Source organism: Agrobacterium vacciniicorymbosi, assembly GCF_040427045.1.
Classification (GTDB): Bacteria; Pseudomonadota; Alphaproteobacteria; order Rhizobiales; family Rhizobiaceae; genus Agrobacterium.
In genome coordinates, this window is sequence record NZ_JBETMF010000010.1 from 1 (window position 1) to 57,671 (window position 57,671).

Consider the following 57,671-nt stretch of genomic DNA (forward strand, 5'->3'; position numbering starts at 1 on the left):
AAACAGGTCGGGGCTAACCCATTCCTAGACTGCCAATCCCCAAGCGACCGACGCGTCTTGAAACCAGCCAAGCCATCCGCCCTCCCGACGTCATAACCCTTGCTCACAAGCGCCTGCTGCATCGCCAAAACATCAGACCGCAGCATCGAACCAACATCACCCCATCTAGCTTGGAAAGAACCTGCATTGTATGCGATGCGATCCGCCAGATTGCCGATGAAGAGGGCGTAGAGGTCCGAATTGTTGTATTCCTTGATGACGTAGAAATTCGGGGTTACCAGGAATTCCGGTCCATGCCGCCCTGCTGGTACCAGCATCATACCGTCTGCACTCATGTCATTGGCGGGAAAAGCTTTTCCGGATATGCGGGTGATGCCCATCTTCGCCCAGTCTGCCACGGGGCGAGCCAGGTCGGGCCCTTCCTGTGCGCAGGATACATTGTCTGGTATGGAAACTTCGAAACCCCAGTCGCGATTGCGCTGCCAGCCGCGTTTGGAAAGATAGTTGGCTATGGATGCCAAAGCGTCGGGCACGGAATTCCATATGTCGCGATGACCGTCACCGTCGAAATCGACGGCATATTTCAGATAGCTGGACGGCATGAATTGCGGTTGGCCGAGGGCACCTGCCCACGAGCCCATCATTTTCGAAGCGGCAATGTCGCCGCTCTCCACGATCTTCAACGCGTCGATCAGCTCGACGCGGAACATGTCCTTGCGGGTGGAGGTGTAGGCCTTGGTCGCCAAGACGTCGATGACCGCATTGGGCAGCTTTGCGCGACCGAAGCCAGACTCGCGGCCCCAGATTGCGACGACGATGTTGCCGGGCACGCCGTAAGTGGCTTCAATGCGTTTAAGTGTCGCGGCATGCGTCGCGGCAAGCGAACGGCCTGTGGCGGCTAGCCCCTGAAGACGCTGCTCGGAGAAATAGGCGCCGGGCGATGAAAACTCAGCCTGGCTCTGTGCCTGTTCTTTCGGCGGCTTCTGGCCGGGCACGATCAGGTCTGGAAGTTTCCAGTTGATGGACAGGCCGGTCAGGGTTGCTTCGAGCGTCTTTTGCGAGATGCCAGCCTTGCGCGCTTCAGGCCAAATTTCCTTTTTTAGCCACGTATTGAACTCTGCGTCGTATCTGGCCGCAGCAGCACCTGTTGGGATTGACTGCGCAAAGGTCGCTGTGGCCGACAGCAGAGAGATAGTTGTCGCGAGGAGGAGGCCGATCGTCTTGGAGGGCATTCGGTTTCCTTTTGTAAAAGTATGGGCGTCTTTGTGCTGAAGACGTGCGAAGATAATCAGATGACTGTCCGGGCACGCAAGGCGGCGGTCAGCGTTCCCTCGTCAAGATAATCGAGCTCGCCGCCAACAGGCACGCCGTGCGCAAGCCGTGTGATCTTGACGCCGAGATCCTGCAAACGGTCGGTGATGTAATGCGCCGTCGCCTGACCTTCGACGGTGGCGTTGACGGCGATGATGAGTTCACGAATGCCACCGGCACTGACACGGTCTATCAGGCCCTTGATGTTCAGGTCTTCCGGCCCGACGCCATCAAGGGGCGACAGAGTGCCGCCCAGAACGTGATAGGCCGTATTCATCGCACCAGCGCGCTCCAACGCCCAGAGATCAGACACATCCTCCACGACGATAATGACGGCCTGGTCACGACGTTCGTCGGAGCAGACGGTGCAGGGGTCTATCGTATCGACATTGCCGCAGCAGGAGCAAATCTTGACCTTGTCATAGGCCTCGCCCATGGCGTGGCCGAGCGGCCCGAGAAGCTGCTCTTTCTTTTTGATGAGGTGCAAAGCGGCCCGTCGCGCCGAACGGGGGCCAAGCCCCGGCACTTTTGCCAGAAGCTGGATCAGTTTTTCAATCTCAGGGCCGGTGACTCGTTTTGCCATTCGCTGCTTTTAGCCCATATGAATATAAAACGGAATCGTTTGAAGGACTTCCAAGCCATGAAACTTTACGCTGTCTGCATCGGGCAAGCCGAAAAACTGCCCGGCAAAAGCTACAAAACCGGTATCTTCAAAACACCGGTGACTGGCCGGGTTTTGATCGACGCCGAAGGCATTGTCGGAGATGCGATCTGCAATCGCAAGCACCATGGCGGCGTGGATCAGGCGATCTATCTCGAAGGGCTGGAGACATTGGCCTGGTGGGGTGAGACGCTCGGAAAGCCTCTGGCGCCCGGCACCTTCGGTGAGAACCTCATTATCGAAGGCCTCGACAATAGGGACGTCGATGTCGGCGACCGCTTTACCATTGGGGATGTCATATTGGAAGCGACCTCGGCGCGCATACCCTGCGCCACCTTCACAGCCCGCATGAGCGATCCGACATTTGCTAGGCGCTATACCGCAGCCGCGCGACCGGGCATTTATTGCCGTGTGATCACTGGAGGAAGCGTGGGCGCGGGCGACTTGATTTCTTTTCAGCGGTTCGAAGGTGCCAAAGTCACGATCGCTGAGACGATGGCGACCTTTGGCAAAAGGCTGGATGAAACAACAAGGCAGCGATTTCTCGCTGCCCCGATTCATTACAAGCTGCGGCACGAGTTGGAGCGCGCTTAAAAAGGCAGTTTCATACCGGGCGGGATCGGCAGGCCGGCCGTCAGGTCGCGGGTCTTTTCCGCGGTTACGGCTTCCGCACGCTGCTTGGCATCGTTATGGGCGGCCACCAGCAAATCTTCGAGGATTTCGACTTCGTCTTCCTTGAGCAGCGATGGGTCGATCTTGACGCCTAGCAGCGAGCCCTTTCCGCTCATCTTGACGGTCACGAGGCCACCGCCGGAAGTGCCTTCGACTTCAAGTGCAGCAATCTCTTCCTGCATCTTCTCCATCTTGGCCTGCATTTCCTTGACCTTGCCCATCATACCCATGATGTCGCGCATCTCGAAACTCCTGTTTTTCTTAAAATTCTATGTCGTCGCCGGGAAGAATGTCGCCTTCGCTCGATTCTGCGACGGATGGCGGCGGCAGATCTTCCACATCCTCTTGCGCAGGCGCACGGATGCGAACGTCGGTGATCTTCGCACCGGGAAACTGCGCCATAATTGCAGCGACGTCTGGATCCTGCCGCGCATCGACGAAGCGTGCATCGCGCGCATGTTCTTCCGCTTCAACCAGCGTCGGCTGGCCCTGTTCCTTGCTCAGACTGACGAGCCAATGGATGCCCGTCCATTCCTTAAGCCGCACACCGATTTCATTTGGAAGCGTGGCGGGACTACCATCACGAAGCCTGATCTCAAGCCGACCCGGCTCTATTTTGATCAAATGAACAAAGCTGCGCACCTTTGTTCTGATGACCGGATCGCGATTTTTTGTGCAGAGATCAACAAAATCCTCAAGCGAATTGACCGGGACCTTAGGCTCCGGTCGCTCTTCCTGCTTGGGCGCGGCAACCTGCATATCCTGCGGGCGGCTGTCAGGGACGGCGCGAAGCATGGCGGTTGGTTGTGGCGTTGACTGGCGCTGAGGTGCAGAATAACCGGGCTGGGCGGATGCCACGGCCTGCGTGGATGAATAGGCACGCGCACCACCGCCATTGCCACCACCGGATGGCGCGCCATTCGATGCACCGCCTTCGCCATTGGAAAGCTCCAGCAGGCGACGGGCAGCATCTTCGGGCGCGGGCAGATTGGCAGCGTGAGACAGGCGGATCAGCACCATCTCTGCCGCACCGGCGGGACGCGAAGCATTTTCGGTTTCGGGAATGCCCTTGAGCAGCATCTGCCAGATACGAGACAGGGTAGACACGGCGATGCTGTCGGCAAACTCCGCACCACGCACGCGCTCGACTTCCGAAAGAGACGGGTCTTCCGCAGCATCGGGCACATATTTCATGCGCGTCACAAGATGGGTGAAATCAGCAAGGTCGTTCAGCACCACCACCGGGTTGGCGCCGGCTTCATATTGTCCGGTAAATTCAGCCAAAGCTGCAGCGACATCGCCCTTGGCGACATGGTGGAACAGGTCCACGATGCGGGCACGGTCTGCAAGGCCCAGCATGCCGCGAACGGCATCGGCTTCGACATGACCACCACCATGGGCAATGGCCTGATCGAGAAGAGACAGTCCGTCGCGGGCAGAACCTTCTGCTGCACGGGCAATCATCGCCAGCGCTTGCGGCTCGGCTTCGAAGCCTTCCTTGGCAGCAATCGCGGTAAACAGTCCAACGAGATCAGCGGCGCTAATGCGGCGCAGGTCGAAGCGCTGGCAGCGCGAAAGAACGGTGATCGGGACTTTTCGGATTTCGGTCGTGGCGAAAATGAATTTCACATGCTCAGGCGGCTCTTCCAGCGTCTTCAGAAGACCGTTGAAAGCCTGCGTCGACAGCATGTGCACTTCGTCGATGATATAGACTTTGTAGCGCGCAGACACCGGGCGGTATCGCACCTGCTCGATGATCTCTCTGATGTCATCGATACCCGTGTGAGACGCGGCGTCCATCTCGATCACATCGACATGGCGACCTTCCATGATGGCCTGACAATGTTCGCCGGGAATGCGAAGATCGATGGTCGGCTTGTCGATTTCGTCGGTCTTGTAGTTCAGCGCGCGCGCCAGAATGCGGGCGGTGGTGGTTTTGCCCACACCGCGAACGCCGGTCAGCATATAGGCCTGCGCAATACGACCGGTTTCGAACGCGTTGGTCAGCGTGCGAACCATCGGCTCCTGGCCAACCATCAGATCGGAGAAATCTTTCGGGCGGTACTTGCGCGCCAGCACCCGGTAACCTGTACCCTGCTCTTTGGTCTGGGGCATATTGGTTCCGGTTTCGCTCATCGCCTCGCCAGTGATTGGGTGTGCCCGCTTTCAGGCCGAATGAGCCCGGCGAAACCTGAGCACGTCTTCAAAAAGAAAAGGTGGGAGGCTGGCACGGCGACCCGTGCCTGGCTCGTTAGGGCTGCTTCCTTCCGGACCTGACCCGGTTGGCGAGTGGCTCGTCCACCACCAACCTCCCGAAGGCACATATCGGCAATAATAAAAGCAAATGCAAGCCAAGCCTTCAAAAAACTGCTATCAAGATAAAAACAAATTGGGAGGACGCCTTGGACACATTCCGGCTTGACGAGAGACTGGCCCGCGACAGCGTGCTGATTACCAAGCTGGGGCTATGCCAATTGCGCGTTCAAAATGACCGTCGCTGGCCGTGGCTGGTTCTTGTGCCGCAGCGAAACGGCATGAGCGAGCTGTTCGACCTCACACCGCTCGATCAGGCAGTGTTGACCTTTGAGACCAATCAGGTGGCATCCGCACTGAAAGAGCTGACGGGTGCGACGAAAATAAATGTCGGTGCGCTTGGAAACATCGTGCGCCAGCTCCACGTTCATATCATTGCCCGCAGGGAAGGTGACGAGTGCTGGCCCGGGCCGATCTGGGGGCAGGGCACGCCCGTTCCCTATGCGGACAGTGACAGACACGATTTCATGAAAAAACTGGCCGGCGTACTCTGATGATCTCAAAAAGCATTTTCGATACCAACTCTCCCCATCCTGAACCCAGCACCCTGACAGCCTTTGCGCAAAACAATCTCGACCGTCTGGCTGAAAAGCGCACGGACAATTGTGTGGTTGATGCGCTGAAGCTGGAAGGCACGCATCTGATGGCCTTTGCCGGGCCCAAGCTCGTGCTCAAGCATGACGATCAGGTTCTGGACCCGCTGTTTTCCGCCTATGAGCTGGCCGAGCTTGATCCGGATTTCGAGAAAGCCATCCTTCTCGGGCACAAGGAAAATGGTGAGCCGCGCATCGCCGTGCCGGTGAATATTGCCGAAGACAATCTTGCTGGCCATTACAAGCCGGTGGATGCCCGCACGCTGTACCGCGATCAGCTGATCGGCGAGGAGCTGCTGGGCGAAGTCGCGCAAGCTGTGGCCTTGATCAACTGGAACGCCGACAACCGCTTTTGCGCGCGCTGTGGTGGCGCTATGGAATTGCGTATCGGTGGTTACAAGCGAATCTGTGCGGCCTGCGGCCATACGATTTTTCCCCGCACTGATCCCGTCGTCATCATGCTGACCATCGATCTGGAAAGGGAATTGTGCCTGCTAGGGCGCGGCCCGCATTTTGCGCCGGGCATGTATTCGTGCCTCGCCGGTTTCGTGGAACCGGGTGAAACCATCGAGAACGCCGTGCGTCGCGAAACGCATGAGGAAGCCAATATCGATGTCGGCCGGGTGCGGTATCATGCGTCGCAGCCATGGCCGATGCCACACACCCTGATGATCGGCTGTTATGCCGAGGCACTGTCATCCGAGATCACCCGCGATGAGGCGGAGCTTGAAGATTGCCGCTGGTTTACCCGCGAAGAGGTGACGGCACTTCTGGGCGCCAGCGCTAACAATGGTCGCCAGCCGCCACCGCGAGGCGCCATCGCGCACCGGTTGATGCGCGACTGGATCGAATGGGGCAAGACCGAGTAAAGATCGGCTCGCAGGCTCAGATATTGTTGAGCTTGCGACGCATTGCGTGGCCTTGGTAAACGCCGAGAATGCGGACCTTCTCCGAGAAAAAGCGCAGTTCTTCCAGCGCATGGCGCACGGATTCGTCGTCCGGATGCCCTTCGATATCCGCATAGAACTGCGTCGCCACGAACTTGCCGCCCAGCTGGTAGCTTTCAAGCTTGGTCATGTTGATGCCGTTCGTCGCAAAACCACCCATGGCCTTGTATAGGGCAGCGGGAATGTTGCGGACATTGAAGACGAAGGTGGTGACAATCACCTCTTCCGGCGACGTCCTCTTTGCCCAGGCTTCATCGCGTGACAGCACGACGAAGCGGGTGACGTTGTTGTCGGAATCCTCGACATTTTCTGCAAGGATATCGAGGCCGTAGAGTTCAGAGGCAAGACGTGGCGCGAGCGCTGCCATGCTGCGGTCGCCGAGTTCCGACACCTGCTTTGCAGCGCCTGCCGTATCGCCCGCGACAACCGGCTTCCAGCCATTGGAGCGGATGATCTTGCGGCACTGGCCCAGCGCATGAATGTGGCTGTGGACCGTTTTGATCTCATCCTTCTGCACGCCGGGCAGCACCATCAGCTGGAAGCGGATCGGCATGAAATATTCGCCGATAATGTGCAGGCGTGATTCCGGCAGTAGATGGTGGATATCGGCCACCCGGCCTGCCAGCGTATTTTCAATCGGGATCATGGCCAGATCGGCATCACCGTTTTCCAGCGCGTTGAACGCATCCTCAAATGTCGGGCAGGGCAGCGGGTCCATCGTCGGAAACACATCCCGGCAGGCCATGTCGGAATTTGCGCCATAGTCGCCCTGAAAGGCAATGCGATTGCTGCTGCTCATGGTCTTGCCATCAATTCTGTTTGTTTACGAGGATTTCGCGGGCTCTGTCGAGCTGCGCCTGGGTATCGACACCGAGCGGCACCGAGTTGACGATTTCCGCATCGATGCGCATGCCCGCTTCCACGGCCCGCAATTGCTCAAGGCTTTCGCGACGTTCCAGCGGCGATGGTGTCAGCGAGACGAATTTTTCCAGCGCCGCCCGGCGATAGGTGTAGAGCCCGATGTGGTGATAAAGCGGACCTTGGCCATAAGGGGCGGTGGCGCGGGTGAAATAGAGCGCCCGCAGTCTCGTCTCCGAAATCGGGCTGCCGATGATTTTCACGACGCTCGGGTTCGTCTTTTCTTCTTCCTCGGTTATCTCCACGGTCAGCGTGGCGATATCGGTAGAGGCATTTTCCATCGGGCGCAGCGAGGCGCGAATCGTTTCCGGCTCGATGGTCGGCAGATCGCCCTGCACGTTGATGATGAATTCGGCATTGCCGTAAGGATCGGCCTTTTGCAGCGCTTCATAGATGCGGTCGGAGCCGGACTGGTGGTCCTGACGCGTCATGGTGACGTCGAAACCGGCATTCTTGACGGCGTCGTAGACCTGCTCGTCATCGACAGCAACAACGATGCGTTCGGCCCCGGCTTCGCGGGCGCGCATTGCAACCTGAACAATCATCGGCTTGCCTGCAATATCGGCCAGAGGCTTGCCGGGAAGGCGGGTTGAGGCCATTCGCGCAGGAATAAGCACGACAGCCTTTTCGAAATACCGATTATTCATCCAACACCCTTCAAATCCCGCCTGAAAAGTGGCAATACGTCACGGTGCGGGGAGCATATTCAAGTTGCGCAGGCTGTGCAAAAGCCATAGCTTTCGAGCAATTTCAAGATGTCCGTTTGATGCGAACGGTTGTGAGGGAGCGCAAATCAATGAATTCACAGGTTAACATGGCGGTCGGTGCCCTTTTGGGCACGATTTTCGTCCTGATGTCGGTGTCTATCGCGTCGGAAGGAATTTTCCACGCGCCAGCCCCCGAAAAGGAAGGTTACGCCATTGTTGCGGAGACCACCGGTGCGGATAGTGCAGGCGGTGCAGCGGAAGCTCCGGCCACGCCGATTGCCAAGCTTCTGGCAAGTGCGGATGCAGCCAAGGGCGAAACCGTCTTCAAGAAGTGTATGAGCTGTCACACCGGGGAGAGCGGCGGCCCCAATAAAGTCGGCCCTAACCTCTTTGACGTCGTCAACCGCCCTATCGCCAGCCACGAAGGCTTCAGCTACTCGGCCGGTATGAAAGATTTCTCCAAGGGCGGCAGCGTGAAGTGGGATTACGATCACCTCAGCTACTTCATCGAGGCGCCTAAGAAGCATGTTCCAGGCACGGCCATGGGCTTTGCCGGTATCAAGAAGGAAACGGAACGCGCAGACCTGATCGCTTATCTGCGTTCGCTTTCGGCCAATCCGGCACCCTTGCCAGATCCGAATGCACCGGCTGAGCAGATCAACTGATGAGATTGAAAAGCCCGGCCAAAAGCCGGGCTTTATCCTTTGTCTCAATCTTTGAAGGCAGCGGCATGTGTGCCGCTTTTTTATTGCCCGGAGATTGTTGCTTTAGAATTCCGACCACTTGGCCACAGCAGCGCCCTGGCGTCCAGATGCTGCCATTCTTTGAACCGGAGGGGCTTCATAGGTCGCCTCTGATATGGCTGGTGCTGCCTGCGATGGCGTGTTGCCGACATTAAACTGGGTCAGCAGTTGACGCAGGCTCTCCGCTTCACGCGCCAGCCCATGGCTGGCTGCCGTGGTTTCTTCCACCATGGCCGCATTCTTCTGGGTCGCCTGATCCATCAGGTTCACGGCATCGTTGATTTCTGCGAGACCCGTGGCCTGTTCTTTCGATGCCTCGACGATTGCGCAGACGTTGACGTCAATCAGGCCGACCTGTGAGGCGATCTGTTTCAAGGCATCGCCCGTCTGGCCGACGAGATCGACACCATTCGCCACATGCTGCCGCGACGTGTTGATCAGCTGCTTGATTTCCTTTGCCGCACTTGCCGAGCGCTGTGCAAGTTCGCGCACTTCCTGCGCCACCACCGCAAAGCCCTTACCTGCTTCACCGGCGCGCGCCGCTTCCACACCGGCATTCAGCGCCAGAAGGTTTGTCTGGAAGGCGATGTCGTCGATAACGCCGATGATGTTGGTGATCTCGCCCGAAGACTTGGAAATCTGATCCATGGCACCGATGGCGCGGTGAACGATTTCGCCGGAGACTTCCGCACTTTCCTTGGTGGAACCGACAAGCTTGCCGGCCTCATCGGCGCGGCGGCTGGAGTCCTTCACCGTGGTGGTGATCTGTTCAAGCGCTGCCGCACTTTCTTCCAGCGATGCCGCCTGCTGCTCGGTTCTGCGGGCAAGCTGATCGGCTGCAACGCGGATTTCGGCGGAACCGGATGCGATGGTGGAGGAATTCTGTGCCACGGTCTGCATGGTGGCCCGCAGCTTTTCGATCACCTCGTTGAAATCGGCGCGTAGCTTTTCCATGCTCGGAACGAAAGGCGTGTCGAGATGCTGGCGCAGCTCCCCTTCCGCCAGTTGACGCAGCGCATTGCCCAGTGTCGAAATCGCACTCATGCGCGGTGTCACGTCGGTGGCGAATTTGACGACTTTGACGACCTGTCCCTTGTCGTTCAAAATCGGGTTATAGGCGGCCTGTATCCAGACTTCCTTGCCGTTCTTGCCAAAGCGCACGAATTCGTCGGAAATGAACTCGCCCGCTGCCAGTCGTTTCCAGAATTCGGCATAACCGTTGGAGGCGGCATAGGATGGCTCGCAGAACAGGCGGTGATGTCTGCCGGCGATTTCGCTCAGGCTATAGTTCAGCGTCTTGCAGAAATTGTCATTGGCGGTGAGGATTTCACCTGTTGGCGTGAATTCGATGACGGCCTGCGAACGGGAGAGGGCTGCAAGCGCGCCGTTGTCCTCGTCGGCTTTCACCTTCTTTGCGGTAATGTCGGTCGCGACCTTCACAACCTTGTAGGGCTTGCCGCCGCGGCAGATTGGATTGTAGGAGGCTTCGATCCAGATTGCGCTGCCGTCTTTACGAATACGCTTGTATTCGCGGGCATCGAACTTGCCGCTGCCGAGGCTTTTCCAAAACTCCGCATAGGCTGGAGAATTGGTGTAGTCACTATCGCAGAAGATGCGATGGTGCTTTCCCACGATTTCCGACAGTGAATAACCCAGCGCCGCGCAGAAATTCGCGTTAGCGTTGAGAATATTACCCGTCAGATCGAATTCGATCATGGCCTGTGAGGCCGAGAGGGCCTCCAGCAGGTGTTTGTTGTCCGCATTCTTTCCCAGCCAAAGCATAGTGTCTCCAGGTAAGCTGAAAATGCCGCGGCAGTGCGTTGCTCATTGTCGCGCGCGTTTAATGAAGGGGTGTTGATCAGGCATGCGCATTTTTCATTCTATAATTGTATTAGGCATCATTAATATTAATAGGGAGTTGACGCGGAGTATAAAATTTTGCTCAAGTTCTAATTAAGAATAAATCGGGTTTCACCCTGTAGAAGACGACAGTTTTTCTTAAAGTTGCATCCGGTTTAAGCTGCAATTCTTGTCGCTGCGCACAACGAAAAACGCCGCCTGGGTTTTCCAGACGGCGTTGTCGATAGAAAAGGTCTGTTAGATGGCAGGCGCTTAAGCGGCCATGTCTTCTAGATCGGCACCCTTGAACATCTTGGCGAGGTTCAGGAAGCAGATCATGCCATGCTCGTTGGCAATGATGCCTTCAGAGAAGGACTTGTCGAAGGATGCGGATACTTCCGGCACCGGCTGCACCTGGCTTGCCGGGATCGTCAGAATGTCCGATACGCGGTCGACCAGCATACCGATGACCATGTTGTGGACTTCAGCCACGACGATGGCGCTGCGCTCATTGGCAACCGTGCTCTTCATGCCAAGCTTGTAAGCAAGGTCGATGATCGGAATAACCGAGCCGCGAAGGTTCATCACACCGATGACATCCTTGGGCGCGTGTGGGAGAGGTGTGGACGGAGCCCAGCCGCGAATTTCGCGGATCGTGGTCGTTTTGACGCAGAACTCCTGATCGTGAAGACGAAACGCGATGATTTCGAGAGTGTCGCCACCGAAGTTCGTAGAATTAATCGTAACCATCAGAATTCTTCCCAATCCTTGTTCTGGGCTAGTGCGAGCGCACCGACGCTTGCGTATCCGGACTTTGGCATCCTGCCTGGTGTACGAACAACCGGAACATGTTCTTCCGGCTTCATCCGATGATTCGTAGCAGAAGATTGTTTCTTAAATCTAAACTGCGTTAACAAATTTCGCAGGACATCGGCTTCATGCGCAAGGCTGTGACTGGCAGCCGTGGTTTCTTCCACCATGGCAGCGTTCTGCTGCGTGTTGGTGTCCATGGCTTCCACAGCGTGATTGATTTCTTTCAGCCCGCTGGCCTGTTCGCGCGCGGTCTCGACAATGGCAACGACATTGGTGTTGATGTCCGCTACCTGCGAAACGATCGTGTCGAGCGCCTTGCCGGTTTCACCCACCAGTTCGACACCCTCCTTCACCTGCTGTGCGGAAGTGTTGATCAGCGTTTTGATTTCCTTGGCGGCCTGGGCGGAACGCTGCGCGAGTTCCCGCACCTCCTGTGCCACGACGGCAAAGCCCTTGCCTGCCTCACCCGCACGCGCGGCCTCGACACCGGCATTCAGGGCCAGAAGATTGGTCTGGAACGCAATGTCATCGATCACGCTGATGATATTGCCGATCTCGTTGGAGGATTGCGAGATACGGCCCATGGCCTCGATCGCCTTGCCGACGACGGCACCGGAATGTTCAGCCCCGGCTTTCGTCTTTGCCACAAGCTCACCAGACTGTTCTGCCCGTACGGTGTTCTGGGCGACGGTTCTGGTGATTTCATTGAGGGCTGCGGAGGTTTCCTCCACTGCTGCGGCCTGCTGTTCGGTTCGCTTGGCCAGATTATCGGAGGCGTCGCTGACTTCGCGCGAGCCGGTTGCGATACCGCCAGCGCTTTCCGCGACATTGCGCATGGCGCCCTGCAGTTTTTCCAGCGAGCTGTTCAGGTCTTGCCGGACCTTTTCCAGCGTCGGTATGAAAGGTTTCTCAATGGTCACAGTGAGGTCGCCATTGGCGAGCGCCGTCAGGCTGTGGGCCAACTCGTCCACGGCGCGCACACGCTCGGTTACGTCGGTTGCGAATTTCACGACTTTGAAGACCCTGCCATCCTGATCCATGATGGGATTGTAGGAGGCCTGAATCCAGACTTCCTTGCCACCCTTGCCGATACGCTTGAATTCAGCCGAAATGAATTCGCCCGCTGCAAGCTTGCGCCAGAACTCGGCATAATCAGGACTGTTGCGGAATTGGTCATCGCAGAACATGCGGTGATGCTGGCCGCGAATTTCATGCAGGCCGTATCCCAGACAGGTCAGGAAGTTTTCATTGGCAGTGATGATCTCGCCCGAAGTGGTGAATTCGATCACCGCCTGGGCACGCGAGAGGGCTGCGAGCTTTCCAGAATCTTCAGCAGACTTGGCCTTGTCTTCGGTAATGACAGTCGCAAGCTTGACGATGCTCTTGACCTTGCCACCAAGGACGATCGGATTATAGGACGCTTGTATCCAGACTTCGCGTCCACCATTGGCAATGCGCTTATATTGGCGGGCGTCGGATTTGCCTTCACCAAGATTTTTCCAGAAGGTGCGGTAGTCTGCGCTCTGTGCATAGGCAGGCTCGCAAAACATGCTGTGATGTTTGCCAACGATCTGCTCGGCGCTGTAACCCATGGCGCGGCAGAAGTTTTCATTGGCGGACAGAATTTTTCCGCTCGTATCGAATTCGATCATCGCCTGGGAGCGTCCCAATGCGGTGAGAACAGCTTTTGCATGCGTTCCAAGAAGAGAGAGCATGTGGATGAAACTCCGTGGCGCTGGGCTTCTTTAGGGAGCCCATACGGCTTTGCTGTTGCGCGCGGACGTGAACAGTCGTCGGACTGTTCAAGGCAACAACAATTCATCTACAATATCATGTTTAAAAATATCTGAACCGGCAGTCCGTTTAAATTTGATTAAAGCGGTTTGCGAGAAGTTGAATTATTCTTTTATAATAACAACCTTCAATACTCTTTTTCGTAGAAAATGCCCGCGGCACCTTCTCCATCGCCACCCGCTTCGCCGCGCAGCTTCACGCCCTTGCCGACATCCAGATTGATGATGGCCTTGGCACCGGAGCTGCCGCTCTGTTCAAGCTCCAGATAGGTCCGATCGTTCAGATATTTACCGGCAGACACACGCGCCTGCCCCTCGGAATCCGTCGAAATATCCAGATCATCGATGCCGAGATTGCTGCGAAGACTGTCGAACAGCGATGTCGAGCGCCCGCCCGCCAGCTGGCCCGCGGCATCCGCCAGCCGGGCGATCTGCAGGGCGGAAAGCTTGGACATGGACTGGCCGAAAATCAGCTGCGCCATCACCTCGTCCTGCGGCAAAGCCGGCGAAGAGGTGAAGGCAAAGGCCGGGTCGTTGGCATTTCCGGTGACTGACACCGTGACCGTGGTGGAGCCTGCCGTCGATTCCGCCGCCATGTTAAGCACAGGCACCAGCCCGCCGCCGAAGGTAATATCGCCGGTGGTGAAATCGAGACGACGGGTCAGAATTTCCAGTCGCCCACGTTTCATTTCGAAGCCGCCGGAAACCTGCGGGTCGGCAGCGGTGCCGCGCACGGTCAGGCTGCCAGTCAATTCAGCGTCGATACCGCGACCACGCACGAAGATACCACTCGGCGCATTGATTTGGAGGTCAAGCGCAATGGTGGACGAGCTACCGCTGCCGCCCTTGTCAGCATTGAGCTTGCGGTCCTGAGCCCGCACCGCAGGCGGCGCATTCTTATGCTTCACATCGATCTGCGACAGCGAAGCGGGCAGGCGCTCTGGAATGGTAATCGCGCTTTTTTCCAGCGTAATTGTGCCGCCCAGCACCGGCGAATTCAAAACCGGTCCCTTCAAGGTCAGCGTGCCGCTGGCATTGGTAGTAAACAGCGTGCCGTCATTATAGGCGGCGCGGTTGAGCGTGATGGTGAGGTCGGCGGGAAAACCTGCCGCTGGTGCAATGCCGATGGAACCGGTGCCCGAAATCGTTCCGCCACCAGCCAGCCGACCTGTCAGCCGCGAGATCGTCGCCCGGTCACGCTCGAAACCGATCGTCGCACCCAGATTGTTGATGGTCAGATTCCGGCGCACATCCGTCACGCGCGTGCCGTCGGTGGTGATGCCGCCGGTAATGATGGGCGCGCTGGCCGTGCCGTCGATTTTGACATCGATTGCCGCCGTGCCCTGAACATCGAAGCCCTGTGCGGCTGTCTGCGCCGCCACGGCCCCAAAGGGTAGCGATCCCTTGAACGCCATCGACAGCGGACGATTGCCACTGATGCCCAACGTGCCGCCGCCGGAAAGGGTGAGGCCGCCTTGACCGGTGACATTGGTATCCAGACGCAGCGTACCACCGGCAAAACGTCCATTGGCCTTGATGCCAAGAGCCCCAAGACCGGCGGCGCGGGTCTGGCTCACCGCCGCATCGGACCATGTCAGGTCGTAATCGACGGAGGGATCGGAAGCAGCACCCTTGGCCGCCACCGTGCCGGAAATCGTCCCGGCAGCATCGAGGCCCGGTGAAAAGGCGTTGGCCAGATTGGCGGGCAGGGCACGGATATTGGCATTGAGATCGAGCGTCGAACCGGCAGTGCCATTTACCTCCACACGGCCGTTACCGGTCTGGATGACGAGCCCGGCAATGCGGACGGTACCATTATTGACGGCGATGGTCGTTGGCTGAGCAAGCTTGACCGGAATGCCACGCGGCGTGGCAGAGAGCGCATCCAGCTTGACAGTCATTGGGCCAGAGCCAGTGTCGGCGCTGCCCTTGAAGGTCAGCGGCGCGTTGTCGTAGCGGGCATTGAGGTCGAAAGTGGTTGCCGTACCGGAATGGTTGATGTCGAGGTCTAGCCCGGAAATGGCGACAGCGCCGGCATTGATGGTTTCAGCCGTGACTTTGCCATTGGCAGCCAGCGCCAGAAGATCATCGATCTTGAGATCGGCGGCGAGCTTGGAAATTCTCGTCGTTCCCTGCGCAATGGTGCCGCCTGTGGCGCGGATGGTGGCAGCTATTTTCCCATCCGCATTGGAAAGAACCACGTCACCCTTAACATCGCCATTGGCCTGCTGTGCGGCGAGCGCTGCAAGCAAAGAGAGATCGGGGAAATCAAAGGACAGGTTTCCAGTCGGCAGGAATTGCGGCGTGAATTGCAGATTGCCGGTCAGGACATTGCGGCCCACCTTCACATTCAGTTCTGGCACGGTCGTCCCGTTCTCGCCCTGAATGAGTTGGCCCGAGGCGTCGATGACCTGACCATCCAGCGTGCCGCTCGCCTGCAACTGCGCCTGCGGTGCGTTGAGATCGGCCGTGCCGGTTGCCGAGAGTTTCAACGCTTCGAGCGCGCGGCCCGCCAGCGTCGCCTTGGCCGAATTGAGGCTGATCTGAAAATCGGCAGCTGTCAGCGGACCATTGGCTTCCAGTGAAAAGCCCAACTGGCCTGCCGCCTGCGGCGTCAGTTTTTCCAGTGCTGGCAGACGACCGCCAAGCTTTGCGACCACATTGCCATTATCCAGAGAAACGTCGCCATTGGCTTCGATGGTGCCGGATTTGACCACGAGATTTTCAACGCGTGTGGCCCCGCCAATCGTACTGTTCACATAGGCATCGATGGCAATCGTCGTATCGAATTTTTCAGCCAGCGCAGGCGGCAGAACGGCTGGCAGCACGAAGAGGCGAAGATTGGAGGCAACCGTCTTTGCCGAGAGATCATATGTGCCGCTGCCGGTGCCGCCGATACTGGCGCTTTCCAGTGTCGCGCCTTCGAATGCGATGGTTTGCGGTGAAATGCGCAAAGGCGCGTTCAGCGTCAGCGGCGCCCTGATGGCTCTTTCGAGGTCCGGCGATGTTAAAGCCGACTGGGCGATGCTGACGGAGGTTTTGACCGTGCCGGTCTGGCTTGCAAGATTGAGATCATCGCTGACGGCGGAAAGCTTGAGGTCATCCAGCTTTCCTTGCGGCGCGGTCAAAGACCGCAGCGAGGCACTCATATTCAGCCGTGCGGCACTGGCATTGCCTCTGAGGGAGAGATCAACGCCATTGACCAGCGCGCTGATATCGCCGCCTTCCAAAGGTATACGAATATCGACGGGACCATTCGTGCCGATCAGATTGGCCGATAGATCGTTCTGGCCCTGCTGATCGAGCGTACCCGATGCGGTTAGCAGCAGCTTACCGGTTTCCAGATTGCCGCTTTCAACCGTGATGCGGCCTTCGGGCGCAATGCTGGCCGCAAGATCGAGCTTCGTCTGACCTTCGAAAATCTGGCGCACCAGCGGAGGCAGTAGCATATCGGGCTGGCCGCCGCCGTGAAGTTCGATCCGGCGCGTGCCGTCAGCCGCCAGTTGACGGCGGCCGGTAAGGTCCAGAACCTGATTGCCGGCAACGGCACCGTTCAGCTTGCCGGTCCAGTCGGACAGCGCACCTTCGCCGTTGACGGTCAGGGCAACGGCAGGAGCATTCGGCAAGCGCAACAGCGTCGCCAGCAACCCACCCTGCGGCTCGCTGAGGGACGCGTCGAGTTTCAGGACGTTCTCGTTCGGCACAAAAGCGATGTCCGCCTTCACCTGTGCCTGCGGTTCATCCTTGCGGTTGGCTGAAAGCGACAGTGCAATCGTGCTGTTCGTTGCGGTGCCGCTGCCTTCTGCAGCAAGTTCAAAAGCGCGTCCCGCCAGCTTCTCACCCAGCCGGATATCCGGCAGCATGAGATCGTCGATAGTGACATTAACAGGCAGCGAAAAGCCTCCGGAGCTTGGTTGCGCAGGTTCGGTCGATGGCAGCGGCGCTCTATCGACATCTACGCTTGCAGCCGCAACGCGCTCGGCATGGAACGTCCCTTTCAGGAGCGTGGAAGGCTTCCAGTCCACCTCGATACCGCCCAGGCGCGCATAGGGGCCTTCGCGGTCGGAGAGGGTCACATTGGCAAGGCGCAGATCACCCGTCAGAAGCCCGGAGGGGGCAGAGAGTTCAATCGTCTGGTCGGGTGTGGAGATGAGCGACGAGATTTGCCGGGCTGCGAATTGCGATCCGGTCGTCGTAAAGCCGATGAACAGCACAGCCACAATCACCAGCGCCACGGCACCAAGGGCAACGTAGATGATCCATGTCAACAATCGAATCAATGCGGTCATCAAAGGCAATCTACACTTTGCTGTTTGGTTCTGGACGCTGTTTTATCAGAACGCCTGTCCGATGCCGGCATAAATGCCAAAGCTGCTTCCGCCCTCATATTTCTGGAGCGGCATGGCCACATCAAGACGCAAGGGCCCGAAAGGCGTCGCATAGCGAAGCCCGATACCGGCCCCGGCGCGAATATCGGAAAAATCCGGGGTGATCTTGGACGATACGATGCCTGCATCGACGAAGGGAACGAGGCCGATGGTTTCCGTGACCTTGAACCGCGCTTCGAGCGAGGTGACGACATAGGAGCGGCCACCGGTCGCCTCGTTGGCGTCGTTGTAAGGCGAGATTTCCTGATAGCTGTAACCGCGAACGGAGCCGCCGCCACCGGCGTAGAAACGCCGCGTTGCCGGAACGTCTTCCAGCGCGCTTGCACCGATCAGCACGCCACCTGCGATCTTGCCAGCAAGCACGACCTGATCATCGGAGCCGAGCCCTTTATAACCGGTGGTCGAGCCTTCGAAACTCGAGAAGAACGTGCCGTTCAGCGCTTCATAGCTCGGCTTTGCGGAGACCGAGGCGCGGAAACCTTCTGTCGGGTTCAGCTTGTCGTCACGCATGTCACGCACGAATTCCAGCGGGATCGAAGTGGTCAGATACTGGTTGTTGCCGAAGGCATCGTCCGTATCGGTAAACTCGACCTCAAGCCCAGCGGATGCGGTATCGTAATCGTTGAACTCATAGGAAAAGCCGCCATAGCCGGTCACAGATCGCGCATCGTACGTATCGGGATGCTCGGTCTTGGCCTTCAGGCTTGCCGTAAAGGTGGTGGCAGGATTGAAGACGCCCGGCTTGGTGAAGATGATTCCTGCGGAATAATCCATGTCCTGAACATTCGAGGCTTCGCCAAGTCGCGAGACAGCGCCTTCGATACGCAGGGATTCTGCTTTTCCAAACAGATTGCGATGGCCCCAATAGCCCTGAAGACCGATGCCCTCAGTGGTCGAATATTGCGCTCCGACGCCAAGATAGCGGTGCTTGCCTTCCGACACTTCGATGGTGAGCGGAATGCTGCCATTCGGCGCAAGCGCGCTCGCCTCCTTGATGGTGATGCTGGAGAAGACGCCGAGTTTGCGTAGCCGGTCTGAGGCCTTGCGCAGCTTCTCAGGCGAATAGGGTTCGCCGCCATTCAGGCGGGAATAGCGCCGGATGAAATCCTGATCGACGGTGCGCTGGCCTTTGACGGCAACCGCACCCAGCGGCGCAACAGGCCCGCCTTTGGCCGACAGCGTCAGATCAACCGTATTGTTGGCGTGATTGGCAACCGCTTCGCGCTTGGTCAGTTCCGCGAGCGGGCGTCCTTCAGCCTTCAAATCATCGATCAGCTTGTTGCCAGCGCGGATGATTGCGAGAGAACCGGCATCGCCGCCCGCGACCAGCCCGTATTTTTCGAGGTCGCGTCCGGCCACATCGCCTTCCAGCTTGACGCTTCCAAGCGTGAAGACCGGGCCGGGCATCACGTCGATCACGACGGGAACCGGGTTCGAATGATCAAAGGACGGGTTGGGCGGAATGGAATCGATGTCCTGCCCGGCAACGGTAATCTTGACGGTGCCGCCATAACGGGCGTTTTCATAGAGCGCTGCAATCAGCCGCTCCCGGTCGTCACGCGCCCGGATGAGAAGGCCGAGATCGCCCGAGGCTGGCTTGTCCGGTTCCGAGGCCAGCAGCGAACTGTTTTCGAGGCTCTGCTTGAGCTTCTTGTCGGCTTCAGGGGCGTTGAGGGTGATCGTGAACTTGACGGGGTCGAGAACCTGATCCTCTTCCTTGTCCGACCCGAAAATATTGATGCCGAAGATTTTGAGCGCAAAGGCCTGTGTCGCAAATCCCGGATATAGCGATATGGATGCCGCGACCGCCATGGCGGTGCTGGCCTTCCAGAACGCAATACTCTTCTTTGGGTCAGTCCGTCTTGCTGGCATATGCTACTTTATGGTTGAGCATTTATTATCGGCCCCACCGGTTTCCCGTCCGTTAATATGCCAGTTTAATCATAAAAGGGCAGATTGGTACCCGGAAAAGCGTTTTTTAACATCGCAAACGCAAAAGCCCCGGCGAACCGGGGCTTTCTCGTGTACCAAAGTATAGCTGTTAGCGGCAACGTGCCGTGTAACGCTGACCGTACTGGTCGCGATAGTAGCAATAGCCTGGCTCGGAAGCGTTGCCGATGAGGGCACCCGTTACGCCACCCAGCGCTGCGCCAACGGCTGCGCCGCGTACGTTGCCGGTGATGGCTGCGCCTGCAATACCACCTACGACTGCGCCAGTGCCTGCACCCTTTTCAGTCTGTGTGCAGCCTGCCAGCGTCAAACCGATTACGGCGAAAATAATAGCCTTTTTCATGAACTCTCTCCAACGTTACATACGAGCTCTATGGCTCTTGGTAGGCGTCCCATAGGTTATCTGCGGCGACTGCTACCTCCGACCGCAACAGATATCTAACAAGTCGAATGTGTTTATGGAAGCCTCCCTTAGTCAGGCTATGCTCCCGGCCCAAATCGATTGTGCCCTACTGAACGAGGTGAGAAAGGAAAAGTTCCATTTCCTTTCGCTGTTTGATGTGAATCAATTTTGCGCTTTGGCAAATCTCTTATAAGTGTTCCTTGGAATGGTTCAAAACTGGAGACGAATTGACGCAGTTTCAGACAAACCGCGCCAAAGGGGTTGACGGCTCAGGGAGGTGGGCCGACAACGACGACAAGAATTCTGGAGCATGGAATGGACTTCGAGGCATACTTCAAGACCGAGCTGGATAGCTTGCATTCGGAAGGTCGTTATCGCGTATTCGCCGATCTTGAGCGACAGCAGGGGAATTTCCCGCGCGCGACCCGTTACACGGAAAATGGCGAGAAGCGGGACGTTACCGTCTGGTGCTCCAACGACTATCTCGGCATGGGACAGAACCCCAAGGTGATCGAGGCCATGAAGGCGGCCATTGACCACTGTGGCGCGGGTGCGGGAGGCACCCGGAATATTTCTGGCACCAACCATCACCATGTCGCGCTGGAGCGTGAACTTGCCGATCTTCATGGCAAGGAATCGGCGCTGATTTTCACGTCCGGTTATATTTCCAACTGGGCAACGCTCGGCACACTCGGCCAGAAAATTCCCGGCCTGATCATTTTCTCCGATGCGCTGAACCATGCCTCGATGATCGAGGGCATTCGTTACGGTCGCTGCGAGAAGGCCATCTGGAAGCACAATGATCTCGAAGACCTGGAAGCAAAGCTGAAGGCCGCCGATCCGGCAGCGCCGAAGCTGATCGCCTTCGAATCGGTCTATTCGATGGATGGCGATATCGCGCCCATCAAGGAAATCTGCGATCTTGCCGATCAATACGGCGCAATGACCTATCTTGATGAAGTGCATGCCGTCGGCATGTACGGACCACGCGGCGGCGGCATTGCCGAGCGCGAAGGTCTGATGGATCGCGTGACGATCATCGAAGGCACATTGGGCAAGGCCTTTGGTGTGATGGGCGGTTATATTGCCGCATCCGAAGCCCTGTGCGACTTCATTCGCTCCTTTGCATCCGGTTTCATCTTCACGACAGCATTGCCACCGTCGCTGGCAGCCGGTGCCGTTGCCTCCATCCAGCATTTGAAGGCAAGTCCGTTCGAGCGCGTTCGTCATCAGGAGCGCGTGCGCACCTTGCGTGCCTTGCTGGACAAGAGCGGCATTCCGCATATCCACAATCCAAGTCACATCGTGCCTGTGATGGTTGGCGATGCGGCCAAGTGTAAATGGATTTCCGACATCCTGCTGGATGACCACGGCGTCTATGTGCAGCCGATCAACTATCCGACCGTACCCCGCAAGACGGAACGCCTGCGCATCACACCGACCCCGTTGCACAGCGATGCGGATATGGAGCAGCTGGTCAGTGCGCTTCACCAGCTTTGGGCGCGGTGCGCGCTTGCAAGGGCTGTCGCCTAAATCTCCTCGGAAGAATCACCGTCATGCAGTCAAAGCCCGGTTTTCACCGGGCTTTTTGCTGTTGCGGATAGGGGCTGAACCGGATCAATTGCCCATCAAGATGTCGAACAAGGTCGTTTGTTTCGGCGCAGCTTGACGCTGCTGTGGCTGGCCACCGCCGATATCGGCAGGCGGAATCGGACCGCCGCCATATTGCTGCTGCGGAAATTGCTGAGCCGGAACATCGGCAGGCGGGTAAGCGGGATTGGATGCTGTCTGGTCGCGCCCGACGGGTGCTGCCGGATAATTCGGCGGTACCGGCGCTTCTTTTCCGCCCAGGGCATTGGAGATGAGATCGCTGAGCGACTGGGGCAGGGCGGTGGGTGAGTCGGTCATGGGTTGGCCAATTTCAGGGGCACCATAAGCGCCGAGACCGAAGAGCGGAGACGGTGTCAGGCCGGAATGAGCAGCGGTCATAAATTCTTTCCACGCCTTGGCAGGCAGGCCGCCGCCGGTGACCTTCTTCATCGACGTGCCATCGTCATTGCCGAACCAAACGCCCGTCGTCAGCGTGCTGGTGTAGCCGACAAAAAGGGCATCGCGGAAAGACTGGGTGGTGCCGGACTTGCCCGCCGCCTGCCAGCCCTTCAGCCGTGCGGCCTTGCCCGTACCCTCATTGATGACGCCGGTCAGCATGCTGTTCATGGTCGCGGCAATCGATTCACTCAGCACGCGGGGCGGATTGTCGTATTTGTTTTCGTACAGAACCTTGCCTTCGGCGTCGGTAATGCGCTTGACGATATGCGGCGTCGCCTTGAAGCCGCCATTCATCATCGGCGCATAGGCCGAGGTCAGTTCCAGAAGCGAGACTTCCGACGTGCCAAGCGCAATCGAGGCATTGGCCTGCAAATCCGATTCGATGCCCATGCGGTGTGCCACCTGCGTCACTTTGTCGGGGCCGACCTCCATCACGAGTTGGGCGGCAATCGTGTTCAGCGAATTGGCAAGCGCCGTCGCAAGCGTGACTTCGCCGCGATATTTCTGGTCGTAATTCTCAGGCGTCCACTTGCCGATCTTGACCGGCGCATCGTTGCGGATGGAATTCGGCGTCAGCCCATTTTCCAGCGCGGCGATATAAACGAAGGGCTTGAAGGCTGAGCCGGGCTGGCGTTTTGCTCTGGACGCGCGGTTGAACTGGCTTTCAGCATAATCCGCCCCGCCGACAACGGCGCGAATGGCACCCGTCCCATCGATGGAAGCCAAGGCGGCCTGCGAAGCGCCGAGCTTTTTACCTTCGCTTTTCAGCACATCGGAAAGCGCCTTTTCGGCTTCTTTTTCCAGATCGAGGTCAATGGTTGTGTCGACCACCAGATCCTGCTTCACATCGCCGATCAGGCCGCGAACCTCGTCCAGCACCATATCGGCGGCGTAATGTTCGGCACCCGACCAGAAACGTTTCGCCTTTGTCGGCGGCTGCGACATGGCCGTCTTGATTTCATCCTCGGTGATGAAACCGACATCACGCATCGACTGGAGAACGACCTGCGCGCGCTCTTCGGCAGCCTGCGGATCGCGCGCCGGCGAAAGACGCGAAGGGGCCTTCAGCAGACCAGCCAGCAGGGCCGCTTCGCCCAGATTGACGTCACGGGCAGACTTGTTGAAATAGCGCTGCGATGCCGCTTCGACGCCATAAGCGTTTGAACCGAAATAGACGCGGTTCAGATACATCGCCAGAATCTGGTCCTTGGTGTATTTCTGCTCCAGCCAGAACGACAGCAGCACTTCCTGAATCTTGCGCTCCAGCGTCCTGTCGGGAGACAGGAACAGATTTTTCGCCAGCTGCTGCGTCAGCGTCGAGCCACCCTGAACGGTGCGGCCACTGACGATATTGGTGACGATGGCGCGGGCAAGACCCAGCGGATCGATACCGAAATGCGAATAGAAACGCCGGTCCTCGATGGCCATGACGGCCTGCGGAAGGTAGGGCGACATATCCTCAAGCGACAGCGCCTCGCCACCTGTGGTGCCGCGATTGGCAAGCACCGAGCCATCGACGGCAACGATTTTCAGATTGGGTGGGCGTTCGGGGATCGACCATGTGCTGGCGCTCGGCATGCGCGCGGCATAATAGAAGACGATACCAGCAACGCCGATGCCGCCCCAGATGCCCAGCACGACGCACCAGTAAATGCAGGAGCGGATAAAGCCGATGATGCCGCCACCGCTTTCCCTGCGCGACGAACGTTTCGTCGTTGCCTGCTTGCGGCTGCGCTCACGTTTTTGCGGTTTGGGATCGTCGAAACTGGCAGATTTTTTACTGCCACCCTTGGTGCCGGTAATCCGGTCGGTCTCGTCAAGACGCAGGTCATCGCCGGATTCGTGAAAATCCCCGAAAGAAGGTTCTACGCGCTGGCGTGATTTGCCATTACCTGCCATCTTCGGGAAATCGCTCCATGATGTTTGGCGGCGCTATTCGCTGCTCCTGGTCATCGTTTCTTCCCGATGAAGCTTAAATGCGGCGATTTAAGGTGGGGTTAAAGAACGTAAACTTCACGTTGCCGTCACTGGCAAACGTCCACCCATTCCGCACCCGTCAACGTGGCCATATGGTCCGGCGCAATGCGCACGGCGGCGTTGGTCGCGCCAGCTGCTGGCAGAACCTCGACATAATTTCTCAGTGATAAGTCAAGGTAAACAGGCAGACGGGAGGGCAGGCCGAAGGGGCAGACACCCCCAATGGGATGACCGGTGACGGCTACCACATCGTCGCCACCCAGCATCCGGGGCTTGGTCGCGAATCGATCCCGAAACTTTCGATTGTCGAGCCGCTTGGTACCCGCGGTGACGAGGAGGAGAATCGTATCGCCTGCCTTGAGACAAATCGTCTTGGCAATCTGGTCCGGATCGACATTGTGGGCTTCTGCGGCCTGTGCCACAGTGGCGGAGCTTGCCTCGGTAACCAGAACGTCAATCTCTGGAGCGTGGCTGGCGAAATATTTTCGGACAGATTCGATGCTCATGCGCAATCTTTAGGCGTTAATGCAGTTGAGGGCAAGCATAACCACCCTAGTTATGCGTTTTGCGCAATGCTGTGGTGCAATGTCTTGTGTTTTAATCAGGGGAATTTGTTGTATCTTCAAACCATCGAAGCGACGCACTCCTCCTCCCAGCGTCGCCCGATTGGACTGACAACACTCCTCCTCCCAGTTGTCAGTCAGTTTCAAGAACCCGGCGCACCTCCTCCCGCGCCGGGTTTTTGCGTTTTTGGCCTTCCCGAATTCACATCAAGGATCGGAAGTCTTCGGACGTGAAAAGCTCTAAGCCGAGGGTAACGCTGCCGAAACTGAAATAGTGGCGGCAAAATACGGGGCATCGCTTTTCGGCTTCTTCACCAAACAAACTTGACTTATCGGCGTCACCACCTTAGGTGTTTCGCCATCGATATTTGTTTGACGACCAGAGCTTCGGCGTCTTTTAGACGCAAACGACGATCTTTCCTTCAAATTCGAGAACACCCGCGCTGAATTTCAGTGCAAACGTAATTTGCCAACGGAAGGAACATCGTTATGGCGACTGGTACAGTAAAGTGGTTCAACGCAACCAAGGGCTACGGCTTCATTCAGCCTGATGATGGCGCACAGGACGTTTTCGTTCACATCTCTGCAGTTGAGCGCGCTGGCCTGAACGGCCTCAAGGATGGTCAGAAGATCACCTACGAACTCGTTCAGGACCGCCGTTCGGGCAAGATGTCCGCAGACAGCATCGTTGCTGCTTAATTGAAGCTTTGGTCGGCTCTTGAGCCGAATTGACGCAAGTTGGAAAGGCCGGGTTCGCCCGGCCTTTTTCTTTGCCGGTTTGCTTTTCTATATTTTGACATTCTAAAAAAATATGCGCTCGGCCTTGTAATGGCCACTATCCACCACGATATAGGGTTCATGAGTGTTTCAGCGGTCTCCGACAAAGAGATTTGAAACGACGTGGTTGCGGCTGGTGTGTTAACCAAAGATTAACCAAAGCAGAGCAATCATGTTTCGGAAGACGCGAGCGACAGCAACTTAAGTTGGCGCCGTGCTGAGACACCAAACCGTTTTATGCGCCTTGACCACGGATGTACTGGCACTGCTGCTGAAACGGAAGGAAAGGTCGGGCTTGCCCGGCCTTTTTGTTTTTCATGACCTGTTACAGTCATCGAAAGCGCCACTCGCTAAAGCGGGCGGCGCTTTTTTGTTGTTACTTGGCGCTCAGCGCAGAGAGAATTCGCACCCACGAGCGGATGCCCTTGTGGAACGATTGCAGGTCGTACTTCTCGTTGGGCGAATGAATGCGGTCATCCGTCAGACCGAAGCCGATCATCAGCGAATCCATGCCGAGCATGGTCTGGAAATCGCCAACGATGGGGATCGATCCGCCCATGCCGATGACTACAGCGGGCTTGGCCCACTCATCGGACAGCGCGCCCTTGGCTTTTGTCAGCGCTGGCGAATCATAGGACAGCTGAATGGCGGGTGAGCCGCCGTGCTCATGAAAATCCACCGAGCAGTCGGCCGGAATTTTCGAGCGGACATAGGCGCGGAAGCTTTCTCGGATGGCGGCAGGGTCTTGTTTGCCGACCAGACGGAAAGACACCTTGGCGGATGCCTTGGCCGCAATCACCGTCTTGAAACCTTCGCCGGTGTAACCGCCGACGATGCCGTTGACCTCAGCCGTCGGGCGCGCCCAGGTCAGTTCCAGAACCGAACGGCCTTTTTCACCCGAAGGGAGGGACAGACCGACTTCGCCGAGGAATGATTCGGCGGTGCGCCCCAGATTGTCCCAGGATGCCTTGATATTGGCCGGGGTTTCCTCGACGCCATCGTAGAAGCCCGGCAGCGTGATACGGCCCGTCTCGTCGTGAAGACCAGCGAGGATGGACGTCAGAATATGGATCGGGTTGGCAGCCGCACCACCGAACAGGCCCGAATGAAGGTCGCGGTCAGCACCGGTGATGACGATCTCTTCGCCGACGAGACCACGCAGTGCAGCAGCAATCGCGGGTGTTTCGCGGTCCCACATGCTTGTGTCGCAAACCAGTGCATAATCCGCCTTCAGCTCATCGGCATTGGCATCAAGGAAAGGCTTGAGCGATGGCGAACCGGATTCCTCTTCACCTTCGAACAGAATGGTGATGCGCAGTGGCAGCGAACCATGAACCTGCTTGTAGGCACGGCAGGCTTCGACGAAGGTCATCAGCTGACCCTTGTCATCCGATGTGCCGCGACCGGTGATGATCTGCCGGCCTTCGCCGATGTCTTTCAACGCCGGATCGAAGGGCTCGTTGTCCCAAAGCGCGATGGGGTCGACGGGCTGGACATCGTAATGGCCGTAAAACAGCACATGCGGTGCATCCGGCGTCCCGCCATCGTGATGGGCAACGACCATGGGGTGACCGGCGGTGTCGCGCACCGAGGCCTTGAAGCCGATGCTCGTCAGATCGCGGACCAGCCAGTCGGCGGCCTTGCGGCATTCGGCCTTGTAAGCCGGGTCTGTCGAGATGGATTTCAGGCGGACGAGTTCGAAAAGTCTGTCGAGACTGGCGTTGAGATTGTCGTCAACCGCCGAGAGAACGGGGGATATGTCTGTCATTACGCGATCCTGTCATGCAAAGATTGGCGCAGGATAGAGCAAAGGTCGTCCGGTTTCGAGCCGGAAAATCACCTCAGGCCTTTTGGTCGGAGACTTTGGCGGCCTCGATGGCGCGGCCCATATATTCCAGCAGCAACTGCCGCTCGAATTTCAGCAGCCCGCCAAGCATGGCATCATCGGTTGCCTTGGAAGCGGAAATCGCTTGCAGTTCCAACTCACGGCCACGCTCCGTCAGTTCGATGATCTGCGCGCGCCGGTCTCTGGGGTGCGGCTTGCGCTCGATCAGCCCGTCACGCTCCATGCGGGCAAGAGTATTAGCGAGCGTCGCCTGCTCAACATCAACACGGTCCAGCAATTGCCGCTGGGTCAGGCCGTCTTCGTGCCAGAGTTCCAGCAATATGGGAAATTGACCCGGCGAAAAACCGAGTGCGGCGGCGCGCTTGTTCAGCGCCTTTGCAAAGGTCTTTGCCAGCTGGGCGGCAAGATAGGTGGCCGAATCGTTTCGCGAAAAACGCATCTCATTCTCGTCCCGGGCGCGCGGCGATACCGTCACCGCAATTGCATATCATGCTATGTAGATACCGAGGCTTTCGCGAAGCATGCGGTGCAGGAAAAAGGGTAGGTTGAGACCATAAAAAACGCCATGGCCGGGAGGGGACGGCCATGGCGTTTATATTGAGGGACAAAGGCCCGGAGAGGGGGGTAGGCCTTTGTCCGGTCTGACGCGGCGGGGGACGAGCCAGCTATCAGACACGGCGTGATCAGTCGCCGTCCTCCAAGAAATGAGGCTGCAAATGCGGCTTTTCAAGGGAAGCCCGGATTACAAATTTGTAACGTTATGGTGAGGTTTGAACCCGCCCTTGCGCGTCCCGGAAATAGTGGGTTGGTCCGATCCTTCAAGAACTTTCTATGGACGCCAACACAGGCCCGCGCTATCCATGCTTCCCATGAAAAAAGGCGATCACCTCTTCCTCGTAGACGGCTCCGGTTTCATCTTCCGGGCGTTCCATGCCATTCCCGCGCTCAACCGCAAATCGGATGGATTGCCGGTCAATGCTGTGTCCGGTTTCTGCAACATGCTGTGGAAGCTGTTGAAGGATGCTCGCAACACCGATGTCGGCGTGACGCCCACGCATTTTGCCGTCATTTTCGACTATTCTTCGAAAACCTTTCGCAATGAGCTTTACGATCTCTACAAGGCCAACCGCTCCGCACCCCCGGAAGATCTGGTGCCGCAGTTCGGCCTGATCCGCCACGCCACCCGCGCCTTCAATCTGCCCTGCATCGAAACGGAAGGGTTTGAGGCGGATGATATCATTGCTACTTACGCTCGCCAGGCCGAGGCCATCGGCGCGGATGTGACGATCATCTCTTCCGACAAGGATCTGATGCAGCTCGTCACCGCCAATGTGCATATGTACGACGCGATGAAGGACAAGCAGATCGGCGTGCCCGATGTCATCGAAAAATGGGGCGTTGCGCCCGAAAAGATGATCGACCTGCAAGCCATGACCGGCGACTCGACCGATAACATTCCCGGCATTCCCGGTATCGGCCCGAAGACGGCGGCGCAGTTGCTGGGTGAATATGGCGATCTCGATACGCTGCTGGAACGTGCTGGCGAAATCAAGCAGCAGAAGCGCCGCGAAAACATTGTTGCCAATGCGGAACTTGCACGCCTTTCACGGCAGCTCGTGGCGCTCAGAACCGACGTGCCGCTGGAATTGCCGCTGGATGCGCTGACGCTGGAGCCGCAGGATGGCCCCAAGCTCATCGCTTTCCTGAAGGCCATGGAATTCACCACACTCACCCGTCGCGTGGCCGAAACCACCGGCGCTGATGCAGCCGTCATCGATGCCGCCAATGTTCCGGTGGAACGCGGCGCGCAGGCGCATGGTCCCGATCTGGATGGGGCACCGGTAGAGCCCGCAGGCGACAAGGCCACATCGCTGGATGAGAGCGCGGTCGAAAACGCCTCGGCCATTGCCTCAAAACTGGAAGGCAGCACGCCTGCCGCGCTTGCCTCCAGCCGCGAAGCGATTTTTTCCGCTGCCAAGATCGATATCACGGCCTATCAGACCATCCGCACGGTGGAAGAGCTGGATCGTTGGGTTGCCATGGCCAGGGAAGCCGGCGTTGTTGCCTTCGATACGGAAACCACCTCGCTCGATCCGATGCAGGCCGAACTGGTCGGCTTTTCGCTGGCGGTTGCCAATAACCGCAAGGATGCGACAGGCGCGGAGATCATCGCCGCCTACGTGCCGATCTCCCACAAGACCGGTTCGGGCGGCGATCTGTTCAGCGATGGCATCAAGCTTGCGCCCGACCAGATTCCGGCACGCGATGCGCTGGATCGGTTGAAGGCGCTTTTGGAAGACCCGGCCGTTCTCAAGGTCGCACAAAACCTGAAATATGACTATCTGCTGGTCAAGCGCCTCGGCATCACCATGCAGAGTTTCGATGATACGATGCTGATGTCCTATGTGTTGGAAGCGGGCAAAGGCCTGCACGGCATGGATGCCCTGTCCGAACGCTGGCTCGGCCACACGCCGATTGCTTACAAGGACGTCGCAGGCTCCGGCAAATCGGGCGTCACCTTCGATTTCGTCGATATCGACAAGGCAACCGCCTATGCCGCCGAAGATGCCGATGTCACGCTGCGTTTGTGGATGGTGCTGAAACCGCGCCTTGTGGCCGACCGTCTGACCGCCGTCTACGAGCGGCTGGAGCGCCCGCTGCTGCCGGTTCTTGCTCGCATGGAAGAGCGCGGCATCACCGTCGACCGGCAAATCCTGTCGCGTCTCTCCGGCGAACTCGCGCAAAAGGCTGCTGCCTTCGAAGAAGAGATTTACGAGCTTGCAGGCGAAAAGTTCAACATCGGCTCGCCGAAGCAGCTGGGCGATATTCTGTTCGGCAGAATGGGGCTTCCGGGTGGCTCCAAAACCAAGACCGGGCAATGGTCCACCTCGGCGCAGGTTCTGGAAGATCTGGCCGCCGAAGGTGCCGAACTGCCGCGCAAGATCGTGGACTGGCGCCAGCTGACCAAGCTGAAATCCACCTATACGGATGCGCTTCCCGGCTATATCCATGCCGATACGAAGCGGGTCCACACTTCCTATTCGCTGGCATCGACCACCACCGGTCGTCTGTCCTCGTCTGAGCCCAATCTTCAGAACATTCCGGTGCGCACGGCAGAAGGCCGCAAGATTCGTACGGCCTTTGTGTCCACGCCTGGCAACAAGCTTCTGTCTGCCGACTACAGCCAGATCGAGCTTCGCGTTCTCGCCCATGTCGCCGATATTCCGCAGCTGAGAAACGCCTTTGAAAACGGCATCGATATTCACGCCATGACGGCGTCGGAAATGTTCGGCGTTCCCGTTGAAGGCATGCCGTCTGAAGTGCGCCGCCGTGCCAAGGCCATCAACTTCGGCATTATCTACGGCATTTCCTCTTTCGGTCTGGCCAACCAGCTTAGCATCGGGCGCTCGGAAGCTGGCGAATACATCAAGAAGTATTTCGAGCGCTTCCCCGGCATCCGCGACTATATGGAAAACACCAAGGCCATCGCACGCGACAAGGGTTATGTCGAAACCATCTTCGGTCGCCGCATCAACTACCCGGAAATCAAGTCGTCCAATCCTTCGGTGCGCGCCTTCAATGAACGCGCCGCCATCAATGCGCCCATTCAGGGCTCTGCGGCAGATATCATCCGCCGCGCCATGATCCGCATCGAACCGGCTCTGGAAGAGGCCAAGCTTGCTGCACGCATGCTGTTGCAGGTGCATGACGAATTGATCTTCGAGGTGGAAGAGAGCGAGATCGACAAGACTTTGCCGGTCGTCGTCTCGATCATGGAAAACGCGGCCATGCCCGCCATCGACATGAAAGTGCCGCTGAAGGTGGATGCGCGCGCCGCCGCCAATTGGGACGAGGCGCACTGACGCTGCCCTGTCATTGAAGTGTCGCGTGCCGGGAGTAGGAGGCTACCTTGCTTACAAGGAGCCTTTGCACCATGCACGCGCCGTTCGTTTCACAGAAGCTCGCCGCCTTTTCCACCGCCAATAACGATGCACCGCCGCGTCATCTCGGAACCCGGTATGATCTGAACGGCGAATTTCTGCATGAGCCGGGAAACACGGTCGTCTGTCATCTGGCGGAAGGGTCGCGCACGCAATACGCGATCATCAAGACCCGCAAGCAGCTTCTCGATATGCCGGAAGCGCACAGCCATCTGGCTTTCACGCCCACCTCAAGCCTGCACATGACGGTGTTTCAGGGCATCATCGAGCGTCGCCGCAGCTGGCCCTATTGGCCAAAGGAGATGCCGGGCGATACGTCCATCGAAGCGATGACGGATTTCTATCTGGAAAAACTTCAGGCTTTTCCGCAGCTTCCGGCCTTTGCCATGCAGGTTTCCGGCCTCTCACCGCTGGGCCTGACATTGAAAGGTGCAACGGCAGGGGATGACCGGGCGATTGCCGAATGGCGCAATGCCTTTGCTGATGCCTTCGGCTATCGCCATCCCGACCACGAGACCTATGAGTTCCACATCACCTTCGCCTATATCATGCGCTGGTTCGATCCCGGATGCCTGCCGCGCTGGCAAAGAATGCTGGATGAAAGCCTTGAGCAGTTGCGGTCTGCCGTTCCGGTTCTGGAAATGCGCCCGCCAGCATTCTGTGAATTCAGTGATATGAAGCATTTTGAGGAATTGATCGTTTTCGACCCTGTCTGATAGTCAGTGTCAAAAGCTTTCGCATAAGACCTGTCTTGGCGATTCGGACATTCTTGAAAAAATCGACGCCGGGGCTGGTCAAAGCCCCGGGAGGCATGTATAAGCGCGCCAAAATTCAGATATAGAAACATGTGACATTCGGCCTGGGTCCTGGCTGGTTCCCGTGTTTCGCCGCTTAAGTGGAGTTACACAAATGGCAGTACCTAAGAGAAAAACAAGCCCGTCCAAGCGTGGCATGCGTCGTTCGGCTGATGGCCTGAAGTCCGCAACCTATGTTGAAGACAAGAACTCCGGCGAACTGCGCCGCCCACACCACATCGACCTGAAGACAGGCATGTACCGTGGTCGTCAGGTTCTGACGCCGAAGGAAAGCGCATAATTTTTGCGCCTTCTCTAAGTTACGAAAAGCCGGCCTTCGGGTCGGCTTTTTTGTTTTTGGTTTTGCGCCCACCAATGGCGCTTGGAAATTCTGACACCTCCCCTTAGACTTGAAGCCGGGAGAGCGGGCTTGGATCAAGCCCGTCATGTGGAGGGTTTCAGGTCGGTGAGGTATCGCTGGATCGGTATCGTGCTTGTGTGCCTTGGTCTTGGCGGTGTCGCCCTGACCCGGGGAAGCGAGCTTATTGCCGAAAGCTACTTCAACGAGGTGGCAGCACAAGGCGGCACGACGTTGCGGCTGGCGGTCTCTGCGCTCGGCGGGCATTTGAGCCGCTACGAGCCATTGCCAGCGCTGATGGCGGATCACGATGATATCGAGGAACTTGTCGCGCACCCCCAGGACCAATCTTTGCGATTGCGAGCCAATATCTACCTGAAATCCATCAACGATCTGCTGAAATCATCCGATATCTACATCATGACGCTGGATGGCGAGACGATTGCCGCCAGCAATTATGATGGTCCGGCGAGCTTCGTCGGCCAAAATTTCAGCTACCGCCCCTATTTTCAGGATGCCGCCAAAGGTCAACAATCGAAATTCTTCGCGCTCGGAACCACGTCGCACAAGCGCGGCTATTATTTCGCCTCGCCCATTCTCTTCAACGGCGAGATCAAGGGCGTCATCGTCTTCAAGGTGGATATCGAAGGCATTGAGGCATCTTTCGGCAATGGCGAGAACCGTATCTTCGTCAATGACCCCGAAGGCATCATCTTCATGACGGGAACGCCGGAATGGCTCTATTCCGCCATCCAGCCGCTGACACCCGAACGCATTGCCAAGACCGAGAGCTCACGACGCTATTCGGATGCCAATCTGAGGCAGCTTGCGGTGACGCACGCCACCTTCGGTGCCCATGATCTGATGACGATCCGCGAGGGAGAGCAGGACCGGGAATATATCTCTCTTTCGCAGGACATGCCCGACGCCGGATGGAGGGTCAATGTGCTGATGGATACCGGCTCCATACGCACACAGGTCAAAACCACGATGATCGCCATCGTTCTGTGCCTCTGCCTTGCAATGGCGCTGATTGCCGCCATGTTGCAGCGGCGCAAGCGATTGCGCGACCGGCTGATCCATCAGGCGGAAGCGCAGGCCGAACTGGAACGGCGCGTGGAAGAACGCACCGCCGATCTCGCCCGCGTCAACCGCGATATCAAGCATGAGATTGCCGAACGTCGCCAGACCGAAAAGCGGCTGCGCAAAACCCAGAAGGACTTGATCCAGGCGGGAAAGCTGGCAGCGCTCGGCCAAATGTCGGCAGCTCTGTCTCATGAGTTCAACCAGCCACTGGCCGCCGCCAAGACCTATGCCGAAAGCGCCTCTTTGCTGATAGAGCGTGGCCGGGTGGAGGAAGCGAGCGACAATCTCAAACGCATTTCGGTCCTGATCGACCGCATGGCCGCCATCGGCAAGCATCTGCGCAACTTCGCGCGCAAGCCGAACGAAAAGCTCGGTCCGGTGCCGCTGGATGCGGTGGTCAGCGATACGTTGGAAATCGTCAATGCGCGGCTGAAGGCGGCAGATGCCCGATTGACCGTGGATTTCGGTCCGGTGCCGCTTTACGTGAAGGCTGGGCCGGTGCGGCTCCAGCAGGTCTTGGTCAATATCATTTCCAACGCCGCCGATGCCGTCGAAGGGTTGGAGAATCGCCATATCGATCTCACGGCACGGCAGGAGTGCGAAAAGGTCATTCTCTCGATCCGCGACCACGGCCCCGGCGTGCCGCCCGCCATCATGGAGCGCATATTCGATCCGTTCTTTTCCACCAAGGGCGTGGGCAAGGGCCTGGGCCTCGGGCTGTCCATCTCCTACAATATCGTCAAGGATTTCGGCGGACGTCTCAGCGTGACCAACCTGCCCGAGGGTGGTGCGCGCTTCGATATTGAACTGGACGCGGAAGCGCCGATGGAGATTGCTGCCGAATGAATGTCTCGCGTGTTTTGCTGATCGATGACGAAGAGGATTTGCGGCTTTCCACCGCACAGGCGCTGGAGCTGGCAGGTCTCGACGTCGTCACTGTCGACCATGCCGACCACGTCTTTGAACTGATTGGCTACAGTTTCGATGGTGTCATCGTCAGCGATATCAGAATGCCTGGCATGGATGGAATGACGCTGCTGCAAAAGGTGCGGGAACTGGATGCGGAAATCCCCGTCATTCTGGTGACCGGCCATGGCGATGTGCAGCTTGCCGTCAACGCCATGCGCAACGGCGCCTATGACTTCATCGAAAAGCCCTTCAGCGTTCAGTACCTCGCAGGCATTATCAAGCGTGCCATAGACCGCCGCTCGCTGGTGCTGGAGAACCGCCGGCTGCGTGCCGTGGCAGGTAAGCGGGACGACCTGGAAACGCGCCTGCCGGGCCGCACGCAGGTCATGGTCGATCTGCGCTACCGCATCCGGGCCATTGGTGCTGCGGATGCCGATACGCTGATCATCGGCGATACAGGAGCCGGCAAGGAAGTGGTGGCACGCGCACTCCACGATGTCAGCGCCCGTGCGGACCGGCCTTTCGTCGCCATCAATTGCGCGGCGCTGCCCCAGCACCTGATCGAGAGCGAATTGTTTGGCCATGAGGCAGGGGCTTTCCCCGGCGCGCTCCGCCCGCGTTACGGCAAGTTCGAACATGCACGCGGCGGTACGGTGTTGCTGGATGAAATCGGCTCGATGCCGTTTGATATGCAAGGCAAACTCCTGCGGGTTTTGCAGGAAAGAACCATTACCCGGCTAGGCTCCAACGAAACGATCGAACTCGACGTTCGATTTATCGCGACCAGCAAGGCCGACCTGGCGCAAGAGGCGCTGGCCGGACGCTTCAGACAGGACCTTCTCTACCGGCTCAATGTCGCGACAGTCCACGTACCGTCTCTGGCGCAACGTCGCTCCGACATACCGCTTTTGTTCCTGCATCTGGTACGCGAGGCGGCAGCGCGTTACGGCAGGGACGACATCGACGTGCCCTCGGATATCGTTTCCGGGCTATCCATGCAGGACTGGCCGGGCAATGTGCGGGAACTGAGAAACGCCGCTGACCGGCTGGTTCTCGGACTGGATGGCAGCACTTTGGAACCGCAAGCGATGTTCAAAGCCGGTGATGCAAACCTTGCGGACAAGGTTGCTGAATTTGAAAAGTCGGTTCTCGCAAGAGCCATCGCCTCCCACAGAGGTAACCTCAAAGCTGTTTATGAGACCTTGGGAATATCGCGCAAGACGCTCTATGAAAAGATGCAGAAACACGCTCTCACGAAGCAGGGCTTTGGTGAGGAAGACCTCAAAAACCTGACCTGATGCTTTCGCTCTAAAGTCACGGGTGGATTTCCACCCATCGATATTGCCCGATGTTTCGGATTCCACCCATTTCGAGGGTTTAACCGTTGCTTTTCCTCTCGCCGGAAACGCGCACCATTGCGTGCGACGCGTTGGCGATTGCAAATAACGTCACCCCCGACCGGCGCAATAGGAGTGCGACGATCGATGAGGTCATAATTCATCGGGAGGAAAAGATGAAAATCCTAAAGACCGTCACGGGTGTCGTGACTGCTGCTGCCGTATCGCTGCTTGCAGCGTCCGCATCCGCGCAGACCTATCCCCAGCGCAACATCACCATGGTCGTGCCCTTCGCCGCAGGCGGTCCGACCGACACTGTTGCACGGCTTGTCGCTGAATCCATGTCGAAAGACCTTGGTCAGCAGATCGTCGTTGAAAACGTCGGCGGTGCCGGTGGCACATTGGGTGCTGGTCGCGTGGCATCTGCCGATCCAGACGGCTACACCGTTCTCCTTCACCACATCGGCATGGCAACCAGCGCCACGCTCTACCGCAAGCTGGCCTATAACACGCTCGAAGCCTTCGATTATGTCGGCCTCGTCACCGAAGTGCCGATGACCATTCTGTCGCGCAAGACGCTGGAGACCAATGACCTCAAGGGCCTCATCGAATACGCAAAGGCCAACAAGGATACGGTCACTGTCGCCAATGCCGGCATCGGTGCTGCCTCGCATCTGTGCGGCATGCTGTTCATGAGCGCCATCCAGACCCCGCTCGTCACAGTGCCTTACAAGGGCACGGGTCCGGCCATGACCGATCTCTTGGGCGGACAGGTCGATATCATGTGCGACCAGACGACCAACACCACCAAGCAGATTCAGGGCAAAACCGTCAAAGCCTATGCGGTGACGACACCCAAGCGTCTCGATGTGCTGCCCGACGTGCCGACAGCGGCAGAGGCTGGTCTTCCAAGCTTCGAAGTCGGTGTCTGGCACGGCATTTATACGCCTAAGGGCACGCCTGCCGATATCAATGAGCGTCTTTCGAAGTCGCTTCAGGTGGCCCTGAAAGACCCGAATGTCGCAGCCCGCTTTGCCGAGCTCGGCACAGTGCCATCGCCTGATGCCGATGGCACGCCAGCGGCCCTGAAAGCGAAGCTCGAAGGCGAAATCACCCGCTGGAAAACGGTGATCGAGGCCGCAGGTCAGTACGCCGACTAAGTCTCTTTCAAGCACTCAACCGGTGGCCGTCACAGGCCGCCGGTTTTCACTCGCCAGCGGGGGACCCAACATATGAAATCCATTTCATTCGATGCGACAGAGGCGATCTGTGGCGGCTTTTTCATCGCGCTCGGCCTTTTCTTTGCCTGGCAATCCTACGGGCTGGAACTGGGGACGGCGTTTCGCATGGGGCCGGGCTATTTCCCGCTCGTGCTCTCCATCATCCTTGTGGCGCTTGGCACCTTCATCTTCGTGCGCGCGGGCAAGATCCAGGGCGAACCGCTGGGGCCCATCGCGTGGCGCGGCATCTTTCTCATTCTGCCCGCACCGATCTTCTTCGGCATGACGGTGCGCGGTCTCGGCTTCGTTCCAGCCCTGTTTTGCAGCGCGCTCATCGCCTCCTTCGCGTCTCATAAGATGAAGCCGTGGATGGCCGTCGTGCTGTCCATCGGCATCACCATATTTTCCGTGGCCGTGTTCGATTACGGTCTGGGACTGCCCTTCCAGCGCTTCGGCCCCTGGCTCAACTTCTGAGGTGCATGATGGAACTGTTTGATAATCTCGCGCTGGGTTTTTCCACCGCCACATCTCTTCACAACCTGTTCTTCTGCCTCATTGGCGTGTTGCTCGGCACCCTGATCGGTGTCTTGCCGGGCATCGGTGCCACGGCAACCATCGCCATGCTGCTGCCGATCACCTTCCAGCTGGAGCCGGTTTCCTCGCTCATCATGCTCGCGGGCATCTATTACGGCGCGCAATATGGCGGCTCGACCACGGCGATCCTCATTAACATGCCGGGCGAATCGTCCTCTGCCGTCACCGCCATCGATGGCTACCAGATGGCGCGCAAGGGCAAAGCAGGCGTCGCACTGGCCATTGCCGCCATCGGCTCCTTCTTCGCCGGTACGGTCTCGACCTTTCTCGTGGCAGTCTTCGCACCGCCTCTAACGGCCATCGCGTTGGAATTCGGTGCCGCCGAATATTTCTCGCTGATGGTCGTCGGCCTCGTCTCCTCCATCGCCCTTGCCCATGGCTCCATCATCAAGGCGCTGGCCATGGTCGTTCTCGGTCTGCTGCTCGGGCTGGTGGGTACGGATATCTATAGCGGCACGCCGCGCTTCACGCTGGGCATCCGGGAATATGCCGATGGCCTGAACTTCGTCGCAGTCGCCGTCGGTGTCTTCGGCATTGCCGAAATCTTGAGAAACCTCGAAAACGAAAAGACCCGTTCGGTCTTGATGGCCAAGGTCAGCGGCCTTCTGCCCAGCAAGGACGATTTCAAGCAGATGATCGGCCCGGTGCTGCGCGGCACGGCCATCGGCTCGGCACTCGGCATCCTGCCGGGCGGCGGTGCGATCCTTGCGGCCTTTGCGTCCTACACAGTCGAAAAGCGTGTCTCGAAGCACCCGGAAGAATTCGGCCACGGCGCTATTGCCGGTGTGGCTGGTCCTGAGTCGGCCAACAATGCCGGTGCGCAGACCTCGTTCATTCCTCTTCTGACGCTTGGCATTCCTGCCAACCCGGTCATGGCGCTGATGATCGGTGCCATGATCATTCAGGGCATCGTTCCTGGCCCGAATGTCGCCGTCGAACAGCCAGCTTTGTTCTGGGGCATCATTGCATCCATGTGGATCGGTAATCTGATGCTGGTCGTTCTCAACCTGCCGCTGATCGGGCTCTGGGTGAAGTTGTTGACCATCCCTTACTACGTGCTGTTCCCCATCATCATGGCGTTCTGCGCCATCGGGGTCTACAGCGTCAACTCCAACGTCTATGATCTCTATGCCGTCGCCTTCTTCGGGCTCATCGGTTATGCGCTGGTCAAGCTACGCTGCGAACCGGCACCATTGCTGCTCGGTTTCGTGCTGGGGCCGCTGCTGGAAGAGAACCTGCGCCGGGCGATGATCCTGTCGCGTGGTGACCCCTCCACCTTCGTCACCCGCCCCATCAGCGCCACCCTGCTTTTGATTGCGCTGGCAGTTCTCGTCATCGTCTTCCTTCCAAGCGTCAAGAAAAAGCGCGAAGAGGTCTTTCAGGAAGAAGATTGAGATTAGCGAAACAACGAAACTCTCAAAGGCCGGGCATCATGTCCGGCCTTTGTCTTGTTTGTCGGCTATAAAACTGTCAAAGCAGGGCGGAAAACAGGAGGCGATCATGGCAGACACCAGCGAAAACCGTATCATTGCGCTCGAAGAAACCGTGGCGCATCAGGCAAAAGCCATTGAGGAGCTGTCCGATCAGCTTGCCGAACAATGGAAGGTCGTTGAGCAGACCCGCGCTAAGCTCGACCGACTGACGGAGCGATTTCTGAGCCTCGAAGAGCAGGCGCTGGAAGCACCCGCCATCACCAAACCACCGCACTATTAAGGGAGCCAGAGATGAGCGAAACAGCCTCTGCCGCATCCGATGTCATTGCGTTCTGGAACGAAGCCGGGCCAGACAAATGGTTCGACAAGGATGCGCAATTCGACGCTGCCTTCCATGATCGTTTCAGGGATTTGCATTTTGCTGCCGCCCGCCGTGAACTCGATGGCTGGCTTGAGGGTGATGAGAGCAGTCTTGCGTTGCTCTTGCTGCTGGATCAGTTTCCACGCAATTGCTTTCGCGGCACGGCCCATATGTATGCCACCGACCCGCTTGCCCGCCATTATGGCCATGAGGCCATGCGCCGAGGTCACGACATGACCATCGATGCAGAGCTTCGCATCTTCTTCTATCTGCCGCTGATGCATTCCGAAGACCTGGAAGATCAGGAATTGTGCTGCAAGCTGTGCGAGCCCTTGGGTGAACGCTATTTTCCGTTTGCAGTCGAGCATCGCGATATCGTCAAACGCTTCGGACGCTTCCCGCATCGCAACGACATTCTGCTGCGTGAAAGCACGCCGGAGGAAAAAGTCTTTTTGGACGAAGGCGGGTTCGCCGGATAGGACATAAAAAAGGCCGCGTTTCCATCAGGAACCGCGGCCTTTTTAAAAATCCAGCTGGTATCAGCCGTCGAAGAATTCCTTCATCCGGGCAAAGAAGCCGGTGGATTCTGGATTGTTATCCTTGGACGACAGCTCGTGGAATTCCTGCAGCAATTCGCGCTGACGCTTGGTCAGCTTCTGCGGTGTTTCGATCTGGATCTGGATATAGAGATCGCCCTGCTGCGCGGACCGCAGCACAGGCATGCCCTTACCCTTCAGGCGGAACTGCTTGCCAGCCTGTGTACCTTCAGGCACCGTCACGCGAGATTTCGTGCCGTCCAGCGTCGTCACATCGAATGTGCCGCCAAGCGCTGCGGTCGTCATGGAGATCGGCACGGCGCAATAGAGATCGGCGCCGTCACGCTGGAAGAACTCGTGTGGCCGTACGGAGAGGAAGATGTAGAGGTCGCCCGAAGGGCCACCGCGCATGCCTGCCTCGCCTTCACCCTGCAGGCGAATCCGGGTACCGTCTTCAATACCGGCTGGAATGTTGACCGACAGCGAACGCTCTTCCGTTACACGGCCCTGACCATGGCACTTGGTGCAGGGGTCGGTAATCGTCTGGCCGCGACCGTGGCAGGTCGGGCAGGTACGTTCTACCGAGAAGAAACCCTGTGCTGCACGCACGCGGCCCGAACCCTGGCAGGTGCTGCAGGTCTTGGGTTGGGTGCCGGGCTTTGCGCCAGAACCGGAACAGACGTCGCAGGTGATGGATGTCGGCACGCGAATCTGCGCCGTTCTGCCGCTGAACGCTTCTTCCAGCGAAATTTCCATATTGTAACGAAGATCGGCACCGCGCTCGCGTCCGCCGCTGGAGCGACGCGCACGACCGCCGCCCATCATCTCGCCAAAAATGTCTTCAAAAATATCGGAGAAACCACCGCTGCCGCCGCCACCGAAGCCGCCGCCTGCATTGCCCATGCCACCCTGTTCGAAGGCTGCGTGGCCGAAACGGTCGTAAGCAGCCCGCTTCTGCGGGTCCTTGAGCGTTTCATAGGCTTCGTTGATTTCCTTGAACTTCTTTTCAGATTCGGCATCATCGGGATTCTTGTCCGGGTGATACTTCATCGCGAGTTTGCGGAAGGCGCTTTTCAGCTCTTTTTCGTCGGCAGTTCTGCCAACGCCAAGTGTTTCGTAAAAGTCTGCTTTCGCCATTAATTAACAAGCCCCGGAAATGGATTTCCGGCTGCACTAGGCAGCCGGATTTCAGTCAAGCATCAATTGGAGTTCAGAAAGTCTGGATTATGCAGACTTCTTGTCGTCCTTGATTTCTTCATAGTCCGCATCGACCACGTCGTCCTTGCCACCTTCGGCAGCACCTTCGCCGCCTTCAGCCTGCTGGGCTTCGTAGATGGCCTGACCAAGCTTCATGGAAACTTCCATAAGGGTCTGGGTCTTGGCCTGAATGTCGTCAGCATCCGGCTCGGAGGCTTCAACCGACGTCTTCAGCGCAGCAATGGCATCTTCGATGGCCTTGCGATCCGTTTCAGAAACCTTGTCGCCATATTCCTTCACCGACTTCTCGGTGGAGTGGATGAGGCTTTCGGCCTGGTTCTTGGCTTCCACACCGGCGCGACGCTTCTTGTCGGCTTCGGCATTGGCCTCGGCGTCCTTCACCATCTTTTCGATGTCGGCGTCGGACAGACCACCAGATGCCTGAATGCGGATCTGCTGTTCCTTGCCGGTGCCCTTGTCTTTCGCGGAAACCTGCACGATGCCGTTGGCGTCGATGTCGAAGGTCACTTCGATCTGCGGAACGCCGCGTGGCGATGGTGGCAGGCCGACGAGGTCGAACTGGCCGAGCGACTTGTTGTCGGCAGCCATTTCGCGCTCACCCTGCGAAACGCGGATGGTCACGGCAGACTGGTTGTCTTCGGCGGTCGAGAAGGTCTGGCTCTTCTTGGTCGGGATCGTCGTGTTACGGTCGATCAGACGTGTGAAGACGCCGCCCAGCGTTTCGATGCCGAGAGACAGAGGCGTTACGTCGAGAAGCAGAACGTCCTTGACGTCGCCCTGCAGAACGCCGGCCTGAATGGCCGCGCCCATGGCAACAACTTCATCCGGGTTCACACCCTTATGCGGCTCCTTGCCGAACAGCTGCTTGACGACTTCCTGAACCTTCGGCATGCGGCTCATGCCACCGACGAGAACGACTTCGTCGATCTCGGCAGCCGAAACGCCTGCATCCTTGAGCGCTGCCTTGCATGGTGCAACGGTGCGCTGGACCAGATCGTCCACAAGGCTTTCGAACTTGGAACGGGTCAGCTTCAGCGTCAGGTGCTTCGGACCGGTCGCATCTGCCGTGATGAAGGGCAGGTTGATTTCGGTCTGCTGCGAAGACGAAAGCTCGATCTTTGCCTTTTCGGCAGCTTCCTTCAGGCGCTGAAGCGCAAGCTTGTCGCCCTTCAGGTCAATGCCCTGATCCTTCTTGAACTCACCGGCCAGATATTCGACCAGACGCATGTCGAAGTCTTCACCGCCAAGGAAGGTATCGCCATTGGTGGACTTAACTTCGAAAACGCCGTCGCCGATTTCCAGAACGGAAATATCGAAGGTACCGCCGCCCAAGTCGTACACGGCAATCGTCTTGCCTTCCTTCTTGTCGAGGCCATAAGCCAGGGCAGCAGCCGTCGGCTCGTTGATGATGCGCAGAACTTCAAGACCGGCAATGCGGCCAGCATCCTTGGTGGCCTGGCGCTGTGCGTCGTTGAAGTAGGCAGGAACGGTGATGACGGCCTTTTCGACCTTTTCGCCGAGGTAGGATTCGGCAGTTTCCTTCATCTTCTGAAGGATCATCGCAGAAATCTGCGAAGGGGAATAACCCTTGCCCTGTGCTTCTACCCATGCGTCGCCATTGTCGCCCTTGACGATCTCGAACGGTACGAGGCCCTTGTCCTTTTCGACAGTCGGGTCTTCGTAGCGGCGACCGATCAGGCGCTTGACCGCAAACAGGGTGTTGGTTGGGTTGGTGACGGCCTGACGTTTTGCAGGCTGGCCGACCAGACGCTCACCATCGTCACTGAAGGCGACCATGGAAGGGGTCGTACGTGCACCTTCCGCGTTTTCAATTACCTTTGTGTCCTTGCCGTCCATCACTGCGACGCAGGAATTGGTCGTGCCAAGGTCGATACCGATTACTTTTGCCATTCTCTTCTCTCCTTGAAGCGAGTTGTCGGAACCCCGGGAGGCATTCCACTGACAACTCCTTGACTTGGATGGTCTTCCGGTTTGTGCAGCATTCTTGCTGCTGTCTGGGGGGTATATAAGGAGCGATTTTTCCCGCTGCAAGGCGGATCAATGCGTCGATTGCACCAAAAAATGAAGAAATAAAGCTTGCATAAAACAGATGAGGCACCCTGAGCGCCTTTCGACACGGCAGAAATAAAAACAGCCGGGTTGTGCGGCACCCCTCAGATTCGCGCGGATCGTCATTTCACTGTCATGCGCGGTCCCTATAGGCGGGGTGCTTTTCTATAAAACATAACTCCTTAGAGGTTATCATGCGCAAACTTATCGCCGCATTCGTCGCGACCACCGTGCTTGCCGGTGCTGCACAGGCCGCAACCGTCTATCCGCTTGATCGTGCAACGATTCTCAGCGGTTCTCCTTTTGACTTCAAAGTCGAGTTCAAGAATGTCGTAAAGCCTGAAGACGTGAAGATCACCGTCAACGGCCAGGACTACAAGACCGTCTTCGGCGCCGACGTCACCTTCACCGCCGAAGAAAAGGGCAAGGAAGACAAGGTTCTCGGTTCTGCCGTCACCCTGCGTGGCCTTAAGATTGCCAAGGCTGGCGACTACAAGGTCGAAGTTTCCGCCGGTTCCGAAACCAAGAGCGTCAACTGGGTTGTTTATGGCACCGGCGAAACGCCAAAGGCCAAGAACATCATTTTCCTCCTAGGTGACGGCCTCTCTGTTGCGCACCGCACCGCTGCCCGCATCATGTCCAAGGGCATGACCGAAGGTAAGGCGAACGGTCGTCTGAACATGGACGAAATGGACCGCATGGCCTTCATCGGCACATCGTCCACCGAAGCCATCGCCACCGATAGCGCCAACACCATGTCGGCCTACATGACCGGCCACAAGGCTCCTGTGAACGCTCTCGGCGTTTACGGCGACCGCACGCCTGCAAGCCTTGATGACCCGAAGGTCGAGACCATCGGTGAGGCCCTGCGCCGCCAGACGAAGAAGTCCATCGGCATCGTAACGACATCCGAATTGCAGGATGCGACGCCTGCGGCCATCGTTTCCCACACCCGCAAGCGTGGCGACAAGGCTGAAATCACCGGCATGATGTTCGACGTCAAGCCTGACGTCGTTCTGGGCGGTGGCTCTGCCTATTTCCTCGGCAAGGACGTTCCCGGTTCCAAGCGCAAGGACGACAAGGACTATATCAAGCTGTTCCAGGATGCAGGCTACACGCTGGCAACCGACAAGAACGAGCTTGAAAAGGCTGAAGGTTCCAACACCGGCAAGCTTCTCGGCCTGTTCCACACCGGCAACATGGACACGCTTCTCGACCGCAACTTCCTCAAGAAGGGCACCGTCGACAAGTTCCCGAACCAGCCCGGTCTGGTCGATATGACCAAGGCAGCTCTCGGTGAACTGTCCAAGAACCAGGACGGTTTCTTCCTGATGGTCGAAGCAGCAAACATCGACAAGATGTCTCACCCGCTGGATTGGGATCGCGCTGTTGTCGAAACCATCGAATTCGACAAGGCCATTGGCGTTGCTCGTGAATTCGCTGCCAAGAACCCCGACACGCTGATCGTCGTGACCGGCGACCACGCTCATGGCGTTTCCATCATCGGCACCGTCGATGACGAAAAGCCGGGCGACGAAATGCGCGCCAAGGTCGGCACCTATGCCGAAGCCGGCTTCCCGAACTACGAAGACAAGGACGGCGATGGTTATCCTGACCGGATCGACGTCAGCCGCCGCCTGTTCCTGAATGCCAATAATGGTCCTGACCATTACGAAACATTCCGCCCGAAGATGGATGGTCCTTTCGTTCCGGCAATCCAGAACGAGAAGAAGGAATATATCGCCAACGAAGCCTACAAGAATGTTCCCGGCGCGGTCTTCGTGCAGGGTAATATTCCAAAGGATGGCGACAGCGGCGTTCACGCTGTTGACGATATCGTTCTTCAGTCCACCGGCCCCGGCTCGGAAGGCTTCAAGGGTTACATGGAACAGAGCGACGTTTATCGCGTGCTGGCAGACACCTTCGCGCTTGGCGCAAAGCAGACGCAGTAATCTTTGTAAAAGAAATACGATCCGGCTTGCACAGGCGAGCCGGATCGTCTTCGTTTGAACAACCGGACCGCTCGCAAAAAGGAGATCGTCATGGCGAAACTTACCCCCCTGTTGACGCGTCGGCAGTCGCTCAAGCTTGCGACACTTTCCGCCTTCACGCTTTGCGCACGGGAAAGCCTTGCAGCGACATCGCCCCTTACTTTCGATGAAATGTACGGCAAGATCGGCGTGTTGGGCCTGGAGTTTTCCGACAAGTTGAAACAGCTGACCGGCCAGCAGATCCGCATGAAAGGCTTTATGGCACCGCCATTGAAGGCCGAAGCCTCCTTTTTCGTTCTCACCGAAATTCCCATGGCACTATGCCCGTTCTGCTCGTCGGATTCCGACTGGCCGGACAATATCGTCGTCGTCTATCTCTCGGAAAAACAGACCTTCGTGCAGCCCAGCACGACAATCGAGGTCACGGGTGTTTTGGAGCGCGGCTCCTGGACAGACCCGGAAACCGGATTTGTCAGCCTCGTGCGCATCAGAGATGCGGAATACAGAGTTTCCTAAACATGCTGTCCTTGAATATTTCAGGCCTTTCGGTTTCCTATCCCGGGCTCGCCACACCGGTGCTGTCCGTCTATGACCTCTCGGTTGCGGCGGGCGAGAAGATGGCCATCACCGGCGCCTCGGGTTCCGGCAAAAGCACTTTCGTCAACGTCATCACCGGGCTTGAACGTATTCGCCAGGGCAAGGTGTTGTGGCGGGATCAGGATATTGCCGGTTATGCCGAAACCAAAAGAGACCGCTGGCGCGGCGAGAATGTCGGCCTCGTCATGCAGGAGTTTCATCTTCTGCCCGGCCTGTCCGCCATGGAAAACATTCTCCTGCCGGTCCGCCTGTCACGCTGCATGTCCAGCCAATATGCCTATCGCGCCGCGTTCCTGCTCGAAAAAACCGGCCTTTCGCGGCCGGATCAGAAAATCGACACCATGTCGCGCGGCGAAATGCAGCGTGTGGCGATTGCCCGCGCGCTGCTGAGAAAACCCGGCGTCATCGTCGCTGATGAGCCCACCGCAAGCCTCGACCCTGAGAATGGCGAGGCCATCGGCCGCCTGCTGGTCGATCTGGCGCGGGTGGAGGGTTCCACACTCATCGTCATTACCCATGACAGGCTTTTGGCCGAACGCCTCGACCGCCGTCTCGAACTGGCCAATGGCCGTATCGTGACCGACAGCGCCCGGAATTCTTGATATGATGCGTTTTGTTTTATCCGATCTGAAGCGCCTTTGGGCTGGATCGCTGGTCGTCATTCTGCTTGTTGCTATGGCAACGGCGCTGGGCGTTACCGTGACATTGCAGGAGCGCGCGCTACGGCTGGGCACGGCCCGCGCTGCGGACAAGTTCGATCTCGTCATCGGTGCCGCTGGCAGTGAAACGCAGCTCGTTCTCTCCTCGGTGTTCTTGCAGGCCGCTCCCTTGCCGCTGGTCAGTGGCGCGACGCTGGCAACGCTGGCGAACGATCCGCGTGTCGCATGGGCCGGTCCCGTCGGTTTTGGAGATTCCTTTGCCGGCTATCCAATCGTGGGGACGACGACGGCGCTCATCAACAATACATCCGGCGGCTTTCTGGAAGGTGAGGGTTTTGCCGATGGTGAGGATGCCGTGATCGGCTCTGCCGTCGATCTGCCCATCGGTGCTGAAGTCAAGCCGATGCACGGCACGGCGGAAGAGGGTGGCCACACCCATACCGAGATCGTCTATCACGTTCAGGGGCGCCTGAAGCCCACCGGAACGCCTTGGGACCGTGCCATTCTCGTCCCCATCAGCTCCGTCTGGCACATTCATGGCATGGACGGCGATGGCCACGACCATGAGCATGAAACGGCAGGCGAGACGCATGAGGAAGGCCATGAAGGCCATGACCACGCTCCTGGGGCGCATGAGGAGGGTCATGAACACCATGATCACGCTCATGCAGCAGGCGAAGAAGCCGAAGCGCTGAGCGAAGTCTTCACCTCGGAAACACCCGGCGTTCCCGCCATTCTGGTGAAACCAAAGTCGATTGCCGATGCCTATAAGCTGCGCCAGCAGTACCGGCAGGGCAATACGCTGGCGGTCTTTCCGGGTGAGGTTCTGACGAAGCTCTATGCGACGCTGGGTGATGCCCGCGAGGTTCTGTCTGTCGTCGCCATCGGGGCACAGTTGCTGGTCGCAGCCTCTCTCATTCTCGTCACCCTGACCCATATCGTGCAGAGACGAAAGCAGATCGGTGCGCTGCGTGCACTCGGGGCGCCGCGGTCTTCCATATCGCTGATCGTCTGGACGGAACTCTTCGCACTGTTTGCCTCGGGCATCGCGCTTGGTTTCGCCGTTGGTTTTGTGGCGGCCAAGATCATCACCGGCATGCTCGTTGCCAAAAGCGGCGTCGTCATGCCGGTTGAATTTGCCAAGGCCGATCTGGCACAGGCGCTGGTGCTGCTGGCCGTGGCTGCGGGTCTCGCCATCCTGCCCGCATGGCTGGCCTACCGCCAGTCGCCCGTCGAAGCGCTGCGGGGCTAAGCGTTAGCCCTATTGCTTGGGGTGAACCAGCGCCTTGACGCGCTGGGCGAAGGCATCCAGCTGGAAGGGCTTGGTCATGACATGCATGCCATGATCGAGATGGCCGTGATTGAGCACGGCATTCTCGGCATAGCCAGTGATGAACAGCACTTCCAGTTCCGGCCTCTTGACCCGCGCCGCATCCGCCAGCTGACGACCATTCATGCCGCCGGGGAGGCCGACATCTGTGATCAGCAGGCTGATGTCGCGTGCTGAATTGAGAATCCGCAAGGCCGACGCACCATCTTCCGCTTCGATGACGGAATATCCTAGATCCTGAAGCTCCTCGACGGCCAGCATCCGCACCAGTGGTTCGTCATCCACCACCAGAATGGTTTCCTCACCATCGGCGCGCAGAGCGTCCGTGGTGGCTTCCTTTTCCACGTCAGTTGCCTCTACCTCTCCGGCGTGGCGGGGCAGGTAAAGGCAAATCATCGTGCCTTTTCCCAGCTCCGAATAAATCCGTGCCGCACCGCCGGATTGCCCGGCAAAGCCATAGACCATGGAAAGACCGAGCCCGGTTCCCTGTCCAATGGGCTTGGTGGTGTAAAAAGGATCGAAGGCCCGATCGATGATCTCCTGGCTCATGCCTGTTCCCGTATCGGAAACGCAGAGCGAAACATATTGTCCCGGCTCCAGCCCGCGCACCCGTGCCGACCTGTCATCCATCCAGCGATTGCAGGTCTCGATCGTCAGGTTTCCACCCGATGGCATGGCGTCGCGGGCATTGATGCAGAGGTTCAGCAACGCATTTTCCAGCTGTCCCGCATCCACATAGGTCGCCCATAGCCCAGCCGCTCCCACGGTCTCGACCTTGATGCCGGGACCAACGCTGCGGGTAATGAGATCAAGCATGCCATCCACCAGCGAATTGATGTTGAGCGGCTTGGGGTCCAGCGTCTGGCGGCGGGAAAAGGCAAGCAGTCTTTGGGTCAGCGCCGCCGCCCGCTTGGTGGCACCGACAGCGCCGTTGATGTAGCGCTCGAGATCGCCCACACGGCCTTGGGCGAGCCGCGTGTTCATCATTTCCAGACTGCCGCTGATTCCCGCCAGAATATTGTTGAAATCATGCGCCAGCCCGCCGGTCAGCTGTCCCACGGCCTCCATCTTCTGGCTGTGGCGCAATGCCTCTTCCGCCACCATCAATTCGGCACTGCGTTCTTCCACCTGTTGTTCCAGCGTCGCATTCAGCTTTGCCAGCGCAAGTTCGGCGCGTCGGCGGGCCGTGATGTCCTGAAACATGACCGCGACCTGACGCTTGCTTTCCGGCTCGATGCGAACCGCCGCAAGTTCGAGATAGCGGCCTGTGGCCACAAGTTCCTGCTGAAACCGGATCGGCTCGCCGGTGCGCAGCACCTCGCCATAACGGGCAACCCAAGCGTCGGCCTCCGCAGGCACCATTTCGCGCAGCTTCTGGCCAACGACATTGGGAATACCGGCATGCCGCGCATAGGCGTCATTTGCCTGAATGTGGATGTAATCACTGTTGGGGCCTTCCGGTCCGTCGAAGAATTCGATGACGCAGAAGCCTTCATCGATGGCATCGAAAAGGCCCTTGTAGAGCTCTTCGCTTTCGTGGCGCGCGCGCTCGGCCAGCGTTCGCTCAGTGACGTCGGAACCTTCAACGAAGATGGCTTCCACCGTGCCATTCGCGCCAATAATCGGCTGGTAGAGAAAATCGATATAGCGCTCGGTGACGGGTGCCTCTGGTGCAGATTGCACGGCATAGAGTGCACCAGATGCCGAATAGGCCTGGCCGGAGCGGTAGACATCATCGAGGATCTTCAAAAAGCCCTGCGCGGCGGCGTCTGGTAATGCATCCGCGACTGTGCGACCGATGAGATCATCGCGACCGACAAGTTTCTTGTAGCTGGGATTTGCCAGTTCGAACCGGTGCTCCGGGCCGCGCAGAAGGGCGATGAATGTCGGTGCCTGTTCAAACAACTGCGTGAGAATGGGGCCGATATTATCCGTTTCGCTATACAATTTTCTACCCCGTAAAGCCCGACGTCGTGTTCCAGGCCAATTGCCGGATGTCGATGAAACCCAATGAATTTAAGTGGTTAAAACCTGCAGGCTCTGTCTTTTAGACTGCGCATGAGGAGGATGCGAAAAAGGTATAAGGCAATGTCGATACATGTCATCCATCTGTCCGGGGCCAGAGCAAGGGCGGACGTGGTGAGATGGCGCATACTCTATCATGAATTTTTCCCGGCTATATGAGACGCAAGAAGAAGTGGGAACCGGAAAAGTTCCCGCGCCGGTAAAAGATTTTCCGTGATCGACCCACCCATTCAGTGCGGGTCGATATGCGCCTTGTGAAAAATGTCGTCCTGCGGCGGGATGGCCTGCCGCTCGATCATGCGGTGAACACGGGGGCGGGTCGTGCCACGGTGCAGCTTTAAAATGCTGTCCCAGCTCTCGGCGTCGGCCTGCGTACGGCGGTGGTTGTGGCGCACATATTCCACCCATGTCGGCACATGGTAGATTTCCGTCCAGACGTCAGGATTTTCCAGATCGCGCATCAACGTCCAGTTCTGCGCGCCATCGCGCAGACGAATACGCCGCCTTTCCACCATGATCGCCATGAATTCCGGCAGATCCGAATCATCGATTTCGTAATCGACCAGAATCGCAATCGGGCCGCTGCGAGGCTTGACGTCAAGGCGCAGGTTCGGCTCCACGAAGCGGTTGAGCGGATCGAGATTGAGCGAGGCAAAAGCGGGCATGGTCAGCTTGAAACCGACAACGACACCCAGCAGCATCAGAAGGCACGAACAGAGCAGCGAATAAGACAGGCCGTAATTTTCCGCCAGAGAACCCCAGAGCCAGCTGCCCACCGCAATGCCGCCAAAGGTCAGCGTCTGGTAAAGCGACAGCGCCCGGCCCACCACCCAGCGTGGCGTGGAAAGCTGCACGATGGTGTTGAACAGCGACAGCGCCAGAACCCAGCTTGCGCCGGATACGGTCAGCACAAGGGCGGTCAGAATGGCGCTGCTGCTGATGGCGGTCACCCCAGCGCTGAAGGCAAAGCCAAGAAACGCGACGCGGACGATCCACTCACTGCTCATCGTTTCACGCAGACGCGCACTGATCAGCGCGCCGCCGATGGCACCGACGCCGAAAGCGCCGAGCATGATACCGTAGGTCAGCGGCCCGCCCTGTACCAGATCGCGCGCAACCAGCGGCATCAGCGCCAGAATGGCACTGGCGGAAAGGCCGAAGAGGAAGCCGCGCACCAGCACCTTGCCGATATTCGGCGACATCGCCACATAGCGCATGCCTGCGGAAATCGCGGCGAACAGCTGCTCGCGCGGCAGGGTGGATTGGTTCTTGGGCGGTTGCCATTTCACCAGCGCATAGATCAGCGCGAAATAGCTGAATGTATTGACCAGAAACGCCGCTGCCGCACCGGCAATCGCCACGATAACACCGCCAATGGCCGGGCCGACGCTGCGGGTAATGTTGAAACCGACGCTGTTCAGCGTCACCGCCGCGGGCAGGTCTTCACGCGGCACCATCTCACCCACAGAGGCCTGCCAGGACGGGTTGTTGAGCGCCGTGCCACAGCCGATCATGAAGGTGAAGAACAACAGCAGCCAGGGGGATAGCCAGCCGAACCATGCAAAGACGGTCAGCAAAATCGAGGCGGCCAGCATCAGCAGCTGCGCCGAAATCATGATGCGGCGGCGGTCGAAACTGTCGGCCAACGCGCCGGATACCAGCGAAAACAGCATGATCGGCAGGGAGGTCGAGGCCTGCACCAGCGCGATCATGTTTTCGGACGAGGACAGTGCCGTCATCATCCATGCCGCACCCACCGCCTGAATGAGCCCACCGAAGTTCGAGGCGATGCTCGCAAACCAGATTGTGCGGTAGGTTTGATGCTTGAGTGGCGTAAGCGGAGATTTTCTATCGGGCACGGGCAGTCCAATTGATGCAATTGCTGGTGATGCGGCTGACACTATAGACGCCGTTTGAGAGGATGCTACTGTTTCGGCGTGTGCCAAGGTAAAATTGTGACCAAAGCCAATTTCGCTGCTTTTGCGCCCCATCCTTGCAATATCGGCCATTAGGGTTTATACGGGCCTTCAAATTCTTGATCGTCTGATGAAGAGTGGGGCCGCAAGGCTCCGCTCTTTTTCGTTAGGCGCCCCAAAAACCGGGACAAAGCGTTCCGGTTGCAGACAAAGACCGGAAGGCCAGAATGGCAGACGCCGAACCAAGACTGATAACCGAAACGGGCATAGACCAGCGGATCGCCGAGATCATCGAGCCGGTTCTGACGGGTATGGGCTTCCTGCTGGTCAGGGTTCGGCTGTCCAGTCAAAACGGCTCGACCCTGCAGATCATGGCCGAACGCGAAGACGGAACCATGACCGTTCAGGACTGTGAAGCGCTCTCCATGGCGATTTCACCGGTTCTTGATGTGGAAGATCCCGTCGAAAAGGCGTACCATCTGGAAGTGTCCTCGCCCGGTATCGACCGGCCGATGGTGCGAAAAATGGATTTTGTCCGCTGGCAGGGCCATATCGTCAAGGTCGAGACATCGATCCTGGTGGACAATCGCAAGCGTTTTCGCGGCAAGATCGCCAGCGTAGAAGAAGACGGTTTCAAGCTTGAGCGTGACCAGATCGGTTACGGCGAAGAGCCGGTGGTGACGATCCCGTTCAATACACTTTCCGACGCGAAGCTCATTCTGACGGACGATCTTATTCGCGACGCACTGAAGGCGGACAAGCAGGCCAAGGCCGCTGCTGCCAATCAGAACGAAGAAGCAGACGAAGACTAATTCCAACGTATAAGCCCTGATAACGCGGGCAAAACGACATACGGAGACATAAAAATGGCAGTCAGTGCTAACAGGCTTGAGCTTCTGCAGATCGCCGATGCTGTGGCGCGCGAAAAGGTCATCGACCGCGAAATCGTGCTGGCCGCAATGGCTGATGCTATTCAGAAGGCTGCCCGCTCGCGTTACGGTTCCGAAACCAACATCCGCGCCGACATCAACTCCAAGACCGGCGAAATCCGCTTGCAGCGTCTGCTCGAAGTTGTCGAGAAGGCCGAAGACTACGGCACGCAGATCCCACTGGAACTGGCGCGCGACCGCAACGTCGATGCCAAGATCGGCGACTACATTGCCGATCCGCTGCCGCCGATGGATTTTGGCCGTATCGCTGCCCAGTCCGCCAAGCAGGTTATCGTCCAGAAGGTTCGTGAAGCCGAGCGTGATCGCCAGTATGACGAGTTCAAGGACCGCATCGGCGAAATCATCAACGGTACCGTCAAGCGTGTCGAATATGGCAACGTCATCGTCGATCTGGGCCGTGGCGAAGGCATTATCCGTCGTGACGAGATGATTCCTCGCGAAAACCTGCGTTACGGCGATCGCGTTCGCGCCTTCGTTTACGACGTGCGCCGCGAACAGCGCGGTCCGCAGATTTTCCTGTCGCGTACGCATCCACAGTTCATGGTCAAGCTCTTCACCATGGAAGTGCCAGAAATCTACGACGGCATCATCCAGATCAAGTCCGTTGCCCGTGACCCCGGTTCGCGCGCCAAGATCGCCGTCATCTCCAATGACTCGTCCATTGATCCGGTCGGCGCCTGCGTCGGTATGCGCGGTTCGCGCGTTCAGGCCGTTGTCGGCGAGCTTCAGGGCGAAAAGATCGACATCATTCCATGGTCGCAGGACCCTGCATCCTTCATCGTCAACGCCCTGCAGCCGGCTGAAGTCGCCAAGGTCGTTCTGGATGAAGAAGCAGAACGCATCGAAGTCGTTGTACCGGATGAGCAGCTGTCGCTGGCCATCGGTCGTCGCGGTCAGAACGTGCGTCTGGCATCGCAGCTGACCGGCTGGGATATCGACATCATGACGGAAGCCGAAGAGTCCGAGCGCCGTCAGAAGGAATTCAACGAACGCACCGGCATCTTTATGGAAGCGCTGGATGTGGACGAGATGGTTGGTCAGGTTCTGGCATCCGAAGGCTTCGCACAGGTCGAAGAACTGGCCTATGTGGACCTCAGCGAAATTTCGTCCATCGACGGTTTCGATGAAGACACGGCTGTCGAAATCCAGACCCGCGCCAAGGAATATCTCGACCGCGTCGAAGCGGAAATGGATGCCAAGCGCAAGGAACTCGGCGTGTCCGATGAGCTGCGTCAGATCGAAGGCCTGACCTCGCAGATGATGGTCGCCCTGGGTGAAGACGGCGTGAAGAACATCGAAGACCTCGCAGGCTGCGCCGCAGACGATCTCGTCGGCTGGAGCGAACGCAAGGACGGCGAAACCAAGAAGTTCGACGGCATCTTCTCCAAGCTCGACGTGTCTCGCGTCGAAGCCGAGAACATGGTTGTTCAGGCCCGCCTTCTGGCTGGCTGGATTACCGCTGAGGATCTTGCTGCAGAGCAGGAAGAGGCAGCGACCGAGGAGGCGGATACCGCCGATCAGGAATGATTTCGCAAGCGCATGAGCCTGATGACCTGCTGGATGACGAGCGGCGGGTCGAAGGTACAGGCAGTGAGCGGACGTGCATTGTAACGCGGCAGATTGGAACACCCGATGAGTTGGTCCGTTTTGTCGCAGGCCCGGACAAAAGCGTTGTTCCGGACCTGAAACGCCAATTGCCAGGGCGCGGATGCTGGGTCACTCCCGAGCGCGCCCTGATCGAAAAGGCCATCGCGAAAAAGCTTTTCGCGCGCGCCTTGAAGACCGATGTGAAGGCCGGACCTGAACTCCTGGAGTTGATGGACCGGCTGCTGGCGCAGCAACTGGCCGGTATGATGAACATGGCCCGCAAAGCCGGGCAGTTCATCAGCGGGGCCACGAAGGTGGATGCGGCTGTTCGTTCTGGCAACACCCTTGCGGTGTTCCATGCAACGGACGCGGCGCCCGATGGCGTCAGAAAGATAAACCAGGCCCGCAAAGCCTGGACCCTCGGTTCAGGAGCCGAGACAGAAATACCGTCCTTTCATCTGTTCAGTGAGCAGGAAATGGACGAACTGATGGGCCAGAATGCTTTTATCCATGCCTGCGCGCTTGCGGGACAGGCGGGTGAGGGTGTAGTGAAGCGCGCAAAGATGCTTGAGCAGTATCGCGGTGGCGAGAAACCTCAAGGCGAAATTGACGCTGCCCGGACGGAAAGACAATGACGCGGTTATCGGACATGACCGTCTGCCGCGTTCGGATACAGCAATTGTAGAGACTAGAGTCTGGTGACGTCATCCGGCTCTCGTCTGAAGGAACGGGAACGGAATGACCGATAACAACGACGACAAGACACTCAACGCATCGCCTAAGAAGACCCTTACCCTCAAGCCGGGTGGAGCGTCTCAGGGGACTGTGCGTCAAGATATGGGTCGAGGTCGCACGAACGCGGTTGTGGTGGAAACACGCAAGCGCCGTCCCTTGCGTCCTGAAGACGAAAAGCATGTTGTAACACCAATTACACCGCAGCCACGCCCGGCGGCACCTGCCGCAGCCGCAGCGCCGGCTGCTGCGCGTCCGCAGCAGCCGCAGCAGCGCGTTCACCAGTCCGGCAATCAGCAGCGTCCGCAGCCATCGCCGCAGCCGCAGCGCCAGCCGGATCGCCCGCGCGGCAACGTCCTGCACGATCTGTCTGCCGGTGAAATGGATGCGCGTCGCCGCGCTCTTGCCGAAGCGCAGGCCCGCGACATCATCGAAGCCAAGCAGCGCGCCGAAGACGAAGCCCGCCGCAAGGTGGAAGAAGAAGCGCGTCTCGTCGCCGAAAAAGAAGAAGCGGCCCGCCGCGCCAAGGAAGAGGCAGAAGCTGCAAAGCTTGCCGCGTCCCAGCCACAGACGGAAGAGAAAGTGGAACGTCCGGTCGAAAGACCAGCCGCTTCCGCTCAGCCTGCCCGTCAGGACGGACGTCCCCAGTCCACGACGCGCCCTGCCGCGCCGACGCCTGCTGCTCCTCTGCCGCTTCCGGCTCGTGGTGCCCCCGGTGCCCGTCGTACGGAAAAAGAAGACGATGATGATCGCGGTCCACGCCGTGGCAACCTGCCGGTTCGAGGCAAGGTCGCTGCACCCGCACCGGCAAAGCCTGCTGCCCGTCTGAAGACGGAAGAAGAGCGCCGCCGTGGCAAGCTGACGGTTACGTCCAATCTGGAAGAAGACGGTAGCCCGCGCGGTCGCTCGCTTTCTGCCATGCGCCGCCGTCAGGAAAAATTCCGCCGTGGCCAGATGCAGGAAACCCGCGAAAAGGTCATGCGCGAAGTCATTCTGCCTGAGACCATCACCATTCAGGAACTGTCGCAGCGTATGTCCGAACGGGCCGTCGATGTGATCAAGTACCTGATGAAGGAAGGTCAGATGATGAAGCCGGGCGACGTCATCGACGCCGATCTGGCCGAACTGATCGCTGGCGAATTCGGCCACACCGTCAAGCGCGTGTCGGAATCCGACGTCGAAGAAGGCATCTTCAACGTGTCGGACAACGATGGTGGCGAACTCGTGTCGCGTCCTCCTGTCGTGACCATCATGGGTCACGTCGACCACGGCAAGACATCGCTGCTCGACGCCATCCGTCAGACCAGCGTTGTTTCGGGCGAAGCCGGTGGCATCACCCAGCATATCGGTGCCTATCAGGTCGAGAAGAACGGTCACAAGATCACCTTCATCGACACCCCCGGCCACGCCGCCTTTACGGCCATGCGTGCTCGCGGTGCACAGGCAACCGACATCGCCATTCTGGTGGTTGCAGCCGACGACAGCGTGATGCCGCAGACGATTGAATCGATCAACCACGCCAAGGCGGCGGGTGTTCCGATCATCGTGGCGATCAACAAGATCGACAAGCATGAGGCCAATCCTGACAAGGTGCGCCAGCAGCTGCTCCAGCACGAAGTCTTCGTGGAATCTATGGGTGGTGAAGTTCTGGACGTCGAAGTTTCGGCCAAGAACAAGCTCAACCTCGACAAGCTTCTCGAAGCCGTTCTGCTTCAGGCCGAAATTCTCGACCTGAAGGCCAATGTCAACCGCACAGCGGAAGGCACGGTCATCGAAGCCCAGCTCGACCGCGGTCGTGGTTCCGTGGCAACCGTTCTGGTTCAGAAAGGTACACTGCGTCCAGGCCAGATCATCGTGGCTGGCGACCAGTGGGGCCGTGTCCGCGCGCTCGTCAACGACAAGGGTGACCACGTCAAGGAAGCCGGTCCGGCCATGCCGGTCGAGATTCTCGGCCTGTCGGGCACACCGTCTGCCGGTGACCGCTTCGCCGTTGTCGAAAACGAAAGCCGTGCTCGCGAGATTTCCGAGTATCGTCAGCGTCTGGCCCGTGACAAGGCCGTTGCTCGCCAGACCGGCCAGCGCGGTTCGCTGGAACAGATGATGACGCAGTTGCAGGCCACTGGCCGCAAGGACTTCCCGCTGCTCATCAAGGGTGACGTGCAGGGCTCTGTCGAAGCGATCATCGCATCGCTGGACAAGCTTGGAACAGACGAAGTCCGCGCACGCATCATCCACTCTGGCGCAGGTGCGATCACGGAATCGGATATCTCGCTTGCCGAAGCATCGAACGCGGCCATCATCGGCTTCAACGTTCGTGCCAATGCACAGGCACGTACAGCATCCGAACGTGCCGGTATCGAAATTCGCTACTACAACATCATCTACGATCTGGTGGATGACGTGAAGGCAGCGATGTCGGGCCTCCTGTCTCCGGAACGTCGCGAAACATTCCTCGGCAACGCCGAAATCCTGGAAGTCTTCAACATCACCAAGGTCGGCAAAGTGGCCGGTTGCCGTGTCGTCGAAGGCAAGGTGGAGCGTGGTGCAGGTGTTCGTCTGGTTCGCGACAACGTCGTCATCCACGAAGGCAAGCTCAAGACGCTCAAGCGCTTCAAGGACGAAGTCGGCGAAGTGCCGGTCGGTCAGGAGTGCGGTATGGCATTCGAAAACTACGAAGATATCCGCGCTGGCGACACCATCGAGTGCTTCCGCGTAGAGCACATCACCAGAACGTTGTAAGCTCGCCCCACGAACTGGACCAACT

44 protein-coding genes and 1 other RNA gene are annotated in these 57,671 nt (G+C 58.2%); 24 read left to right on the plus strand and 21 right to left on the minus strand.

Translation table 11 applies throughout. The annotated features are described in order from the left end of the window. Both ABUK73_RS15955 and recR read right to left on the minus strand, forming a co-directional pair. The coding region (locus ABUK73_RS15955; protein ID WP_353578151.1) for a lytic murein transglycosylase at positions 1-1,232 on the minus strand (1,232 nt) is incomplete at its 3' end. A 56-nt stretch (positions 1,233-1,288) separates the two neighbouring features. After that, the gene (recR, locus tag ABUK73_RS15960; protein WP_353578152.1) at positions 1,289-1,894 is read right to left on the minus strand and encodes a recombination mediator RecR; all 606 of its coding nucleotides are present in this window, start codon (positions 1,892-1,894) and stop codon (positions 1,289-1,291) included. Between the two features lie 57 nt (positions 1,895-1,951). Here recR and ABUK73_RS15965 point away from each other — a divergent pair, with 57 nt between their 5' ends. Continuing rightward, on the plus strand, positions 1,952-2,566 hold the full coding sequence (locus tag ABUK73_RS15965; RefSeq protein WP_353578153.1) for an MOSC domain-containing protein: 615 nt from the start codon (positions 1,952-1,954) through the stop codon (positions 2,564-2,566). Here the strand turns inward: ABUK73_RS15965 and ABUK73_RS15970 are convergent. The 3 genes from ABUK73_RS15970 to ffs all read right to left on the minus strand — a co-directional run bounded on the left by ABUK73_RS15970 (position 2,563) and on the right by ffs (position 4,957). Beyond that, on the minus strand, positions 2,563-2,886 hold the full coding sequence (locus ABUK73_RS15970) for a YbaB/EbfC family nucleoid-associated protein (protein WP_353578154.1): 324 nt from the start codon (positions 2,884-2,886) through the stop codon (positions 2,563-2,565). The two genes, ABUK73_RS15965 and ABUK73_RS15970, sit on opposite strands and share 4 nt — an antisense overlap. Positions 2,887-2,905: 19 nt before the next feature. Beyond that, positions 2,906-4,780: a DNA polymerase III subunit gamma/tau gene (locus ABUK73_RS15975; protein WP_353578155.1), complete on the minus strand. Its 1,875-nt coding sequence runs from the start codon at positions 4,778-4,780 to the stop codon at positions 2,906-2,908. Between the two features lie 80 nt (positions 4,781-4,860). Next, positions 4,861-4,957: signal recognition particle sRNA small type (gene ffs, locus ABUK73_RS15980), an RNA gene on the minus strand. A 65-nt stretch (positions 4,958-5,022) separates the two neighbouring features. Between ffs and ABUK73_RS15985 the strand changes: the two genes are divergently transcribed. Next, complete coding sequence (locus ABUK73_RS15985) at positions 5,023-5,451, plus strand: HIT family protein (RefSeq protein ID WP_353578306.1); 429 nt, start codon at positions 5,023-5,025, stop codon at positions 5,449-5,451. Between the two features lie 2 nt (positions 5,452-5,453). After that, the gene (gene nudC / locus ABUK73_RS15990) at positions 5,454-6,419 is read left to right on the plus strand and encodes an NAD(+) diphosphatase (protein ID WP_353578307.1); all 966 of its coding nucleotides are present in this window, start codon (positions 5,454-5,456) and stop codon (positions 6,417-6,419) included. Positions 6,420-6,435: 16 nt separating this feature from the next. On the opposite strand, the gene ABUK73_RS15995 is transcribed toward nudC, so the two are convergent. Both ABUK73_RS15995 and ABUK73_RS16000 read right to left on the minus strand, forming a co-directional pair. Then, complete coding sequence (locus ABUK73_RS15995; RefSeq protein WP_113087312.1) at positions 6,436-7,296, minus strand: prephenate dehydratase; 861 nt, start codon at positions 7,294-7,296, stop codon at positions 6,436-6,438. 10 nt (positions 7,297-7,306) lie between these two features. Continuing rightward, complete coding sequence (locus tag ABUK73_RS16000; RefSeq protein WP_353578156.1) at positions 7,307-8,062, minus strand: 3-deoxy-manno-octulosonate cytidylyltransferase; 756 nt, start codon at positions 8,060-8,062, stop codon at positions 7,307-7,309. Positions 8,063-8,211: 149 nt separating this feature from the next. Between ABUK73_RS16000 and ABUK73_RS16005 the strand changes: the two genes are divergently transcribed. After that, positions 8,212-8,787, plus strand: a complete 576-nt coding sequence (locus tag ABUK73_RS16005) for a c-type cytochrome (RefSeq protein WP_113087310.1) — start codon at positions 8,212-8,214, stop codon at positions 8,785-8,787. 102 nt (positions 8,788-8,889) lie between these two features. On the opposite strand, the gene ABUK73_RS16010 is transcribed toward ABUK73_RS16005, so the two are convergent. The 6 genes from ABUK73_RS16010 to ABUK73_RS16035 form a co-directional block, all read right to left on the minus strand. Continuing rightward, positions 8,890-10,647, minus strand: coding sequence for a methyl-accepting chemotaxis protein (locus tag ABUK73_RS16010; RefSeq protein ID WP_353578157.1), 1,758 nt, complete (start codon positions 10,645-10,647; stop codon positions 8,890-8,892). 330 nt (positions 10,648-10,977) lie between these two features. Then, complete coding sequence (locus tag ABUK73_RS16015; RefSeq protein ID WP_113087308.1) at positions 10,978-11,454, minus strand: chemotaxis protein CheW; 477 nt, start codon at positions 11,452-11,454, stop codon at positions 10,978-10,980. Continuing rightward, a complete protein-coding gene (locus ABUK73_RS16020; RefSeq protein WP_353578158.1) occupies positions 11,454-13,232 on the minus strand; it encodes a methyl-accepting chemotaxis protein in 1,779 nt (592 codons plus the stop codon). Before ABUK73_RS16020 ends, ABUK73_RS16015 begins: the two co-directional genes overlap by 1 nt. Before the next feature lie 206 nt (positions 13,233-13,438). Beyond that, complete coding sequence (locus tag ABUK73_RS16025; RefSeq protein WP_353578159.1) at positions 13,439-17,599, minus strand: translocation/assembly module TamB domain-containing protein; 4,161 nt, start codon at positions 17,597-17,599, stop codon at positions 13,439-13,441. 45 nt (positions 17,600-17,644) lie between these two features. Then, positions 17,645-19,570: an autotransporter assembly complex protein TamA gene (locus ABUK73_RS16030; RefSeq protein ID WP_353578160.1), complete on the minus strand. Its 1,926-nt coding sequence runs from the start codon at positions 19,568-19,570 to the stop codon at positions 17,645-17,647. 169 nt (positions 19,571-19,739) lie between these two features. Next, on the minus strand, positions 19,740-19,991 hold the full coding sequence (locus ABUK73_RS16035; protein ID WP_077102927.1) for a YMGG-like glycine zipper-containing protein: 252 nt from the start codon (positions 19,989-19,991) through the stop codon (positions 19,740-19,742). 375 nt (positions 19,992-20,366) lie between these two features. On the opposite strand from ABUK73_RS16035, the gene hemA reads away from it, so the two are divergent. Continuing rightward, a complete protein-coding gene (hemA, locus tag ABUK73_RS16040; RefSeq protein ID WP_353578161.1) occupies positions 20,367-21,584 on the plus strand; it encodes a 5-aminolevulinate synthase in 1,218 nt (405 codons plus the stop codon). 84 nt (positions 21,585-21,668) lie between these two features. Here the strand turns inward: hemA and ABUK73_RS16045 are convergent, their stop codons facing one another. Together ABUK73_RS16045 and ABUK73_RS16050 are read right to left on the minus strand one after the other, a co-directional pair. After that, complete coding sequence (locus ABUK73_RS16045; protein ID WP_353578162.1) at positions 21,669-23,999, minus strand: transglycosylase domain-containing protein; 2,331 nt, start codon at positions 23,997-23,999, stop codon at positions 21,669-21,671. 125 nt (positions 24,000-24,124) lie between these two features. Continuing rightward, positions 24,125-24,583: a YbaK/EbsC family protein gene (locus ABUK73_RS16050; RefSeq protein WP_353578163.1), complete on the minus strand. Its 459-nt coding sequence runs from the start codon at positions 24,581-24,583 to the stop codon at positions 24,125-24,127. Between the two features lie 546 nt (positions 24,584-25,129). On the opposite strand from ABUK73_RS16050, the gene ABUK73_RS16055 reads away from it, so the two are divergent. Continuing rightward, positions 25,130-25,339, plus strand: a complete 210-nt coding sequence (locus tag ABUK73_RS16055; protein WP_045230211.1) for a cold-shock protein — start codon at positions 25,130-25,132, stop codon at positions 25,337-25,339. A gap of 454 nt (positions 25,340-25,793) precedes the next feature. On the opposite strand, the gene ABUK73_RS16060 is transcribed toward ABUK73_RS16055, so the two are convergent. Then, on the minus strand, positions 25,794-27,185 hold the full coding sequence (locus tag ABUK73_RS16060) for a M20/M25/M40 family metallo-hydrolase (RefSeq protein WP_353578164.1): 1,392 nt from the start codon (positions 27,183-27,185) through the stop codon (positions 25,794-25,796). Between the two features lie 73 nt (positions 27,186-27,258). Next, a complete protein-coding gene (locus ABUK73_RS16065; RefSeq protein ID WP_353578165.1) occupies positions 27,259-27,702 on the minus strand; it encodes a MarR family winged helix-turn-helix transcriptional regulator in 444 nt (147 codons plus the stop codon). A gap of 430 nt (positions 27,703-28,132) precedes the next feature. Here ABUK73_RS16065 and polA point away from each other — a divergent pair, with 430 nt between their 5' ends. The 10 genes from polA to ABUK73_RS16115 all read left to right on the plus strand — a co-directional run bounded on the left by polA (position 28,133) and on the right by ABUK73_RS16115 (position 39,775). After that, complete coding sequence (polA, locus tag ABUK73_RS16070) at positions 28,133-31,126, plus strand: DNA polymerase I (protein ID WP_353578166.1); 2,994 nt, start codon at positions 28,133-28,135, stop codon at positions 31,124-31,126. Between the two features lie 71 nt (positions 31,127-31,197). After that, positions 31,198-31,920: a DUF1868 domain-containing protein gene (locus tag ABUK73_RS16075; RefSeq protein ID WP_353578167.1), complete on the plus strand. Its 723-nt coding sequence runs from the start codon at positions 31,198-31,200 to the stop codon at positions 31,918-31,920. 193 nt (positions 31,921-32,113) lie between these two features. Continuing rightward, positions 32,114-32,299, plus strand: a complete 186-nt coding sequence (gene rpmF, locus ABUK73_RS16080) for a 50S ribosomal protein L32 (protein WP_003507205.1) — start codon at positions 32,114-32,116, stop codon at positions 32,297-32,299. 165 nt (positions 32,300-32,464) lie between these two features. After that, positions 32,465-34,288 carry a sensor histidine kinase gene (locus ABUK73_RS16085; RefSeq protein ID WP_353578308.1) on the plus strand — a complete coding sequence of 608 codons (1,824 nt, stop codon included), beginning with the start codon at positions 32,465-32,467 and terminating at the stop codon, positions 34,286-34,288. Further along, positions 34,285-35,649 carry a sigma-54-dependent transcriptional regulator gene (locus tag ABUK73_RS16090; protein ID WP_353578168.1) on the plus strand — a complete coding sequence of 455 codons (1,365 nt, stop codon included), beginning with the start codon at positions 34,285-34,287 and terminating at the stop codon, positions 35,647-35,649. Before ABUK73_RS16085 ends, ABUK73_RS16090 begins: the two co-directional genes overlap by 4 nt. A 215-nt stretch (positions 35,650-35,864) precedes the next feature. Further along, entirely contained in the window at positions 35,865-36,848 is a 984-nt protein-coding gene (locus ABUK73_RS16095) for a tripartite tricarboxylate transporter substrate-binding protein (protein ID WP_353578169.1), read from the plus strand. A gap of 72 nt (positions 36,849-36,920) precedes the next feature. After that, on the plus strand, positions 36,921-37,382 hold the full coding sequence (locus tag ABUK73_RS16100) for a tripartite tricarboxylate transporter TctB family protein (RefSeq protein ID WP_113087296.1): 462 nt from the start codon (positions 36,921-36,923) through the stop codon (positions 37,380-37,382). An 8-nt stretch (positions 37,383-37,390) separates the two neighbouring features. Then, positions 37,391-38,896 carry a tripartite tricarboxylate transporter permease gene (locus tag ABUK73_RS16105; protein WP_353578170.1) on the plus strand — a complete coding sequence of 502 codons (1,506 nt, stop codon included), beginning with the start codon at positions 37,391-37,393 and terminating at the stop codon, positions 38,894-38,896. Between the two features lie 106 nt (positions 38,897-39,002). Then, positions 39,003-39,215 carry a SlyX family protein gene (locus ABUK73_RS16110; protein ID WP_353578171.1) on the plus strand — a complete coding sequence of 71 codons (213 nt, stop codon included), beginning with the start codon at positions 39,003-39,005 and terminating at the stop codon, positions 39,213-39,215. 11 nt (positions 39,216-39,226) lie between these two features. After that, positions 39,227-39,775, plus strand: a complete 549-nt coding sequence (locus ABUK73_RS16115) for a DUF924 family protein (RefSeq protein WP_353578172.1) — start codon at positions 39,227-39,229, stop codon at positions 39,773-39,775. Between the two features lie 60 nt (positions 39,776-39,835). Here the strand turns inward: ABUK73_RS16115 and dnaJ are convergent, their stop codons facing one another. Continuing rightward, positions 39,836-40,969 (minus strand): molecular chaperone DnaJ, encoded by a 1,134-nt coding sequence (dnaJ, locus tag ABUK73_RS16120; RefSeq protein ID WP_353578173.1) that lies wholly within the window; start codon positions 40,967-40,969, stop codon positions 39,836-39,838. 87 nt (positions 40,970-41,056) lie between these two features. Next, entirely contained in the window at positions 41,057-42,961 is a 1,905-nt protein-coding gene (dnaK, locus tag ABUK73_RS16125; protein WP_062451631.1) for a molecular chaperone DnaK, read from the minus strand. Between the two features lie 353 nt (positions 42,962-43,314). On the opposite strand from dnaK, the gene ABUK73_RS16130 reads away from it, so the two are divergent. The 4 genes from ABUK73_RS16130 to ABUK73_RS16145 all read left to right on the plus strand — a co-directional run bounded on the left by ABUK73_RS16130 (position 43,315) and on the right by ABUK73_RS16145 (position 47,619). After that, a complete protein-coding gene (locus ABUK73_RS16130) occupies positions 43,315-45,072 on the plus strand; it encodes an alkaline phosphatase (RefSeq protein WP_353578174.1) in 1,758 nt (585 codons plus the stop codon). 90 nt (positions 45,073-45,162) lie between these two features. Beyond that, positions 45,163-45,627 (plus strand): hypothetical protein, encoded by a 465-nt coding sequence (locus ABUK73_RS16135; RefSeq protein ID WP_113087291.1) that lies wholly within the window; start codon positions 45,163-45,165, stop codon positions 45,625-45,627. Between the two features lie 2 nt (positions 45,628-45,629). Further along, a complete protein-coding gene (locus tag ABUK73_RS16140) occupies positions 45,630-46,310 on the plus strand; it encodes an ABC transporter ATP-binding protein (protein WP_353578175.1) in 681 nt (226 codons plus the stop codon). A gap of 1 nt (position 46,311) precedes the next feature. Continuing rightward, the gene (locus ABUK73_RS16145; RefSeq protein ID WP_353578176.1) at positions 46,312-47,619 is read left to right on the plus strand and encodes an ABC transporter permease; all 1,308 of its coding nucleotides are present in this window, start codon (positions 46,312-46,314) and stop codon (positions 47,617-47,619) included. Positions 47,620-47,628: 9 nt separating this feature from the next. Here ABUK73_RS16145 and ABUK73_RS16150 read toward each other — a convergent pair whose 3' ends face one another. Together ABUK73_RS16150 and ABUK73_RS16155 are read right to left on the minus strand one after the other, a co-directional pair. Beyond that, positions 47,629-49,644 carry a PAS domain-containing protein gene (locus tag ABUK73_RS16150; RefSeq protein WP_353578177.1) on the minus strand — a complete coding sequence of 672 codons (2,016 nt, stop codon included), beginning with the start codon at positions 49,642-49,644 and terminating at the stop codon, positions 47,629-47,631. Between the two features lie 308 nt (positions 49,645-49,952). Beyond that, on the minus strand, positions 49,953-51,581 hold the full coding sequence (locus ABUK73_RS16155; RefSeq protein WP_113087331.1) for an MFS transporter: 1,629 nt from the start codon (positions 51,579-51,581) through the stop codon (positions 49,953-49,955). A 284-nt stretch (positions 51,582-51,865) separates the two neighbouring features. Here ABUK73_RS16155 and rimP point away from each other — a divergent pair, with 284 nt between their 5' ends. From rimP to infB, 4 genes are all read left to right on the plus strand, one after another. Then, on the plus strand, positions 51,866-52,450 hold the full coding sequence (gene rimP, locus ABUK73_RS16160) for a ribosome maturation factor RimP (protein ID WP_062451636.1): 585 nt from the start codon (positions 51,866-51,868) through the stop codon (positions 52,448-52,450). A 54-nt stretch (positions 52,451-52,504) separates the two neighbouring features. Continuing rightward, positions 52,505-54,115: a transcription termination factor NusA gene (nusA, locus tag ABUK73_RS16165; protein WP_353578178.1), complete on the plus strand. Its 1,611-nt coding sequence runs from the start codon at positions 52,505-52,507 to the stop codon at positions 54,113-54,115. Beyond that, a complete protein-coding gene (locus ABUK73_RS16170) occupies positions 54,112-54,810 on the plus strand; it encodes an RNA-binding protein (RefSeq protein ID WP_113087286.1) in 699 nt (232 codons plus the stop codon). The genes nusA and ABUK73_RS16170 overlap by 4 nt, the downstream gene beginning before the upstream one ends. 103 nt (positions 54,811-54,913) lie before the next feature. Further along, positions 54,914-57,646, plus strand: a complete 2,733-nt coding sequence (infB, locus tag ABUK73_RS16175) for a translation initiation factor IF-2 (RefSeq protein ID WP_353578179.1) — start codon at positions 54,914-54,916, stop codon at positions 57,644-57,646. Positions 57,647-57,671 lie beyond the last annotated feature (25 nt).

Coding starts and splice junctions, on each gene's coding strand:
- ABUK73_RS16015 (WP_113087308.1), bottom strand. CDS start 11,454: ATGGTTACGATTAATTCTACGAACTTCGGTGGCGACACTCTCGAAATC.
- nusA (WP_353578178.1), top strand. CDS start 52,505: ATGGCAGTCAGTGCTAACAGGCTTGAGCTTCTGCAGATCGCCGATGCT.
- ABUK73_RS15995 (WP_113087312.1), bottom strand. CDS start 7,296: ATGAGCAGCAGCAATCGCATTGCCTTTCAGGGCGACTATGGCGCAAAT.
- ABUK73_RS16115 (WP_353578172.1), top strand. CDS start 39,227: ATGAGCGAAACAGCCTCTGCCGCATCCGATGTCATTGCGTTCTGGAAC.
- ABUK73_RS16170 (WP_113087286.1), top strand. CDS start 54,112: ATGATTTCGCAAGCGCATGAGCCTGATGACCTGCTGGATGACGAGCGG.
- ABUK73_RS16075 (WP_353578167.1), top strand. CDS start 31,198: ATGCACGCGCCGTTCGTTTCACAGAAGCTCGCCGCCTTTTCCACCGCC.
- ABUK73_RS16090 (WP_353578168.1), top strand. CDS start 34,285: ATGAATGTCTCGCGTGTTTTGCTGATCGATGACGAAGAGGATTTGCGG.
- ABUK73_RS16025 (WP_353578159.1), bottom strand. CDS start 17,599: ATGACCGCATTGATTCGATTGTTGACATGGATCATCTACGTTGCCCTT.
- hemA (WP_353578161.1), top strand. CDS start 20,367: ATGGACTTCGAGGCATACTTCAAGACCGAGCTGGATAGCTTGCATTCG.
- ABUK73_RS16145 (WP_353578176.1), top strand. CDS start 46,312: ATGATGCGTTTTGTTTTATCCGATCTGAAGCGCCTTTGGGCTGGATCG.
- ABUK73_RS16130 (WP_353578174.1), top strand. CDS start 43,315: ATGCGCAAACTTATCGCCGCATTCGTCGCGACCACCGTGCTTGCCGGT.
- ABUK73_RS16105 (WP_353578170.1), top strand. CDS start 37,391: ATGGAACTGTTTGATAATCTCGCGCTGGGTTTTTCCACCGCCACATCT.
- recR (WP_353578152.1), bottom strand. CDS start 1,894: ATGGCAAAACGAGTCACCGGCCCTGAGATTGAAAAACTGATCCAGCTT.
- ABUK73_RS16135 (WP_113087291.1), top strand. CDS start 45,163: ATGGCGAAACTTACCCCCCTGTTGACGCGTCGGCAGTCGCTCAAGCTT.
- ABUK73_RS16110 (WP_353578171.1), top strand. CDS start 39,003: ATGGCAGACACCAGCGAAAACCGTATCATTGCGCTCGAAGAAACCGTG.
- ABUK73_RS16065 (WP_353578165.1), bottom strand. CDS start 27,702: ATGCGTTTTTCGCGAAACGATTCGGCCACCTATCTTGCCGCCCAGCTG.
- ABUK73_RS16000 (WP_353578156.1), bottom strand. CDS start 8,062: ATGAATAATCGGTATTTCGAAAAGGCTGTCGTGCTTATTCCTGCGCGA.
- ABUK73_RS16005 (WP_113087310.1), top strand. CDS start 8,212: ATGAATTCACAGGTTAACATGGCGGTCGGTGCCCTTTTGGGCACGATT.
- polA (WP_353578166.1), top strand. CDS start 28,133: ATGAAAAAAGGCGATCACCTCTTCCTCGTAGACGGCTCCGGTTTCATC.
- ABUK73_RS16035 (WP_077102927.1), bottom strand. CDS start 19,991: ATGAAAAAGGCTATTATTTTCGCCGTAATCGGTTTGACGCTGGCAGGC.
- ABUK73_RS16050 (WP_353578163.1), bottom strand. CDS start 24,583: ATGAGCATCGAATCTGTCCGAAAATATTTCGCCAGCCACGCTCCAGAG.
- ABUK73_RS16100 (WP_113087296.1), top strand. CDS start 36,921: ATGAAATCCATTTCATTCGATGCGACAGAGGCGATCTGTGGCGGCTTT.
- rpmF (WP_003507205.1), top strand. CDS start 32,114: ATGGCAGTACCTAAGAGAAAAACAAGCCCGTCCAAGCGTGGCATGCGT.
- rimP (WP_062451636.1), top strand. CDS start 51,866: ATGGCAGACGCCGAACCAAGACTGATAACCGAAACGGGCATAGACCAG.
- ABUK73_RS16010 (WP_353578157.1), bottom strand. CDS start 10,647: ATGCTTTGGCTGGGAAAGAATGCGGACAACAAACACCTGCTGGAGGCC.
- ABUK73_RS16060 (WP_353578164.1), bottom strand. CDS start 27,185: ATGACAGACATATCCCCCGTTCTCTCGGCGGTTGACGACAATCTCAAC.
- ABUK73_RS16095 (WP_353578169.1), top strand. CDS start 35,865: ATGAAAATCCTAAAGACCGTCACGGGTGTCGTGACTGCTGCTGCCGTA.
- dnaK (WP_062451631.1), bottom strand. CDS start 42,961: ATGGCAAAAGTAATCGGTATCGACCTTGGCACGACCAATTCCTGCGTC.
- ABUK73_RS15965 (WP_353578153.1), top strand. CDS start 1,952: ATGAAACTTTACGCTGTCTGCATCGGGCAAGCCGAAAAACTGCCCGGC.
- ABUK73_RS16020 (WP_353578158.1), bottom strand. CDS start 13,232: ATGCTCTCTCTTCTTGGAACGCATGCAAAAGCTGTTCTCACCGCATTG.
- ABUK73_RS16140 (WP_353578175.1), top strand. CDS start 45,630: ATGCTGTCCTTGAATATTTCAGGCCTTTCGGTTTCCTATCCCGGGCTC.
- infB (WP_353578179.1), top strand. CDS start 54,914: ATGACCGATAACAACGACGACAAGACACTCAACGCATCGCCTAAGAAG.
- ABUK73_RS16055 (WP_045230211.1), top strand. CDS start 25,130: ATGGCGACTGGTACAGTAAAGTGGTTCAACGCAACCAAGGGCTACGGC.
- ABUK73_RS16045 (WP_353578162.1), bottom strand. CDS start 23,999: ATGGCAGGTAATGGCAAATCACGCCAGCGCGTAGAACCTTCTTTCGGG.
- ABUK73_RS15975 (WP_353578155.1), bottom strand. CDS start 4,780: ATGAGCGAAACCGGAACCAATATGCCCCAGACCAAAGAGCAGGGTACA.
- ABUK73_RS15970 (WP_353578154.1), bottom strand. CDS start 2,886: ATGCGCGACATCATGGGTATGATGGGCAAGGTCAAGGAAATGCAGGCC.
- dnaJ (WP_353578173.1), bottom strand. CDS start 40,969: ATGGCGAAAGCAGACTTTTACGAAACACTTGGCGTTGGCAGAACTGCC.
- ABUK73_RS16030 (WP_353578160.1), bottom strand. CDS start 19,570: ATGCCAGCAAGACGGACTGACCCAAAGAAGAGTATTGCGTTCTGGAAG.